Here is a 54,640-nt window from a genome sequence, read left to right as displayed (position 1 = left end):
ACTGGAGAACGTGGGGGAGCACGCCGACGTGCTGCTGCTGGCCGGTGACCTGACCCGGCACGGCACGCTCGACGAGGCGCAGGTGGTGGCCGAGGAGTTCGCCGACCTGCCGGTGCCCGTCGTCGCCGTGCTCGGCAACCACGACCACCACGACGACAAGCCGGTCGAGGTGGCGCGGCTGTTGTCCGACAGCGGGCTCCACGTCCTCGAAGGAGACGCCGTGGTGTTCGAGGTCGGTGGCGAGCGGATCGGCGTCGCGGGCGTGAAGGGCTTCGGTGGCGGGTTCGCGGGCAAGTGCGGCAGCAACTTCGGCGAGCGCGAGATGAAGGCGTTCGTCGGGCACACCATCGAGATCGCGGAAACCCTGCGGGCGGTGCTGGCCTCGATCGAGGCGGACGTCCGGGTGGCGCTCACGCACTACTCGCCCGTGCCGGACACGCTGCGCGGCGAGCCGCCGGAGATCTACCCGTTCCTCGGGTCGTACCTGCTCGGCGAGGCGATCGACGCCACCGGCACGGACCTGGCGATCCACGGGCACGCGCACTTCGGCACCGAGCAGGGCATGACGCCCGGCGGTGTACGGGTCCGCAACGTCGCCCAGCCGATCATCAGGTCGGCCTACACGGTCTACCACGTCGAACCGATGGTTAGGGCGGCCGTGGCTGGGTAACAACAGGGCATGAGCGATGTCGACGTGACGCGGTCCGCGGGCCCCTCCGCGGTGTGGGCGGGCCCGCAGGACGCGCCCGTCGTCGTCGTGCTGGACCCCGCCGGGATCGGCAGGGACGGCGACCTGCCCGGCACGTGGAGGCCGTTGACCGAGCACCTCCAGGTGCTGTGGTGCAGGCTCCCCGCGGCGGACGGCCCGTGGCGCGAGGTGTCGGACCTGCTGGCCGAGTTCGAGGGTCGTGGTGTTCCCGTGCACGTGCTGACCGGCGGCCCGGCCGCAGCCAGCGCGCTGTACCTGGCGGACCGCTACCGCGACCTCGTGCGCTCGGTGCTGCTGGTGGACCCGGAGGACGGGCCGGACCGCACGACCGGGCAGGCGGCCGACGTCCGGGTCATCGCCCGCTGCCCGCTGCCCCTCGACCACCCCGACGTCGTCGTGGAGGTCGTGCGGGTGCTGCTGGAGTTGGACGCCCGCGAGCACACCGCTCCCCGGATCCCGACCACGTCCTCCCTGCTCGGTGACGCCGCGACCGCGCTGCGGGAGTCGGTGGCGGGTCTGCTGGACCGGGTCCGCCGGGCCTGACCGGGTTGGGCCGTTCGGCCCGTTTGCCCGTTCACCCGCACGGGTAGCTCAGCAGGTATGAGCGAGGCCGAGGAGTCCGAACAGGAGCAGTTGAGGCGCAACCTCAACGAACTGCTCCAGGAGCTGCGCGTCGTGCAGGCTGGGGTGCAGATCCTCTTCGGCTTCCTGCTGTCCATCGTGTTCACCGACCGCTACCGCGAGGTGGACCAGTACATCCGGATCACCCACCTGGTCGCGATCCTGTTCGCCGCGGCCTCGGTCGCGCTGCTCACCGCTCCCGCAGCCTGGCACCGCGCGCTGTTCCGCCGCGGCAGGCGCGAGGACATCATCGAGATAGCCCACCGCTTCATCATGGTCGGCCTCGGGACCCTCGCCGCCGCGATGACCGCCACCATCCTGCTGCTGGGCGAGGTCATCATCGGCGGCTGGGTCGCGATCGTCTTCGGCGTGGGGGCGGCGATCGGGTTCTCCTCGCTGTGGTTCTTCCTGCCGTGGCGCGAACGGCACCGCGACCGCATCGACGCGCCCAACCACCCGGACGCCCCCGAACCGGCCGTGTCCTAGGTCTTCTGGAATAGCGTCCCGGCACTGCCTCGATCAGGTGAAAGGCTTGCTGCGCCTGGAAACTGGGCTACCTTGGAGGAGGAGATCCGATCCAGGTCGGGGACCGGATCGTCGACTCTGAGGAGCATCCGGTGCCCACGGACGTGCGAGGCGTGCTGACAGTGGAACGGTGGCGGCTGGCGGGAGCGACCGTCGTCGCCGCGCGAGGAGACCTCGACCTCGGGTCGGTGCGCAGGCTCCGCTGGAGCGTCGACAGCGTCGCGCCAGGCTCGGGTCCGCTGGTCCTCGACCTGTCCGGCGTCGCCTGCTTCGGCTCGGTCGGGGTGGCCGCCCTGCTGGAGACCGCGCGTCGGGCTCGGGCGTTCCGGATCGACTTCCGCCTCGTCTGCCCGGACCCGGTGGCCTCGGTGCTCGACGAGGTCGGTGTGCTCGACGAGTTCACGGTGTTCGACTCGCGGGCGGCGGCGCTGGCGCAGTCGGAGTAGGCGTCAGGGCTCCTGCTCGATCCGCACCTGGTGCTCCTGGTCGACCCGGTAGCCCACGCCGCGGACCGTGCCGATGATCGCCGACGCGTCGCCGAGCTTGCGGCGGATCCGGCGGACGTGCACGTCGACGGTCCTGGTGTCGACCGCGGTCGGCGCGCCCCACACCTGGTGCATCAGCGCGGCCCTGCGGTGCACCCGTTCGGGCTGCCTGCACAGGTGCAGGAGCAGGTCGAACTCCAGCCGGGTCAACGGCACCGGGACTCCCCGGTGCAGCACCCGGCGGGAACCGGGGAGGATGCGCAGCGCGGGCCCGGTGGGCAGCGGCGGCACGTCGACGTCGACGGAGACCTGGTCGAGCGCGGTCTTGAGCGCGTCGGCCACCCGGTGCGCGACCGTCGAGGCCTGCGCGGCGGTGACGCGGATGACGATCGTGACGTCGGCCGCTTCGAGCTGGTCTCTCACGGTGGTGATCCGACCCGTTCCGCCACGGCGCGTCAACGCCGTCCACTAGCTGGAAGCGCTTGACGGGGTGAGCTTCGCCAACGCCGACACGAGCGGTGACAGCTCCGGTCGCTGTTCGGCTTCCGCCAGCGCCTCGCCGAGCGCGGTGTCGTGCGTCGGCCGCGCGGCGTCGAGCAGGGCCACACCCGCGTCGGTCAGCTCGGTGTAGATGCCGCGCCGGTCGGTCGGGCACAGGTACCGGGAGAGCAGGCCGCGGTCCTCCAACCGGGTGACGAGTCGGGTGGTGGCGGACTGGCTGAGCACGACCGCCTGGGAGACCTGCGACATCCGCAGGTGGAAGTCGTCCTGTCGCGCGAGGACGTCCAACACGGTGTACTCGCTGACGGAGAGCTGGTGCGCGCGTTGCAGCGCGCGTTCGAGCCTGTCCTCGATCCGGGCGTGCAGTGCGGCGAGCGTTCGCCAGCCCTGCGCGCGCGCCTCGGTGGCGTCCTCGGCCAGTGACACGGTTCACCCCTCTGCGGTTTGCGCCACGCTCGCGCAGCGGACATCATCAAGCGTGTGCAACAATCGGCGTCTGCAAGTATTGCTCACGCTGACTACAGCTTACCGCCTACCAGAGGGGACACCGTGAACATCGACCTCACCGGCCGCACCGCGCTGGTCACCGGCTCCACGTCCGGGATCGGGTACGCGACGGCCAAGTCCCTCGCCGCCGCGGGGGCGGCGGTCGTCGTCAACGGCCGGGACAAGCGGCGCGTGGACGACGCCGTCGACAAGATCCGCGAGGAGACGGGCTCCACGACCACCACGGGTGTCGCGCTCGACCTCGCGACGGCCGGGGGCGCCGCCGACCTCGTCGCCGGACTGGCGGACGTGGACGTGCTGGTCAACAACCTCGGCATCTTCCAGGCCGTCCCCGTGTTCGAGATCCCGGACCACGAGTGGACCCGCTTCTTCGAGGTCAACGTCCTGTCCGGCGTGCGCCTGGCCAGGCACTACGCGCCCAGGATGGCCCAGCGCGGCTGGGGTCGGGTGATCTTCGTCAGCAGCGAGTCCGCCGTCCAGATCCCGACCGAGATGGTCCACTACGGCATGACCAAGACCGCGCAGATCGCGGTCTCGCGCGGCATGGCCCAGGAGCTCGCGGGCACCGGCGTCACGGTCAACACCGTGCTCCCCGGCCCGACGCTGACCGAGGGCGTGCGCGACTTCATCGCCGACCGCGTCGGCGGCGACGTCCCCTTCGAGGAGGCCGAGCGCCGCTTCATGGAGGTCGAGCGCCCCACCTCGCTGCTCAAGCGCCTGATCCGCCCCGAGGAGATCGGGCACCTCATCACCTACGTCTCCTCCGACCTGTCCTCCGCGACGACCGGAGCCGCGCTGCGCGTCGACGGCGGCGTCGCCAGCACCCTCATCCCGTGAAAGGACCCCACCCCATGACCTCGGTACCCACCGTCACCCTGAACAACGGCGCCACCATGCCGCAGATCGGGTTCGGCGTCTTCCAGGTGCCCAACGCCGAGACCACCGCCGCCGTGGCGGAGGCGCTGCGGGCCGGCTACCGCAGCATCGACACCGCCACCGTCTACGGCAACGAGGAGGGCGTCGGCCGGGCGATCGGCGAGGCGGGCGTCCCGCGCGAGGACCTGTTCATCACCACCAAGCTGTGGAACTCCGCGCAGGGCTACGACTCCACGCTGCGCGCGTTCGACGAGAGCCTGGCGAAGCTGAAGCTCGACTACCTCGACCTGTACCTGATCCACTGGCCCACCCCGGCCCGCGGGCTGTACACCGAGACGTGGAAGGCGTTCGCGAAGCTGGCCGCCGACGGCCGTGTGCGCTCGGCGGGCGTGTCCAACTTCCAGCCGAACCACCTGGCGGAGATCGTCGACGCCACCGGCCTCGTGCCCGCCGTGAACCAGGTCGAGCTGCACCCGCGCCTGACGCAGGAGCCGCTGCGGGCCTACCACGCCGAGCACGGCATCGTCACCGAGGCGTGGTCCCCGCTCGGCCAGGGCAAGGGCCTGCTGGACGACCCGGCCATCGGCGCGGTCGCCGCGAAGTACGACCGCTCGCCCGCCCAGGTCGTGCTGCGCTGGCACCTCCAGCTCGGGAACGTGGTCATCCCCAAGTCGGTGACCCCGTCGCGCATCGCGGAGAACCTGGACGTCTTCGACTTCAGCCTGGAGGACGCCGACGTCGCCGCGCTGTCGGCGCTCAACGTCGACTCCCGCGTCGGTCCCGACCCCGACACCAACAACCAGGCCTGACACGCGGAAGGCCCCCGGACGCTCACGTCCGGGGGCCTTCACGCGTTGTCTCAGCGGCGCCAGCTCGGCTGCCGACGTCGACCGGGCACGGTGTGCGCCGTCTCGGCGGCCTCGACGGTGTGCCGCAGCAGCAGCGCGGTGGTCACCGGGCCGACACCACCGGGCACGGGGGTCAACGAGCCCGCCTTCTCGGCGACCTCGGGGTCCACGTCCCCGACCAGCCCGCCGTCGGCGGTGGCGTTCGTGCCCACGTCGACCACGACCGCGCCCTCGGCGACGTGCTCGGCCTTGATCAGGCCCGCCTTGCCGACGGCCGCGACCAGCACGTCACCGGTGGTCGTGACGGCGGCCAGGTCGGCGGTCCGCGAGTGGCAGACCGTCACGGTGGCGTTCCGGTCGAGCAGCAGGTGCGCGACGGGCTTGCCGACGACGACCGACCGGCCGACCACGACCACGTGCTTGCCCTCCAGGGGCACCTCGTGGTGCTCCAGCAGCGCCACGACGGCCGCCGCGGTCGCGGGCGCGAACGCGGGCAGCCCGGCGGCGAGCCTGCCGAGCGACGTCGGGTTCGAGCCGTCCACGTCCTTGCGGACGGCGATGTTCCCGGCCAGCTCCGCGACCGACAACCCGTCGGGCAGCGGTGTCTGGAGGATGACGCCGTGCACGGCGCCGTCCGCGCTCAGGGACGTCAACGCCTCGACGACGTCGGGTCCGGTGGCGGTGGACCCGAGGTCGACGACGTCGCAGGCGATGCCGACCTTGTCGGCGGCCTTGGCGATCGACCGGACGTACCAGGCGCTGGCCTCGTCGTCGGTCGCCGTCACGACGGCCAGTCGTGGGGGAGTGCCGTCGACGGCCAGCTTGGCCGCCCGCTCGGTCACGTCCTCGCGAATCGTCGCGGCGAATTCCTTGCCGGACAGCGTGATCACTTGCTGATCTCCTCGCGAACGCTTGCGGTCACCTGGTCCGCTCGTGCGACCAGTGCGTCTACATCGGACACCACGGCGGCGCCGTTGATCTCCACGTTGACCCGCGCCGTGGTCGCCGCGGCACGGGCGGCGTCCGCCGCCGCGGCCACGTCGGTGATCACGTTGCGGTTGCCGACGGGCAGCAGCGCCTCGGCCAGCGCGACCAGCCGCTCGGCGACGGCGATGGTCCGCGAGGGCGGGACCGCCGCCCCCGCAAGCGCTTCCGCGATGGCCGCGGACCGCTCCGGGCCCTTCGGCAGCCGGTACGCGTCCGTCACCGCGGTGAACGCCCGCGCGTCGTCGTCCGCCAACTGGAGCGCCTCGACCCGCAGGACGTCCACCTCGGCCAGCACGGACGAGATGGTCACGGAGTGCTCGGCGTACTTCGGCCCGTCGCTGTAGCGGGCGACCATGCCCAGCAGCGCCGCGGACTGCGCGGCGTGCAGGGCGGCGGTCGCCCCGCCACCCGGCGCGGACACCCGCGCCGCCAACTGCTCCAGGAACTCCCCTACGGGCTGGTCACGCATCACGCGTCGAGCGCGCGCACAGCCGCCGCGAGGCGGACGACGCCCTCGTCGATCTCGCTCGCGGACAGACCCGAGAACGCCAGGCGCACCGAGTCCTCGCCGCCGTCGAGCAGGAAGTCCGCGCCCTTGACGAACGCGACGCCGTGCTCGGCGGCCTTGACCGCGAGCGCGTCGATGGACACGCCGGGCAGCCGGACCCACATGAAGTAGCCGCCCTGCGGGGCGGTGTACTCGGCCTCCGGCAGCTCGCGGGCGAGGGCCGTGACGAGCGCGTCCTTGCGCTCCCGCAGCGCCGCGCGGACCGTGTCGATCGACTTGTCGAGGCGACCGGACCGGCAGAACTGGTTCACGATCGACTGCGCGACCATGTTGGGGGAGATGTAGGTCGTGGTCGCGATCTTGGTGATGCCCTCGATGACCGACACCGGTCCGACGAGGTAGCCGACCCGGATGCCGGGGCACACGGTCTTGGAGAACGAGGACGCGTAGACGACCTTGTCCGCCTTGTCCTGCGACAGCATCGTGGGCATCTGCTCGCCCTCGAAGCGGATCGAGTAGTACGGGTCGTCCTCGAACAGGACGAAGTCGTACTTCGCGGCCAGCTCCAGCAGGCGGGCCCGCTTGGGCGCGCTCAGCGTGTACCCGGCCGGGTTCTGGAAGTTGGGGATGATGTGCGCGAGCTTCGGCCGCACGCCGCTCTCCAGCAGGGCCTCGACCGCGTCGACGTCGATGCCGTCCTCGTGCAGCGCGATCGGGTGAACCTCGGCGCCGCGCTGGCGGAGGTTCAGGAGGGTGCGGTCGTAGGTCGGCGCCTCGACGATGACGGCGTCACCGGGGGAGACGAGCTGCTCGAACAGGAACGCGTCCGCCTGCATCGAGCCGTTGGTGACCAGCACCTGCTCGACGGGGACGCCGTGCTGCTCGGCGATCCACTTCCGCAGCGGCACGTAACCCACGGCGGTGCCGTACGCGGTCGTGCCCGCGGCGTCGTCGGCGAAGGCGAGCTGGGTCGCCTCGACCAGACCTTCGGTGTCGATGATGTCCAACGAGGGGGCGCCGCGCGTGAAGCCGATCGCTGCCTGGGAAGCCATGGCGGGAAGCCTACCTCCGCCGCCTTTCCGAATTCAGAGGCTCCACTGGTGGGCGAGGTCGGCGTCGTCCGACCCGGTCAGCAGGGCACGGGCGGTGATGAGTTCGGCCCGGCCCTCGGCGGTCGACCCGTTGCCGAAGTGGCCGAACGCGACGCCGAGGTGGGTGCGGGCCGCGGCGACCTCGCCCAGCGGTTCCCGCTCGGCCAGTTCGGCCAGCTCGCGCCGGACGGTGGTGACCCGGACGGTGAAGTCCAGCATCGCCTGGTCGATCAGCGCGCCCGGATCCGGCGCGCCACTGGCGTCCAGCACCTGGCGCAGCGCGGATTCGACCGCGGAGCGCAACACCCCCGCGGGGCTCTCGTCGCTCACAACAGGTGAATGTAGGGGAATCGCAGGTCACGGCCTAACGGCCCGAAGCACCCACGGCCTTGCGCAGGTGGGTCAGGGCACGGTGCTGCGCCACCCGAATGGCACCGGCGGTGGACCCGATCGCCTCTGCCGCCTCGTCGGCCGACAGACCGAGTACTACGCGGAGTACCAGTATCTCCCTCTGGCGGTCCGGGAGCGTCCGCAGCAATCCACCCATTCGAGTGGACAGGTCGTCGAGCACCGCCCGCTCCTCCGGCCCCGCGGCCGTCTCCTGGACCTCGGGCAGTTCGGACATCGGCTCGGCGCGGTTCTTCGCCGACGCGCGGTGGGCGTCGGCGACCTTGTGCGCGGCGATGCCGAACACGAACGCCAGGAACGGCCTGCCCTGGTCCCGGAACGTCGGCAGCGCGGTCAGCACGGCGAGGCAGACGTCCTGGGCCACGTCGTCCGCCGACCCGAACGTGCGCTCGTGGCGCCCGACCCTCGCCCGGCAGTAGCGGATCACGACGGGCCGGACCGATTCCAACAGGAGTCGCGTTGCCACGGTGTCACCGCGGACCGCCCGCCGCACGACCTCCGGGTCGAGGCCGGGGTCGCAGGGCTCGGGTAAGTGCGCCACCGTCCGGACCACCCCGTTCCTGGATTCGCTGAGGATCTTCCCCCGCCTGCCGGAAGGTGCCGCCGCAGTCTTGCGGATCCGCCGGGATGATCCATGTGGCCGCGCGCGTTGACCCGTACGAAGGCAAGCTGAACACCACGGATTCCACACCGAGGAGCACACGTGAAGATCGGCATCATCGGAGCGGGCAACATCGGTGGAGCGCTCACGCGCCGGTTGACCGCTCTCGGCCACGACGTGTCGGTGGCCAACTCGCGGGGGCCGGAGACGCTGGCGGACCTGGCCGCCGAGACCGGCGCCACGCCGGTGCTGTTCACCGAGGCCGCGCGAGGGGCCGAGGTGGTCGTCGTGACCATCCCGCAGGGCAAGGTCGCGTCCCTGCCGAAGGGCCTGCTCGACGACGCCGCCGAGGGCGTCGCCGTGATCGACACCGGCAACTACTACCCGCGCGGGCGTGACGGCCGCATCGACGAGATCGAGAACGGCGTGACCGAGAGCCGCTGGGTCTCCGACCAGCTCGGCCACCCGGTCGTCAAGGTCTTCAACGGCATCTACTCGCAGCACCTCCAGGACAAGGGCGTCCCGAAGGGCACCGAAGGCCGCATCGCGCTGCCGGTCGCCGGTGACGACGAGGCCGCCAAGGCCAAGGTGCTCCGGTTGGTGGAGGAGCTGGGCTTCGACGCCTACGACGCGGGCTCGATCGACGAGTCCTGGCGGCAGCAGCCCGCCACCCCCAGCTACGGTGCGGACGCGTCACTGGAGACGCTGCCCGAGCTGCTCGCGAAGGCGAGCCCCGTCCGAACGCCGGAGTTCACCGCCTGATGAAGCCTTTCGTCCACGAAGTCCGCTCGACCAGGATCGTCTTCGGCTCCGGCACCATCTCGCAGGTGCGGGCCGAGGTGGAACGGGTCGGCGGCAACCGCGTGCTCCTGCTGGCGAGCAAGCGGCTGGACGACGTCGCGCGGCGGGTCGGGGACTCACTCGGCCCGTCGCTCGCGGCGCGGTTCGACGGCGCCGTGATGCACACGCCGGTGGAGGTGACTGAGCGCGCGCTGGAGGTGCTGCGCTCGAACAGCGCCGACTGCGTGGTCGCCATCGGCGGCGGCTCCACCACGGGCCTGTCCAAGGCGCTGGCCGCGCGGACGAACGTGCCGCAGGTGATCGTGCCGACGACGTACTCGGGCTCCGAGGTGACGGCCGTCCTCGGCGAGACCCAGGACGGGCGCAAGACCACGAGGGCCGCCCCGGAGATCCGCCCGGAGACCGTCGTCTACGACGTCGACCTCACCCTGGGCCTGCCGGTGGCGCTGTCGGTCACCAGCGGGGTCAACGCGCTCGCGCACGCCGTCGAGGCGCTGTACTCGCCGCAGGCCGAGCCCGTCACCGACGCCATCGCGCTGGACGCGATCACCCGCATCTCCCGCGGCCTCAGGGCGCTGTCCGCCAACCCGTCCGATGTGGACACCCGCGCGGACCTGCTGACCGGCGCGTGGCTCGCGGGCACCTGCCTCGGCTCGGTCGGCATGAGCCTGCACCACAAGCTGTGCCACACCCTCGGCGGCTCGTTCGGCCTGCCGCACGCCGAGACGCACACCGTCGTCCTCCCGCACGCCATGGCGTACAACGCCCCGGCGGCACCCGAGGTGATGGAGAGGATCGCGAGGGCCATGGGGGTGCCGGAAGCCCCCGCGGGCGTGTACGACCTGATCGTCGAGGCAGGCGGCCCCACCTCGTTGCGGTCACTGGACTTCCCGCTGGAGGACGTGCCGCTCGCCGTCGAGCTGGCCACCTCGCGCTCGTACCCGAACCCGCGCGAGGTGACGTCCGAGGGCGTCGCCGGACTGCTGGCGAACGCGTGGCACGGCAAGCGCCCCGCGAGCCGCGTCCCGGACCTGTCCTGGTTGACCGCCGACGTCGTGGCGAGCTTCGACCGCGCGCCGAGCAGGCGGACGCGCCTGCTGCTGGAGGACCTGGTGCGGCGCCTGCACTCCTACGCCACCGAGAACGACCTGACGCAGCCGGAGTGGCAGCGCGCCGTCGACTTCCTCACCCGCACCGGGCAGATCAGCAGCGCCGTGCGCCAGGAGTTCGTGCTGCTGTCCGACACGCTCGGCCTCTCCAGCGTCGTCGACGCCCTGACCAACTCGCGCACCCCGGACTCGACCCCGTCGGCCGTGCTGGGTCCGTTCTACGTGGACGGTCCGCCCGCCGTGCCGTCCGGCACCGACCTCGCCGCCGGGCTCACCGGTGTCCCGCTGTGGGCGGACGTCCACGTGACCGACCCGGACGGGCTGCCGCTGGAGGGCGCGGTCGTCGACGTGTGGCAGGCCGACGACAACGGCTTCTACGACATCCAGCTACCCGACCTGGACGGCCCGGTGCTGCGCGCCCGGTTCACCACGGACGCCAACGGGCGCTTCACGTTCTGGTCGATCCTGCCGTCGGCGTACCCGATCCCGGACGACGGCCCGGTCGGCGAGCTGCTCGCCGCGACCGGCCGCCACCAGTACCGCGCGCCGCACGTGCACTTCATGATCACCGCCCCCGGCCACGAGCGCCTGATCACCCAGCTCTTCGTGGCGGGCGGCGACTACCTCGACTCCGACACCGTCTTCGGCGTCAAGGAGGAGCTGGTCGTCGACTTCCGCCCCGCCACGGGCGCGACCCCGGACGGCAGGACCGTCGAGGGGGAGTGGCGCCACCTCGACTTCACGTTCCGCCTGGCCCGGACGGCCGGTTCGTGAAACCGAACCGACAACGTTTTCGGACCGTCTGGCGCATTGTCGCGGTGTAACCCCGAGTTTACGGTGATTTTGCGTCGACCGGCGCGAAATGGCCGTGATCCACCAGGAGTTGCCATGCGCGTCGGTGCGCTCATCACCGCTCTGCTCCTACTCGGGGCAGCAGCCCAACCGGTGTCCGCCGCCCCGGCCGACACCCGGCCGACAGCCATCGTCTCGTTGGGCGACAGCGCCATCTCCGGTGAGGGCGCGGGCTCCTACGAGCCCGGCACGGAGGGCGAGAACGGCAACTGGTGCCACCGCTCCACCAGGGCGCTGGTCCACCAGACGGCGGTGGCCGAGCGGACCTTCAACCTGGCGTGCTCCGGCGCCGACTCGGCCAACGTCTCGCTGGCCGACACCGTCCACTACACCGAGGGCAGCCAGGCCAGGCGCCTGATCGACATCGCCACGCAGAACCGCGTCACCACGGTGATCCTCCAGATCGGCGCCAACGACGACCCGCAGTTCGCGGACACCATCGTGAGCTGCATCGCCGCGTGGCTCAACCCGTTCGGCAGCTCCTGCCGCTCCACGCTGCAAACCCAGTGGCCCGCGAGGCTCGCGGCCATGGCGCCGAAGGTGGAGAACGCCATCGCGGACGTCCGCTCGGCCATGACGCAGGCGGGTTACGCGGCGGGCTCGTACAGCTTCATCCTCACGTCCTACGCCTCCCCGCTCACGGAGAAGATGGACAAGGTCCTGCACGGCCCGCACGGCTGCCCCATCCGCCTGGCGGACGCCGAGTACGGCCGCACCGTCGCGGTGCCCCAGTTCTCCGACGCGCTGCGCGGCGTGGCGACCCGGACCGGCACCAAGTTCCTGGACTTCTCCCGCGCCACGGAGAACCGCGAAGCGTGCAGCAACAAGAGCGGCAGCACGACCGGCGAGTGGCAGCGCCGCATCACCGTCGACCCGGACGCCCTGGTCCACGGCGGACTGGACGCGATCGGCATCCACCTGGCCCAGCAGTCCTTCCACCCGAACGCGGCGGGCCACGCCCAGCTCGGCCGCTGCGTGACGGAGTTCGTCCAGTCCAACACCCAGTCGGCGCGTTGCCTGGTGGGCACGGACGGGTCCCTGCACGCGGTCCAGTAGTCCTTCGAGGACGACGGCCCGGCCCCCTCGGGAGCCGGGCCGTCGTCGGGTCAGGCGGCGACGTCCTGGCTGAACTGCGTCCGGTGCAACTCCTCGTACCTGCCCCCGGCGGCCATCAACGACGCGTGCGTCCCCCTCTCCACGACCCGCCCGTCCTCGACCACGAGGATCAGGTCGGCCGCCCGCACCGTCGACAACCGGTGCGCGATCACCACGGAAGTGCGGCCTACCAACGCTTCCCCGAGCGCCTCCTGCACGGCGGCCTCCGACGTGGAGTCCAGGTGCGCGGTGGCCTCGTCGAGGACGACCACCTGCGGACGGGCCAGCAGGAGCCGCGCGATCGTCAGCCTCTGCCGCTCCCCGCCGGACAGCCGGTACCCGCGCTCCCCGACCACGGTGTCCAGCCCGTCCGGCAGCGACGAGATCAACGACGACAGCCGGGCCCGCTCCAGGACGTCCCACAGCTCCGCTTCGGTGGCGGATTCCCTGGCCAGCAACAGGTTCGACCGGATCGACTCGTGGAACAGGTGCCCGTCCTGCGTGACCATCCCCAGCGTGGCCCGCACGGACGCGGCGGTCAGGTCCCGGACGTCCACGTCCCCCAGCCGGACGCTGCCCGAGTCCGCGTCGTACAGCCGGGCCGCGAGCTGCGCGATGGTCGACTTCCCGGCCCCGGAAGACCCCACCAGCGCCACCATCTGCCCCGGCTCGACCCGGAACGACACGTCGTGCAGCACGTCCACCCCGCCGCGCGCGTCCAGCGAGGCGACCTCCTCCAGCGAGGCCAGCGACACCTTGTCCGCCGAGGGGTACCCGAAGGTCACCGACGAGAACTCCAGGCCGACCGGACCCTCCGGCACGGCGACGGCGTCGGGCTTCTCCGAGATCAGCGGCTCCAGGTCCAGCACCTCGAAGACCCGCTCGAACGACACCAGCGCGCTCATCACCTCGACCCGCGCGCTGGCCAGCGCCGTCAACGGCGAGTACAGCCGGGTGATCAGCAGCGCCAGCGCCACCACCGCGCCCGGCTCCAGCGCTCCCCGCAGGGCGAAGAACCCGCCCAGCCCGTAGACCAGGGCGAGCGCCAGCGACGACACGATCGTCAACGCGGTCAGGAACACCGTCTGCACCATCGCCGACCGCACGCCGATGTCCCGCACCCGCCGCGCCCTGGTCGCGAACTCGGCCGACTCGCCCGCCGGGTTGCCGAACAGCTTGACCAGCGTCGCGCCGGGAGCCGAGAACCTCTCGGTCATCTGCGTGCTCATGGCGGCGTCGTGGTTGGCGGCCTCCCGCTCCAGCGCCGCGAGCCTGCCGCCCATCCGCCGGGCGGGAACGACGAACACCGGCAGCAGCACCAGCGCCAGTACCGTGATCTGCCAGGAGATCCCGACCATCACGACGAGCGTCAGCAGCAGCGTCACGAGGTTGCCGACCACACCGGACAGCGTGTCGCTGAACGCCCGCTGGGCCCCGATCACGTCGTTGTTCAGCCTGCTCACCAGCGCGCCGGTGCGGGTGCGGGTGAAGAACGCGATCGGCATGCGCTGCACGTGGTCGAACACGGCGGTCCGCAGGTCGAGGATCAGGCCCTCACCGATGCCCGCCGACATCCACCGGGACAGCAGTCCGATCCCGGCTTCCACCACGGCGATCACGGCGATCAGCCCGGCCAGCGCGAGCACGAGGTTCAGGGGGCCGCCGTCGTTGATGGCGGTGACGATGCGACCCGCGATCACGGGGGTGGCGACGGTGAGGACCGCGCCGACGACGCTCAGCACCAGGAACTGGATCAGCCGGGAGCGGTGGGGTGCGGCGAACCGGGCTACGCGCCTCATGGTCGCCTTGGAGAAAGGGCGTTTGTCCTGGGCGTTCATGACGTGGTGCAGCGACATCCACGCGGTGACATCCATGCTCATGCGGCCGACGGTAGGACCTCGGGTTAGGTTGAGGTCAACCGAAATAGCCCCACAACGCGGTGTGGGCCCGCACTCCCCTTGGAGTACGAGCCCACAACTTCACGAACAGATCAGACGGTGCGGACCTGCTGGGCCTGCGGGCCCTTCTGGCCCTGGCCGATCTCGAACTCCACGCGCTGACCCTCGTCGAGGGACTTGAAACCGCTGCCCGTGATCTCCGAGTAGTGGACGAAGACGTCAGGACCGCCACCGTCCTGCTCGATGAAGCCGAAGCCCTTTTCGCCGTTGAACCACTTAACAGTGCCCTGCGCCATGCGACTAACTCCTTGTAAGCCTGAGTCAGGTCCTCACGACGAGGAACCCTGATCTCTCCCGGTATCTTGCCACGTCCCGGCCGGTTTTGCGCTGCCATACTCGAAGAAGCGGGCTAAATCACGTTGTTCGGCCTGGTCAGGGCCATATTTTTGGGTGCGGCACGAGCGATTTTCCCGCTGTTCAGGGCTCATTTTCGAGGCTCAGCCACCTGTTCGAGTGAACCGGGCGCCTGAAGTGACCGCGGGGAAAGTTCGGAGGGCTCATGTGATGTGAATCACATATTTTCTAGTTTCGTCAGGAAAAATAGTCGAAAATTCACGCTTCACGCCACGTCGACCACCAGCGCGGTCGCGTTGTCGGTGCCGCCCGCCCGCAGCGCGGTCGCCACGAGCAGCGCCGAGGTCGTGCCGGGATCGCCCGCTCCGGCCACGATGAGCCGGAAGCCCTCCGGCGTGAGGCGCCCGTGGACGCCGTCCGTGGTGAGGACCAGCCTGCCCGCGCCGCGCGGGGCGTGCGCCAGCCCGATCGACGCGGGCTTGCTCATCCGCACCGAGTTGGTCACCACGTGCTCCATCCGCGGCGTCGGCGCCTGCCCGCGGCTGCGGAAGTACTCGGCCACCGTCTGGTCCGTCGTCAGCCGGGTCAGCGCCGTCCCGTCCCAGAAGTACGCCCGCGCGTCGCCCGCCCATGCCACCGTGAAGCCGCCGCCGAGCCGGGGAGCCGCGGTCACCAGCACCGCGTCACCCGCCAGGTGGTGCTCGTCGTCGGGCAGCCACGCCTCCAGCGCCGCGCGCGCCGCCGCCACGGCCCTGCCCGCGCCGAGCCGCGCCGCCTCCCGCGCCGGGGCCTCCGCCGCCAGCCTGGCCGCCCTGCCCGCGCCCTCCGAGTCGCCGATGCCGTCCGCGACGGCGAAGGCCAGCCCTCCCGACGCGGGGTCGCGGTAGGCCGCGGAGGCGTCCGCGTTGTGGCCGCGCCGTCCCCGCTCGCTGCACGTCCCGCTGGTCAACCGGACCGGCCGCGGCACCTGTTCCACCAGCATGGCGTCCTCCTCGTCGTTCGCTCTGCCTCCAGGAAGCCCGACGAACCGAAGAAACAGGCCAGAACCACCTGTCAAGACGCTGAGAAACCTCCTACTTACAGGGGTTTCTGCGGCAGTGGCCGGTCGATACGGTGTCGCTCGCACGGCACGCCGCCGTCCGACTGAGGGGTGGAGCAGATGAGGTCCAGACGGAAGCAAGTGGTCAGAGCGGTGATGGCGGTGGGCGTCAGCTCCGCCGTGGTCCTCGGGCTCAACACGCCGGTCTCCACGGCCGCGGAGAACGTCCTCCGCGCCGACCGCGCGGTCGCCCGTTCCTGCTTCGCGGGCGTTCTCCCCGCCCGCACGGCCGGAGTGGACCGCCGTGAGGTCGCGTCCACAGTGGACGGACTCGTGCAGGCGAGGCTGGCCGCCAAGGACGGCGGCTCCGGCGACTGGGACGTGGCCGTGTTCGACAAGACCACCGGCAAGCTGGTGGCGGCGTCGACCGCGCTGGGCTCCCGCGAACTCGCCGAGAGCTTCGTGACCAAGGGCCAGCAGCTCGTCGTCCAGGGCTGCCGGTACGCCGGTGACGCCCGCTCGGTCGTGCTGGGCGTCGACTTCCTCGCGCTCACCCCGCAGGGCACGCCCACCCCCGGCGTGACCGCCGAGACGGCCCCGGAGCGCGCCGAGCTGGTCCGCGTGACCACGGCCGACCAGCAGGACAAGAACAAGCTGCTCGGCCTCGGCCTCGACGTGACGGAGAAGGCCGACGCCACCGGCGTCGACGTCGTCATCGCGGGCGAGGCCGACCGGAAGGTGCTGCGCGAGAGCGGGTTCCGCTTCGAGGTGCTGAACCCCGACCTGTCCGCGACCTCCCGCGAGAACGCCCGCAAGGACGTCGAGTTCGCCTCGAGGACCGAGCGCACGGAGCTGCCCTCCGGCCGCACGAGCTACCGGCACCTGTGGGAGTACAACTACGAGATGAAGGAGCTGGCGCGCAAGAACCCGAAGCTGGTGCGCGCCTTCACCCTCCCGAACCCCACGGTCGAGGGCCTGGACGTCGTCGGCGTCGAGGTGGCGACCAACGTCGCCAACACCGCCGACGGCAAGCCGGTCAACCTGCTGATGGCGCTGCACCACGCCCGCGAGTGGCCGTCGGCCGAGCACGCGATGGAGTGGATCTACGAGCTGGTCGACGGCTACTCCCACGACCGGGAGATCCGCGGTCTCCTGGAGCGCACCCGCAACATCATCATCCCGGTGGTCAACGCGGACGGCTTCAACATCTCCCGCGAGGCCGAGCCGAAGGGCGACTTCAGCCGGTTCGACTACGAGATGAAGCGGAAGAACTGCCAGGCAGGCGACTCGCCGGAGCAGTTCCGCACGGGCGTCTGCAAGGCGAACCCGGCTGGTGCCCAGCGCGGCACCGACCCGAACCGCAACTACGCGGGCTTCTGGGGCGGCGAGGGCGCGTCGACCTCCTGGTCCGGCGAGACCTTCCGCGGCTCCACCCCGTTCTCCGAGCCGGAGACGCGCAACATCCGCGAACTGGTCTCGAACCGCCAGGTCACGAACCTGATGACCCTGCACACCTACTCGAACCTGGTGCTTCGCGTCCCCGGCGTCTTCGGCACCCGGCCGCCGCTGGACGAGCCGCTGAACAAGGCGCTCGGCGACCTGATGGCGTCCCGCAACGGCTACACCAGCCAGCCGTCGTGGGCGCTGTACGACACGTCCGGCACCACCGAGGACTGGTCGTACTGGGCGACCGGCGGTTACGGCTACACGATGGAGATCGGCCTCGACGGCTTCCACCCGCAGTACTCCACGGGTGTCGTCGCCGAGTACCTCGGCCAGGCCCCGGCGCAGGGCGCGGGCAAGGGCGGCAACCGCGCCGCGTTCCTGGACATGCTGAAGAACGCGGCCACCCCCGAGGCGCACTCGACGCTGGTCGGCACCGCGCCGCGCGGCTACGAGCTGGCGCTGCGCAAGTCGTTCCAGACGCCCACGTCGCCCGTCCGCCAGCCGGACGGCACGACGAAGCCCGCGATCTACGTGCAGGACACGCTGAACTCCAAGCTGGAAGCGACGGGCGGCCGGTTCACCTGGGCCGTCAACCCGTCGACCCGCCCGTACGTCGCGGGCCGCTACGGCCGCGACCCGCAGGGCCCGGTGCAGCAGAGCGTCCAGCTCGCCAACCCGGAGGGCGTGCCCGCCGAGAACCGCCGGTTCCCGTCCGACCCGACCGGGGACCGCATCCCCTTCACGATCAAGGGCATGCCCGAGGTCGACAACGGCAAGGTCGCCGTCACGATCAACTGGGGGACCCCGGCCACCGACTGGGACCTCTTCGTCGTCGACGCCGACGGCCAGGTCGTCACCTCGTCCGCCTCGGGTGACACGAACAGCGAGACCGCCGTCCTCTACGACCCGCCCGCCGGTGAGTACACGGCCGTGGTCGTCAACTACAGCCAGGCGAACCCCGCGACGCCGGACGACTGGTCGGGCGGCCGGGTCGAGTTCGCCGGGCCGGTCCCCGCCACGTACGGCCCGAAGGAGTCGTACACGCTCACGTGCAAGGACCGCCGGGGTCGTCTCGTCGGCCTGACCGACGTGTTCGTGGACCGCGGCCAGACCGTCGACGTCGGCGCCGTGTGCACCGACTCGGCCCGCGCCACCAAGCAGCGCAAGCGCTAGCCGAACGTCAGGAACGCGGGGCCTTCCGGTGATCCGGGAGGCCCCGCGCCGCGTTCGCGGTCAGCAGGTGGGCGGCAGCCAGCCCGGCCGGGTGACGACGTGCTCGGGGGAGACCGTCATGGTGTTCGGCCGCTCCGGGGTGCCGACGCCGAAGCTGAACCCGACCAGCCCGTCTGGGCACACCCGCAGCGCGCCCGGCCCGCCGCCGGTCCCGCTGCCCCGCCAGGCGAGCGGGTCGAGGCCGACCCGCCACACCTTCCAGTACGGCTCGCCGCCCGAGTGCCCGTCGCACGCGTCGGCCGCAGGCAGGCGTTCGACGCGGCAGACGTACCCCGTGTCGCCGTAGAACCCGGTCCCCGTGCCCGCGTGGACGGCGAAACCCGCTCGTTCGAGCGCGGCGCGCGCGGTCCCCGGATCGCCGGGGGCGCACCGGACCACGGTTCCCGGCCCGCCCGCGCCCGTGAGGTCGACCGCGACCGTCACCCCGGCGGAGGACGGGCACGCGCCCGCCGTCCAGGACTCCACCGCGGGTGCGGTGGTGAAGAGCACGGACAGCGCGACGAGGTGGCGGAGAGCGGGAAGCGGGAACACCGGTCGGACCCTACGGCCGGTGGGACGGACTTGCCGCGCGAAGGCGACCGGCGTGGGGAGTAGCGCAGATCACTGGGTGAACGGCCCGAAACCGGTGTGTTTCACCAATGTTTGGGTCTTATGTCCAATTGTGGGGTCTTGTCCGGGCGATCATCGCGGTTCCAGGATGGGTGAACTCAATCAGGCGTCACCCGTACAGGTGATCAAGCCGATTGTCCGAAGAGGACCGACCAGGCCCTCTCGGCAGCGGAAAGGTTCGTTCGCGTGGCACGCAGAGGCCTCATCGCCCCCCTCGCACTCGCCGTCACCTTCGTGACCGCCGGTGGCGGCACCGCCCAGTCCCAGGTGCCGACCCAGAGCCCGGTCGACGTCACGATCGGCTCGATCAGGATCGATCCCTCCCAGCCGCGGCTGAACATCTCCTACGGGCTCTCCGACCTGGACCTGGAGTACGTCCGCAAGGACGCGGCCAGCGCGACCGGGTGCACGGCCCGCCACCACGAGGAGACGGAGGAGGCCAACGTCGTGCCCGGCGCCGCCCACGTCACGGTGGCCGGGGTGCGGTACGAGCTGGAGCAGTTCCACTTCCACACGCCGTCCGAGCACCGCTTCCAGGGCCGTTCCGACCCGATGGAGATGCACTTCGTGCACCGCAGCGCCGCGGGCAAGCTCCTGGTGATCGGCGTTCCGCTGCGCGCGGGCGCTCCGTCCACTGTGGACAAGGTGTTGGCCAGGCTCGCGCCCGAGTGCGGGGAGGACGTCGCGATCGACGACGTCAACCTGAACTCGCTGCTGCCGCGCAACCACACCACGTTCCGCTACAACGGTTCGCTGACCACCGCGCCGTTCACCGAGGGCGTGCAGTGGTTCCTGACCGGCGAGCAGACCGTGTCGCAGGCGACCATCAACCGCTTCCAGGGTCTGTTCACGAGTGGCAACGCCCGCGCGACCCAGCCGCTCAACGGCCGGACCGTGACCGAGGTCCCGCAGATCTAGGTGGTCGGCGGGGCCGTCCGAGGAAGCGGACGGCCCCGCCCGCTTAATGGGGGGCGTCGGGCACCCGCCCGATGGCAGGATGGGCGTTATGCCGGAAATCTCGACGCCCGACCAGCTCGCCGCCCGCACCGCCCGCACCGCCCGCGCCCTCGCGGCGGCGACCGGGGCAGGCCGTGACCTCGGCCTCGAGGTGACGGACCCGAAGGTCCTGCACGACGTGTTCTCCGTCGTCGTGCACCTCGCGCCCTCGCCGGTGGTCGTCCGCGTCCCCACGGTCCTGCCGCCGTCGTTCCAGGCCGACCTCGCCGCCCAGCACCGCCGCCAGCGCGACGAGCTGGCCGTCGTCGGCTGGCTGGCCGACCGCGGTTTCCCCGTCATCCCGCCGAGCCCGCTCGTGCCGCGCGAACCGGTCCAGCGGGACGGCTTCTCCATGACGTTCTGGCAGTTCGTCGAGATCAGGCAGGACGTCGAGCCGGACTACGCGCACAACGCCGCCGCGACGGCCGAGCTGCACGCGGCGCTCCGCGACTACCCCGGCGAGCTGCCGTTCCTGTCGTCGTTCGACCGCACGGTGACCGAGAGCCTCGACTTCCTGGAGTCGCGCCCCGACCTCGTCGAGGCCGCGGACCTGGAGCGCGCCCGCCGCGAGTGGGCCTTCCTGGAGCCGGTCGTCGGCTCCCGCGAGGGCTTCGCGAAGGCGTTCCCCGACGTCGTGGTCCAGACCGTGCACGGCGATTCGCCGCCCGCCAACCTGGTCACGACCGTCCACGGCGACCTGCACGCCGACTTCGAGCTGGTGACCAGCGGCCCGGTCGAACGCGACCTCGTCATGATCGGCCCGGACGGTGAGGCCGCCTACGACGAGGCCGCCGCGGCCCAGGGCCTGCCGACCCTGAACCGCGAGGTGCTCGCCCTCGTGAGCGCCGCCGGGTTCATCCAGGTGGTCGCCTGCCTCGCGCTGGTGCCGCAGCTCCCGCTGCTCGCCGAAGGCCTCAAGCCCGCGCTGGAGGCCTGGCGGAGCACCACGCCCGTGGCCTAGCCCATCGACTTCGAGCCGTCGATCGACTCGCGCAGGATGTCGGCGTGACCGGCGTGCTGCGAGGTCTCCGCGATCAGGTGAAGCAGCACGCGGCGGGCCGACCAGGACTTGCCGGCCTCGAACCACGGCGCCGTGGGCAGCGGGTGCGCCACGTCGAGGTCGGGCAGCGTCGCGACCAGCTCGTTGGTCTCGCGCGCGACCTCCTCGTACGCCTCCAGCAGCCCGGCCAGGGTCTCGCCCGGCATCATCCGGTGCTGCTCGTCCCACGGCGCCGCGTCCTTCTCCATCAGGTCCGCGCCGCCGACGATGAACCGCGCCCAGGAGGCCTCCGTGGCGGCGACGTGCTTGATCAGTCCGCCGAGGGACAGCGCGCTCACGGTCGGGTGCGAACCCGCCTGCTCGTCGGTCAGCCCCCGCGTCGTGTTGCGCAGGAAGAACCGGTGCTTGGCCAGCGTCTCCAACAGGTCCGCTCGTTCGCCGGTGGTGAGGGTGCCGGTCATCGTGTCCGCCTTCTTTCCTCTGAGCTGTTGAGGACCAGCCTAGAAGTCATCGCGGACACCTCCTGTCCTCGTTCGGTCGCGTGTTCCACCGGTAACGGGACGGACCGGAAACTAGACTCGACAGTCACGAACCGGGAACACCGAGGGGACCACGCATGGGCACGCGCACCGACCGGACGACCGCCGAACCCGATCTCGGCGTCCTGGCCGGGAGGCTGCTGTTCGCGGTCCAGCGGGAGATGTTCACGACGTTCGCGGAGAAGGGCTTCCCCGACCTGCACCCCCGCCACGGCGCGGTGCTCGCCTACCTGGACAAGGACGGCGTCCGCGCCACCGACCTGTCCAAGCTCTCCGGCGTGCACAAGCAGGTGATCGGCACCGTCGTCGACGAACTGGAACGCCTCGGCTACGTCGAACGCCACCCCGACCCCGCCGACCGCCGAGCGAAGCTCATCTGCCCCACCGAACGCGGCCTCGACCAGATGCGCGTGGCCGACACGTTCGTCGCCACGCTGGAACGCCGCCACGCCCGCCGCATGGGAACCGAGGCCTACGCGCAGTTCAAGACCATGTTCAACGAGGTCGTCGAACACCAGCGCCGCCGCGTGGAGGAGTAGCCGAACGCGAAAGCCGCGCCCACCGGTGAGGTGGACGCGGCTCCGTCGGGGGACATCAGTTCGCGATCACCGCGAAGACCGTGCCCTGGTCGTCGCTGACCAGCGCGGACCGCCCGTAGGGGCTGTCGGACGGCGGCAGGATCACGTGGCCGCCGAGCTCCGAGATCCTCGCCACGGCGGCGTCCGTGTCGGCGACCGAGAAGTAGGTCACCCACGAGGAAGGCGCCTCGGCGAAGGCCCCGCCGATCCCGGCGACGGCCTGGTCGCCGAGCGAGGCGGCCGAGTACTGGAAGTCGCCGGAGCTGAGGTCGTCGTAGGCGAAGCCGAACACCTCGGCGTAGAACTTCTTGCTGCCCTCGAAGTCGTGGCTCATGTGCTCGCTCCACGCGACCGCGCCGGGCTCGTTCGCGATCTGCGCGCCGGTGTGCTCACCCGACTGCCACAGACCGAAAACGGCGCCCGCCGGGTCGAGCGCGATGGCCATGCGGCCCTGGCCGAGGACGTCCGAGGGCTCTACGAGGACCTGCCCACCCGCCGTCCTGACCTTGGCGGCGGTGGCGTCGACGTCGTCGGTCGCCAGGTAGGTGGTCCACGACGGCGGCTGCGACGTGTCCTGCTGGACGCCGAGACCGACGACCTTGCGGCCACCGAGCTTGGCGGACCAGTAACCCATCTCGGCGGGTTCGAGCTGTTCGACCTCCCAGCCGAACAGACCCGAGTAGAACTCTTTGGCCTTGTCGACGTCGGCGCCGAGGTCGGCCCAGGCGGGCGTGCCTGCGGGCCATGCCGTGTCGCGAGTGACCATTTCTAGCCTCCGGGGAGTAGCGGAGTTGGGAAGCCGAAAGTAGTGCCGGGTCCTCCGCGTTGTCGTCCGGTGAACGGGAAAGCAGGGGTGGCCTAGCCGAAGATTAGGGGGCCTCGAACAGGGTGCTCACCGATTCCCCGTTGTGGATCCGGCGCATCGCCTCGGCGAGCGGACGGGCGACGGACAGCACCTTCAACTTCGGCACGTGCTTCTCCTTCGCGATGGGCACGGTGTTCGTGCACACGATCTCCAGCACGTCCGGCGCCGCGCCGAGCCGCTCCAGCGCGCCGTCGGAGAACAGCCCGTGCGTGCACGCGATCCGCATGGTGCCGCTCTCCCGTTCCCGCAACCGGTCGAGCAGTTCCACGACGGTGCTGCCCTTGGCGATCTCGTCGTCCAGGACGATCACGTCCTTGCCGCGCACCTGGCCGATCACCGCGCTGATGTGCACCTTGTCGTCGGCGAACCGCTGCTTCGCGCCCGCCGCGACGGGCACGCCGAGGATGCGCGCGAAGTGCGCGGCCTCCTTGGCGTTGCCGAGGTCGGGGGAGACCACGACGGTGTTGCTGAGGTCGTACTGCTTGAAGTGCGCGGCCAGTTCGCGCAGCGCGTGCAGGTGGTCGACGGGGATGCTGAAGAAGCCGTGCACCTGCGGCGAGTGCAGGGTCATCGCGAGCACGCGGTTCGCGCCCGCCGTGACCAGCAGGTCCGCGACCAGGCGCGCGCCGATGGAGATGCGCGGCGCGTCCTTCTTGTCCGATCGGGCGTAGGCGTAGTGGGGCATGACGACGGTGGTGCGGGCCGCGGACGCGCCGCGGGCGGCGTCGAGCATCAGCAGCAGCTCGACGAGGTTCTCCTGGACGGGGGGAACGAGCGGCTGGATGAGGAACACGTCCCGTTCCCGGCAGTTCGCCTGGAGCTGGACCTCGATGCAGTCGTTCGCGAACCGCTGGACGCGGGTGGGCAGCAGGGGCGTACCGAGGTGGGTGCAGATCTCGGCCGCGAGCTCGGGGTGGGCAGTGCCGGTGAAAACCGCGATGTCACGCACCCTTTCAGCGTAATCGGGACCGACCGTCCACACCGGTGACTCCCACGTCACTTCGGTGGGTGATCTTCGGTGGTGCGGGGCGCGGGCCGTGTGATACTCCGCCGATGGAGCTGCGCCACCTCGAGTACTTCGTCGCGGTCGCCGAGGAGCTGAGCTTCACCCGCGCGTCGCACCGGCTGCGGGTCGTGCAGTCCGGGGTGTCGACGGTGATCCGCTCGCTGGAGCGGGAGCTGGGCGCGCCGCTGTTCGACCGGACCACCAGGGACGTGGCGCTGACCGACGCGGGCCGGGCCCTGCTGCGGGAGGCCCGCACCACGCTGGACGCCGCCCAGGCCGCCCGCGACGCGGTGCGGGAGGTGGTGGCGGGGGTCCGGGGCACGATCAACCTCGGCACCATGACCGGTCTGACGCTGGTGGACCTGCCCGGACTGCTCGGCCGCTACCACGCGGAGCACCCCGAGGTGACGATCCGGCTGCGCGCCGCGACGAGCGGGACGAGCGGCCTGGCCAAGTCCCTTGTGGACGGTGAGCTGGACGTGGCCTTCCTCGCCCTCAACGACTTCCCGCCCGCCGGCGTGACCGCGCGCGAGCTGTTCGTCGCGCCGATGGTGCTGGTCGTGCGCGACGACCACCCGCTGGCGGGGCGTCGGAACGTGCGGCTGACCGACCTCGCGCACCTGGAGTTCGTCGACACGCCTCCGGGGTGGGGCAACCGCGTGCTGGTCGACCGGGCGTTCGCCACCGCGGGGATCGAGCGGCGGGTGACGGTGGAGGTGGCGCACCTGGGCGTGGTGCCGGACTACGTCCACCACGGACTGGGCGTCGCGCTCGTGCCGGACTTCGACCTGGTGCTGGCGGACGACGTGCACCCGATCGCCGTGTCCGGAGTGGACCTGCGCTGGACGCTGTCCCTCGCCACCTCCGCGACCCGGCGACCGAGCGCCGCGCTGCGCGCGCTGCTGGCCATGGTGGACCAGTACGTGCGGCCTAGTCCTTGAGCAGCCTGCGCCCCGCGGCCGCCGAGACCACCAGCACCACTGCGGAGAACCCGAGCAGCGCGAACGGCGCGGCGACGTACTGCGTGGCGATCCCGAGCAGCAGCACCGGAACGACCAACCCGAGGTAGCCCGCGAGGAACAGACCCGCCAGGGCCTCACCGCGCGACGTCGGCGAGGAGAGCGCGGCGACCGTCGAGATCGACCCCTTGAACAGCACGCCCATGCCCGCGCCCGCGGCCACCCCACCGACCAGGAACAGCGGCAGGCTCGCCACGAACAGCGCCGCGGTCACGACCGCGAGACCGACGCTCATCAACCCGATGCCGATGGCCAACTGGTGGCGGGTCTGCTTGCGGCGGAACAGGATCTGCGTCGACGCGGCGGAGCCGAACACCAGGAACGCCACCGTGCCCGCGAGCGCCCGTGACGGCAGGTGCAGCGTGTTCGCCACGAACGCCGGGGCCAGCGACGTGAACAGGCCCAGGGTGGCGAACGAGGCGAACGCGGCCGCCCCCGCGGCGAAGTAGTGCGCCCTGGCCAGTTCCGGCACCGACACACGCTGCGGGTGGTACGTCCGGGACTCGACGGCGACCGTCTCGGGCACGAACGCGACGAGGGCGGTGCTCACCAGCAGCAGCACCAGGAACACCGCGTAGGACGTGGTCAGCGGACCCGTCACGTACTGGGCGAGGAAGCCGGAGACCAGCGTGCCGAGCCCGAGCCCACCGAGGTTCGCCGCCGTGGCCACGAGCTCGGCCCGTCCCAGCCCGTTCCGCGGCCGGTGGGCCGTGTGCAGTTCGGACAGGTAGGCGGTGGCGGTCGCGGTGACCATGCCGACCCCGACCCCGGTCAGCAGCCGGGCGACGAACAGCTCCGGCACCGTCGTGGCGACCAGGAACAGCACGGCCGCCGCGGCTTCCACCAGCAGCGCGGGCACGAGCACCCTCCGCCTGCCGACCCAGTCGCTGACGTGGCCCGCGAGGAACAGGCTGAACACCACGCCGATCGCGTACGCGGCGAAGAGGATCGTCACGACGAACGACGAGAAGTGGTCGCGCTGCTGGTAGAGCACGTACAGCGGCGTCGGCACGGTGGAGAACGCCATCGCGACGACGAACGCCGCCGCGACGACCCAGAACCCGCGGCCCGCGCCGAGCAGCGGTCGGGTCGACAACTCGCGCCGGGTGAGCACCGTGGCCGGGTCGGACATGACTGGAGCCTCCTGTGGAGCCGTGGAACGGTCTCGCTCGAGCGTGCGCCCGGCCGTCCATCACGTCCAATGACACTTGGTGCTGCTATTGATGCGCGGTGGTGATAACGGCTGGTCACCACGTTGACAAGGGTTGACGTATGGGGGCGATCACAGCTCCTGATGCCTGATTAACGGACGTCGGAAACAAACTGACTGATCAGAGCGCTGGGATATGGTTGATCGGTGGTGAACGACGACCCGCTGGACGACCCCCTGCTCACGACCTTCGGCTACCTGATCGAGGTGTCGGGCAGGCTCCAGCGCTCACTCGGGCAGGTGCTCGACGAGCGGATGTCGTTGCCGATCGGCTGGCTGGAGGTACTGCTCCGCCTGTCCCGCTCCGACGACGGCCAACTCGCGATGGGCGTGCTGGCCGAGCAGATCGTCCTGACGACCGGTGGCGTGACCCGGTTGATCGACCGCATGGAGAAGGCGGGCTACGTCGAGCGTCGCCCGTGCCCCAACGACCGCCGGGTGCTGTACGCGGGCATCACCGACGCCGGGTCCGCCAGGCTCCACGAGGCCGCGGGGGTGCACGTCGAGGGGCTGCACCAGACGTTCGGCGTGTTCACGACCAAGGAACTCGCCACGTTCGACCGCCTGCTGATCAAGCTGAGGGCTGCTAGCTGACCACCACGTGAAGTGGTACAGATTTGAACTAGTTGACAACCGGGTCGTCGCGCGGCACTGTTTTAGTCATCGAAGTTGATATCTGACTTCTCAATGATTGGAGCAGGGACATGGACAGGCGCAGTCTCCTGACGGCAGGCGGCACCACCCTCGGCGCGCTGGCCATCAGCGCGGTAGCGGGCAGCGCGACCTCCAGCGCGGCCACCGGCGACGGTTTCTGGCACGGCAGCGAGCAGGAGCGGAGGAACCTGAAGACGTTCGACGAACTCGACTTCGACGTCTTCACCAACCAGAAGTGGGCAAGACTGGGCGAGAGCCACACCAGGGACATCCGCGTCCACTGGCCGGACGGCCACTACACGGACGGCATCAACAAGCACATCGAAGACCTGAAGTTCCTGTTCATCTTCGCCCCCGACACCAACATCCGCGTACACCCCATCAAAATGGCCTCAGGCGACCTGACCTCGGTAACCGGCGTCATGAAGGGCACCTTCACCCGCCCGATGCCACTGCCAAACGGCAACACAATCCAACCCACCGGCAAAACCTTCACCCTAGACATGGCCACGGTCGGCCACTGGCGCAAGGGCGTCATGACCGAGGAATGGCTGTTCTGGGACAGCCAGCACTACAACACCCAATTGGGCATCGCCTAACACTACCCCCACCCGCCCTGGCGGCCCCACCCCCGCCAGGGCACCCCCTAATCACCACACCCAGACCACAGCACCCCACCTCCCGACCACCCATGCACGCCTTCCACCCACACAAACTCCCACTCAAACCGCCCACCCCAAGCCACAACCCACCCACAACCCCGCCGAACCTCCAACAGTCACCGCCCCCAGCAGCCCACCACCATCCTGCTGACCAGCGCCCCCGCGGACACCCCCCCGCGACCCGTGAACCCTTGACGGCGAACCACTTCGGCCCTCTGCCCTCCGCTGCTCTCCTCCACCTCTGTCCTGTTGACGCGCCCCATGGCGCTGACGACACATCACCTCTTGTCCATCGCCGACCCGGCCGACCCGCGACCTCGCCAACAACGGCTCGGCAGACGCGACTCGCGACCGACGCCACGGCTCTCTCGCCGGTGCCGCCCTCTTTTGTCAGTTCCACCCCCCTCTGTCGCTGCCACCCCTCTTCTCTCGCGGTTGTCGTCTCCCTGCTGCTGGTGACCGGTCGATGGCGCGTCTAGGGTCGCCGACTATGGAGATCCCCAGGTATGGGTCGGGCGCGCTCGCGGACGTTGTGCCTTCGCTCTTGGCGAGCCTGGACGTGCCGGGCATGACCGACGTGATCGGCGTGCCCGCCGCTCGCCGCGTGTGCCTGCTGCTCATCGACGGACTCGGCTGGGAGTTGCTCCGCGCCCACGCCGACACGGCACCGTTTCTGGCGTCACTGTCCGGAAAACCGATCACGGCCGGATTCCCCTCCAGCACCGCGACCAGCATCGCCGCGCTGGGCACCGGACTTCCCACCGGCGAGCACGGCGTCGTCGGCTACACCTTCGAGACGAATTCCTTACTGCTCAACGCGTTGGGCTGGAACCACCACGGCGCCCCTCACCACACGGACCTCCGGCCCACCGCGGTTCCCGAAGAGGTGCAACCGAGGCCGACCATCTTCGACCGGGCGACCGCGGCAGGCGTGGCCGTGCGGGTTGTGGCGCCCTACCAGCAGGAAGGCAGCGGCCTGTCCCGTGCGGCGCTGCGCGGTGCGCCGTTCCAGGGCGTCTTCGCGATGGGCGACCTGGTGAGCGCCACCTTGGACGCGCTCCGCTCCGCCGACCGCGTCTTTTGCTACGCCTACCACGCCGACCTCGACGCGCTGGGCCACTTCTACGGACCGGGCACCGAACCGTGGCTGCTCCAACTGTCGTTCATCGACCACGTCGCCGCCTCGATCGCCGCCCGCCTGCCCACCGACGCCTTGCTGGCCGTCGTGGCCGACCACGGCATGGTCACCCTGACGGAAGAAGACACCGTCGACTACGACACCGAACCACTCCTCCAAGCGGGCGTCCGACTGCTGGGCGGCGAACCACGAGTCCGCCACGTCTACACCGAGCCTGGCGCCACCGACGACGTCCTGGCCGCGTGGCAACAGGTCCTCGGCGATCGCGCCTGGCTGCTGCGCCGCGACGAAGCCATCGCCCTGGGCTTGTTCGGCCCTTCGGTGGCGACTCACGTCTACCCCCGAATCGGCAACCTGGTTGTGGCCGCCCGCGGCACGGCCGCAGTCGTCCGCACCACCGTCGAAGCCAGGCTCAGCGGCTTCATCGGCCAGCACGGCTCACTCACCTCAGCCGAGCAACTGGTACCCCTCCTCCTCACCTCCTGACTAGCGACCCGCTTCCTGGAACGCGGCCCGAATCGCGGCGGCATCAGCGCCCACCCCGAGGAGTTGGCGCAACAGCAACCGCGCCTTCAACGGATCCAGGAACCCAGCCGAAACCAACCCACGCTCCCGCAGATCCTTCTCCGAGCCTGCGAACCCGTAGGTGTGCTCCAACACCGAACCCGCACCCGTGCGCGAGGCGAGCACCACCGGCATCCGCGCCACCAGCCGCACCAACGGTTCCACCCAACTCACCGGCACGTGCCCGGCACCGAACGCCGCCACCACGACCCCGTCCACCCGCCCGTCCAACCCTTCCAACAGCACCCCCTCATCACCGAGCATCGCCGTCACCACCGCCACCGTCGCCGATCCACCGTCACCGAACGGCACAACCGCCCGCCGCTCGACCCGCTGCACCATCCGCGCGACACCTTCGACGACGTACCCCAGCGGCCCTCCATTCGGCGACCGGAAGGTGCCCGGACTGGAACTGTGCGTCTTCCGCACCCGCCGCGCGGCGTGGATCTCGTCGGCGAACACCACCAGACACCCCTGCCCGCGGGCCTCCGGACTGGCCGCCACCTGAATGGCCGCCAACAGGTTGGCCGGCCCATCCGCCCCGGCCAACGTCGGGTTGCGCATCGCCCCGGTCACCACGACCGGCATGTCCCCGCCGTAGGCGAGATCGAGCAGGTACGACGTTTCCTCGATCGTGTCCGTCCCCTGCGTCACCACGACACCGTCGACGTCCACACCACGAATCGCCTCGAACAGCGCCGCGACGTCCTCGAACGTCACCGACGCCCCCGGCACCTGCCGAAAATCCACCACCTCCAACGAAACACCGACATCACCCAGCCCCGGCACCGCCGCCAACAGTTGCTCGGGTGTCAACGCGGGCACCACCCCACCACCATGAGACGCCCCCATGGCGATCGTGCCGCCCAACCCGAACACCGCTACACGCTTGCCAACCGCCACCGCGAGTCCTCTCCGAGCCCGATGATCACGTCATGGTTGCCCAATCCTGTCCACCGAGCACGGCGACCGGCCACACTGCGACCGCCCAAACCGCGAGCCCGAATGACCCGGCGTTCGACCACGCCATGCCGTTCGACCACGCCGCACCGCTCGTGATCACGCCTAGCCGTTCGCGACCTTGCGACAGCCGCGCCAGGGGAACGTGACCGCGTGTCACCGCGCAGCCTCCGAGAAAGTGCGCACAATCCCGGTGCGAAGTGGCCTTGTTCGGGCCAGCCTCGCCAGCGAGTCGACGCAAGTCCGTGTGAGTTGTGCAGCCCAGGCCTGGCAGGGGCTGTCCAGTTCGACGTGGCGCGCCCGACCTGACTTCACCCGATCCGGCCGAATCGAGTTGGTCCGCCAGTACTCGCCTCGCCCGGCCAGTCCATACGAACGCCTGTCCGTCAGACAGTCGCGCCAGCCGTGAGGAAGCGACTCACCCAGCCTTGGCCTTCTCCATCGTCGCCTCGATCCCGTCCAAGATCACCTCCAATCCCATCGCGAAGGACTCGGCCATCGCCGACTCCAGGTACGGCTTCTTCGGGTCCTCAGGCGGCGCGGGTTTGTCCTGCTCCATCCGGATCGCCATCGGGAACCGGTCCGCGAAGTCCGGCGCCACCTCCACCAGCAGCGGCGACCGCGAGTGCCACCAGTCCTCGTCGGACACCCCCGTTTCCTCTGCCGCTGCCCGCGCCTCCGCCTCCGTTCGCGCCGCTCCGCGGACGTAGTGCAGCACGACTCCCAAGATCCCCCGCAGCACCGGAGGTCTGAGGCCCGTCTCGTGCAAGATCCCCGACGCCGTGTCGAGCGCCGCGAACTCGTTCGGCCCCAGCACCGGTCTCGCCTGGGAGACCTGGAGCGTCCACGGATGTCTCAGGTGGAACTCCAGGTGGTCCTCGGCCCAGGACGTGACAGACCCGCGCCACCCGAGTCTCGGCTCGTAGTGCGTGGGCAACTCGCCCAGCACCCGGTCGTACATCAGGTCGACCAGATCGCCCTTCGTAGGGACGTAGGTATATAAGGACATGGCCGTCCGCCCGAGCTTCTCGCCCACCGCGCGCATCGACAGCCCGGCCATGCCGTCGATGTCCGCGACACCGACGGCCGCGTCGATGATCAGCTCGACGCTCAGGCCAGGCTTCGGTCCGGGTCGCAGGTTCGACACCCTGTTGCCCCACATGACATCCATGGACCAGCGGGGATCGCCCTGCCCGGCGTAGATGACCATTTGCATCTCCTTACGCCATAAAGTAACGTTGCGATCACCTTACAGCATAAAGAGACCCTGGGGGAGCGGATGGAGCGTCACCTGATAGGCGCAATCGGGCACTGTGGCAGGTCAGGGGGCATCCTCTGCCGCATGGACGCCACCAAGAAGTCGGTGAACGACCGATGACCGCCGGGCAGCGGTCCGCCGCGGACAGCCACGACGTGATCGAGGTCCGCGGCGCCAGGGAGAACAATCTGGCCGACATCTCACTCGACATCCCCAAGCGCCGTCTGACGGTGTTCACCGGCGTGTCCGGGTCGGGCAAGTCCTCGCTCGTCTTCGGCACGATCGCCGCCGAGTCCCAGCGCCTCATCAACGAGACCTACACGGCGTTCATCCAGTCGTTCATGCCCAGCCAGGGCAGACCGGACGTCGACGCGCTGCGCAACCTGAGCGCGGCGATCATCGTCGACCAGGAGCGGATGGGCGCGAATTCCCGGTCCACGGTCGGCACGGCGACCGACGCCCAGACGATGCTGCGGATCGTCTTCAGCCGCGTCGGAGAACCGCACGTCGGCACGTCGTCGGCGTTCGGCTTCAACAGCCCGGAAGGCATGTGCCCGGTCTGCGAAGGGCTCGGGCGGGTCTCGGCGATCGACGTCGACCAGCTCGTGAACCGCGAGCTGTCGCTCAACGAGGGCGCCGTCACCGTTCCCGGCTTCACCACGGACGCCTGGTACGTGCAGACCTACATCCAGTCCGGTTTCTTCGACCCCGACACCAAGCTGAAGGACTTCACCCCCGAAGAGTGGGAGGCCTTCCTGCACAAGGCGTCCACCAAGGTGAAGATCGGCACGACGAACGTCACCTACGAAGGTCTCGTGGTGAAGGTGCAGCGGCTGTACCTCGCCAAGGACCGGGAGTCGATGCAGCCGCACATCCGGGCGTTCGTCGACCGGGCCGTGACCTTCGCGCGCTGCTCGGCCTGCCAGGGCACGAGGCTGAACCCGGCCGCGCTGTCGTCGAAGATCGACGGCCGCAACATCGCCGAGTGCGCGTCCATGCAGATCAGCGACCTGGCCGAGTTCGTCAAGAAGATCGACGACCCGTCCGTGGGCCCGTTGCTGGTGACGTTGCGGGAGACGCTCGACTCGTTGGTCGAGATCGGCCTCGGCTACCTGAGCCTCGACCGGGAGTCGGCGACGCTGTCCGGCGGCGAGGCCCAGCGGGTGAAGATGGTGCGGCACCTGGGGTCCAGCCTCACCGACGTCACGTACGTCTTCGACGAGCCGACGGTCGGGTTGCACCCGCACGACATCCAGCGGATGAACAACCTGCTGATCCTCCTGCGCGACAAGGGGAACACCGTGCTCGTGGTCGAGCACAAGCCCGAGGTCATCGACATCGCCGACCACGTCGTGGACCTCGGCCCCGGTGCCGGTCCGTCCGGCGGTCGGATCTGCTTCGCGGGTGACGTGGCGTCGCTGCGCGCGTCCGACACCTTGACCGGCAGACACCTGGACCACCGGGCGCAGCTCCGGGAGAAGGCGCGGGAACCCCGCGGTCACCTGGAGATCAGAGGCGCCGCCACGCACAACCTGAAGAACGTCGACGTCGACATCCCGCTCGGCGTCCTGACCGTCGTCACCGGTGTGGCGGGCTCCGGCAAGAGTTCGCTGATCCACGGCTCGCTGCCGCGCCGGGATGGTGTGGCCGTGGTGGACCAGTCGCCGATCCGCGGTTCCCGCCGCAGCAACCCGGCGACCTACACCGGTCTGCTCGACCCGATCCGGGCCGCCTTCGCCAAGGCCAACGGCGTGAAGGCCGCCCTGTTCAGCGCGAACTCCGAGGGTGCCTGCCCCAACTGCAAGGGCATCGGTCTCGTGTACACCGACCTGGCGATGATGGCGGGTGTCGCCTCGGTCTGCGAGCAGTGCGAGGGCAAGCGCTTCACCCCGGAAGTCCTCACGTACACGTTGCGCGGCAAGAACATCAGTGAAGTCCTTGCCATGCCGGTCACCGAGGCCCGCGACTTCTTCACCACCGGTCAGGCCAGAGTGGTCCTCGACAGACTGGCGGACGTGGGCCTCGGCTACCTGGGGCTCGGCCAACCGCTCACCACCCTGTCCGGTGGCGAACGGCAGCGCGTCAAACTCGCCATCCAGATGGCCGAGAAGGCGACGGTGTACGTGCTGGACGAGCCGACGACCGGCCTGCACCTGGCCGACGTCGACCAGCTCCTGGCACTTCTGGACCGCTTGGTGGACGACGGCAACACCGTGATCTGCATCGAACACCACCAGGCCGTGATGGCCCACGCCGACTGGATCATCGACCTCGGTCCCGGCGCGGGCCAGGACGGTGGCCAGATCGTCTTCACCGGCACACCCGCTGAACTGGTGGAGTCCGGCGACTCTCTCACCGCCCACCACCTCCGCACCTACGTTGGTGCCTGACCCAGGAAGGACCCCCGTGCAGCAGTTACCGATCCGTCAACTCGAAGTCGTCGCCGTCCGTCGAATCACCCCGCGCATGGCGCGCGTCACCTTCGGCGGTGCCGACCTGGCCGACTACGCGTCGGTGGAACTCGATCAACAGGTCAAGCTCTACTTCCCCAGACCTGGTCAGTCGCGTCCTGTTCTGCCGTCGCCGGACACCGACTTCATGAGTTGGTACCAGGCGTACAGCGCGATTCCCGAACCGGAGAGACCGTGGATGCGCAGCTACACGATCCGCGCCCACCACCCGGACAGCGCCACGGTCGACATCGACTTCGTCCTCGACGACCACGCGGGTCCCGCGACCCGGTGGGCTGAAACAGCTCGCCCAGGGGCTGTTCTCAGCATGTTCGGTCCGTCCGCCACGTTCGCGAGACCCACTTCGCTCACGACGTCCATCGATCAGGCCGACTGGCTCCTGCTGGTGGGCGACGCCACCGCTCTGCCAGCGATCACCTCGATCCTCGAAGGGGTTTCCGACGGCACGTCAGCGGTGGCGTACGTCGAGGTGGCGGACGAGGCCGAACACCAGGTCCTGCCGGGCAACGCCGCCGTGCACTGGCTGGACCGGGACGACAGCACGGCACCTCCGGGCGCTTTGCTGGTGGACGCGCTTGCGGCAGCCACCTTGCCTGCGGGTGTTCCTTTCGCCTGGTTGGCGGGCGAAGCCGGGGCGGTGCGTACGCTCCGGCGTCACCTGATCGACGATCGAGGTCTGCCGACGTCGTCGATCGACTTCACCGGCCACTGGCGTTTGTCCCTGTCCCAGGACGACGCGCCGACCCAGGACGACATCGAGGAGGCCAATGAACGACTAGCCGCTGCTCAGTAGCAGAACGTCGCCTTCGGCGGGAGTTCGACTCGCGATCGAGATCCCTCGGGGGTGGTGGGTGAGCGCTGTGCGGTGAGTGTGCCGTGTGGGCGGGCGTTCGGGTGCAGATGGCGATTCGTGTGCGGGACTGGTGGTTCACCTGACTGGGTTGTGGGCCGCGGAACGTGTGCGATCGGCTTGGTCCTGGAGGCTGTCCGCGAACCGCTTGGTTATGGACGCTGTCCGAGATTGGTAGCTCCTGGTGCACCGGAGAGTTGCCGGGATGGAGCCGTCCGCCGGGGTGTTCGGCGCGCGTGTCCGGCGCGAGTGGTCGGGTGTGGCGACGGCTTCGTCGTTGGGTGTGATCCCGGCTGGGTGGTCGTGTGCTGGGCGGTGTGAGGGCGAGCGTTGGTGATCGGTGGGTTTGTCGAGGGTGAACCTCGGCTTTGGTTGAGGTCTTGGCTGTCTGGTTGAGATGGAGAGGGGGTGGGCGGACGCCTTAGTGGACGTCCAGGTCGATCGGTGGGCCGGGTTCGGCTGTGGCCGTGCCTGCGGTCTGGGATGCCAGCCAGTCGTGGAACGGGGTGGTGTTCGCTTCGGGGACGTGCACGGTGATCGTGGCGCGTCGGTCGTAGGCGACGCCTGCTACTCGGTGGCCTGCGGCGTGCAGGGCGTTCTCCAGTCTGCCTGCGTCGGCGTGGTCGACCGTGATCGCGAACGTGGCGAACCTGGCTCGTTCGAGGGTGCCGATCGCGTCGACCGCTTCGGAGACGGCGCGGCCGTAGGCGCGTACTAGGCCGCCTGCGCCTAGTTTGATGCCGCCGAAGTAGCGGGTGACCACGGCTACCGTGTTGGTCAGGTCGCGTCGGATGAGGATTTCCAGCATCGGGACTCCGGCTGTGCCCGCGGGTTCGCCGTCGTCGCTGGAGCGCTGCGTGCCGTCCACCCGGAACGCAGAGCAGTTGTGGTTGGCGGACCAGTGTTCCTTGCGCACAGCGGCGATGAAGGCCGTGGCTTCGGTCTCGTCGTTTACTCGGCCGACGCTGCACAGGAAACGAGATCGTTGGATCTCGATCTCGTGGACGCCATCGCGTGCGATCACCCGCATCGCATCAGTATCGACGACTCCGCGCCTGGGAGTGGTTGTGGGACGGCGTGAGGTGGAGGTCTGCCGGTGGTGGTGCGGGATCGGTGTGACGTTGGTGGGCAGGTTGGTGGGGTCGGATGGTTGGAGGAGGGAGGAGGGAAGGGGACTCGGCGTTCTGTGGGGAGTGGGTGGCAGAGGCCGGGCTTCTGTGGGGCATTGGGTGCAGGAGGCCCGTTGTGGGCACGGTTGTTGTACGAGTCCGTGGTGCACGGGGTTACCAGGGAGTCCGGAGGTGCCGGACGGGTCGCTTGGTACCGGGCTGTGCGGCGGGCCGAGTTAACCGGCGAGCGGAGTTAAGCGACGGGCCGAGTGGAACGGCGGGCCGAACTTGAGGGCGAGAGGAGGTGCACGGCGTGCGGAGCTGAATGGTGGGTGGTGTTGTGCGGCGGGTGGGTTAGGGGGTGGTGTTCTCGGTCTCCCTGGTGGTGTTCGTCCGGCTGGGTGAACGTTTTGGTGCTCGGGTTGGGCAACTCTGCCGGTGGGTTCGGTGTTGGTAACCGGCCTGATGGGTGGGGTGTTGGTGCTGCTCACGACGTTGTCGAGGCTGCTGTGCGGCTGTGAAGTGGCGTAGGTCTGCCATGCCGCGGCTCTGCGGAGCCGGTGGTTGTCTCACATTGTGGGAGGTGGTCCTTAGCGCTGCGAACTTGCCTATCGTGACCGATCGTCCGGCTCACCTACAGGCAGGTCAACGTTGTCAGAACACGTCGGGGTTCCGGCCCGGTCGGTTGGCGCGGCCATCAGGGCCATGTTGCGTCGGGATCGGTGGGCGCTCGCGGGCGCGATCACGGTCGCGGTGCTCGGTGTTGCTGCCGTGGCCGCGGATCTGCTCACCGCGATCGAGGGGCAGGACCCGTACACCTACCGGTCCGAGGTGCTCGACCCGCAGACCGGTGGTCCGGCCGGTGCTCTTGGTGGTGTGAGCGGGGAGCACTGGTTCGGGGTTGAGCCGTTGAGCGGGCGTGATCTGTTCGCGATCGTGGTTCACGGTGCTCGCACGTCGTTCCTGATCGGGTTGGCCGCGACGGCGGTGTCGGTGGTGCTGGGCGTTCTGATCGGAGCTGGGGCCGGGTATCTCGGTGGCTGGGTCGATCGGGTCGTCACGTGGATCGCCGACGTGTTCCTCGGCTTCCCGTACCTGGTGTTCATGATCGCGCTGGGCGCGGTGGTGCCCAGCTCCGTGTCTCGGCCGCTGCTGCTGATCGTGGTGATCGGCTTCTTCGGCTGGCCGTCCATCGCCCGGATCGTGCGGGCGCAGGTGCTGACGTTGAAGAAGCGGAACTTCGTGTCCGCCGCGCGCATCCTCGGCGCCAGTCCGCGGCAGGTGTTCCGGGCCGAGTTGCTGCCGAACCTGTGGGCGCCGATCATCGTCGTGGCGACGCTGTCGATCCCCGGCAAGATCGGTCTGGAGGCGGCGCTGTCGTTCCTCGGCGTCGGCATCCCGCAACCCACGCCGAGCTGGGGCCGCGCGATCAGCACGGCCGTCGAGTGGGTGGTGACCGACCCGATGTTCCTGTTCTTCCCCGGTGGCGCGCTGTTCCTGGCCACCTGGGGGTTCACGGTGTTCGGTGACGGCCTGCGCGACGCGCTCGACCCCAAGACGGAAGTGCGACGCTGATGCGCACCCTCAAGTTCGTCGCCGCCCGCCTCGCGGGGACCCTGCTGGTGCTGCTCGTCGTCGTGTTCGTCACCTACGTGGTCTTCTACCTCGTGCCGTCCGACCCGGCGCAGCTTTCGTGCGGCCGTCCGTGCACCGAGCAGAACCTGGCACTGGCACGGGAGTTCATGGGGCTGGACGACCCCGCCTGGCGGCAGTTCCTGGACTTCCTCGGCGGCATCGTGACGGGCCGGACGTTCGGCGTCGGCGCGACCTCGATCCACTGCGCCGCACCGTGCTTCGGCTACTCGTTCCAGCAGAACGCCGACGTGGTCGTGCTCATCACCGAACGCCTGCCGGTCACGGTCTCGCTCGCCGTCGGCGCGGCGCTGCTGTGGCTCGTCACGGGGGTCGGCGCGGGCGTGTTCTCCGCGCTGCGCCGCGGCACGGTGTGGGACCGGATCACCCTCGCGGGCTCGGTCGCCGGGGTGTCCGCGCCGGTGTACCTGGTGGGGCTGCTGGGGATCCTCGTCCTCGGGTTCACCCTCGACGTGGTCCCGGTCGGCGGGTACGTGCCGTTCGCCGAGAGCCCGGTCGACTGGGCGTGGCACCTCGTGCTGCCCTGGAGCGTGCTGGCGTTCTCGCACGCGGCGGTCTACATCCGGCTGACTCGCTCGCAGATGCTGGAAACGCTGGGGGAGGACTACATCCGCACGGCCCGCGCCAACGGGCTGCGCGAGTCCAAGGTCGTCGGCAGGCACGCGCTGCGCAACGTCCTGCTGCCGGTCGTCACGGTGTTCGGCATCGACCTCGGCTCGCTGCTCGGCGGCGCGGTGATCACCGAACGGGTGTTCAGCCTGCCCGGCCTCGGCAGCCTGCTGACCGACGCGGTGAACCAGCGGGACCTGCCGCTGCTGCTCGGCTGCACGTTGTTCTCCGCCTTCCTCATCGTCCTGGCGAACGTCCTGGTCGACCTCTGCTACGGCGCGCTCGACCCACGAGCCCGTCTCACCTGAAAACCCCTGCGGGAGAAGAGAATGTCGAAGCAAGCGCACAGACTGGTCCCGGTCGTGGCGGCGGTCGCCCTGCTCGCCGCGTGCGGCGCCAACGACCCCAAGACGACAGGCGCGGACACCGCCAAGGCCGAACAGGGCGGCACGCTGCGCATCCTCAACGAGGGGCAGACGGTCAACTACGACCCGGCCAAGAGCAGCAGCCTGCCGATCACCTCGCTGGGCTACGTGCACCGCAGGCTCACCGGCTGGCAGAACGCCGAGGGCAAGCAGGCGGAGGTCGTGCCGGACCTCGGTGACACCGGCAAGGCGTCCGACGGCGGCAAGACCTGGACGTTCACCCTCAAGGACGGGCTGAAGTTCAGCGACGGCACGCCGATCCGCTCCAAGGACGTCAAGTGGGGCGTCGAGCGCACCTACGCGCCCGCGTTCTCCGGCGGTCTCGGCTACCACAAGCAGCTCCTCGTCGGCGGTGCCGACTACCGCGGGCCGTTCGAGGGCAAGGGCCTCGACTCCATCGAGACCCCGGACGACAAGACCATCGTCTTCCGCCTGACCCGCCCGTACGGCGACTGGCCGTGGATCGCCAGCACCCCGGCGTTCGCGCCGGTCCCCGAGGGCAAGGGCGCCGAGCCCGACTACGGCGAGCACCCGGTCGCGTCCGGCCCCTACCAGATCGCCGAGTACCAGCGCGGCGTGAAGGTCCGCCTGACCCGCAACACCAACTGGGACAAGGGTTCCGACCAGATCCGCGGCGGTCTGCCGGACGAGGTCCTGTTCCAGCTCGGCCAGGACGCGTCGGTCGTGTCGCAGCGGCTCGTCGCGGACAGCGGCGACGACAAGGAGGCGTTCGGCTCCTCGTTCGCCTCGCCCGCCCAGCTCGCCCAGTTGCAGGGCAACGCCTCCGCGAAGCAGCGGCTCGTCACGTCGAAGTCCGGCGCGCTCGCCTACCTCGCGCTCAACACGCAGAAGCTGACGAACCCCAAGGTGCGCCAGGCCTTCCAGTACGCGGTGGACAAGACCTCGTACCAGATCGCGTCGGCGGGCAGCGCCCAGCTCGCGGGTGACACCGCCACCACGCTGATCACGCAGGGCATCGCGGGCCGCGAGCAGTTCGACCTCTACCAGACGCAGCCCACCGGCGACCCGGAGAAGGCCAAGCAGCTCCTCACCGAGGGCGGGTTCCCCAACGGGCTGGAGAACCTGGACTTCGTGGTCTCCAAGAGCAACGACGGGCCCAACAAGGCCCAGGCGATCCAGGCCGCGCTCGCCAAGGCGAACATCAAGGTGAACATCCGGGTGCTGGACAGCGACGCCTACGAGGCCGAGACGAACCAGGCGAAGGACGCCGTCTACGACCTCACGCTCAGCTCGTGGCAACCGGACTTCCCCAGCGCCAACGCCAACATCCAGCCGCTGTTCGCGTCGTCGGAGATCGGTGGCGGCGGGTACAACATCTCCCGCTACAGCAACCCCGACGTGGACAAGCTGATCGAGGCCGCGCAGAGCGAGGTCGACCCGGCCGCCGCGGGCAAGAAGTGGGTCGAGCTGGACAAGAAGATCCTCGGCGACTCGCCGGTCGTGCCGCTGATCTACACGCGCAACTCGTTCCTGCACGGTTCCAAGGTCGCGAACTTCTTCATCGCCGACTTCCCGTCCTACCCGAACTACCTCCAGGCCGGTATCTCCAAGTGACGTCGCCACTCCTGCGCCTGGAGGACGTTTCCGTGGCGTTCGACGCCCCCGCCGCCAGCGAGGTCAGCTACTCGCTGGCGGCGGGGGAGGTGCTCGCCGTCGTCGGCGAGTCGGGCTCCGGCAAGACGGTGACCGCGATGTCGCTGCTGGGCCTGCTGCCCGGCACCGCGACGGTCACCGGCCGGGCCCTGCTCGCCGGGCGCGACCTGTTCACGTTGTCCGCGGGCGAGTTGCGGGCCGTGCGCGGCGGCGAGATCGGCATGGTGTTCCAGGAACCCATGACCGCGCTCAATCCGGTGTTCCGGATCGGCGACCAGCTCGCCGAGGTGGTTCGCGCCCACGGCGAACGCACGACGGCGCAGGCGAAGCAGCGCACGGTCGAGCTGCTGTCGTTGGTGGGACTGCCTTCCACGGCCCGGCGGAAGTACCCGCACGAGCTGTCCGGCGGGCAGTTGCAGCGGGTGGTGATCGCGATGGCCGTGGCGAACGAGCCGTCGTTGCTGATCGCCGACGAGCCGACCACCGCGCTGGACGTGACCGTGCAGGCGGAGATCCTGGAGCTGCTGCGGGACCTGCGGGGCAGGCTCGACGCGGCGATCCTGCTGATCACGCACGACATGGGCGTGGTCGCGGACCTGGCCGACCGGGTCGTCGTGATGCACGACGGCCGGGTGGTCGAGCAGGGGCCGGTGGCGGACGTCTTCGGCGCCCCCGAGCACGAGTACACGCGGTCGCTGCTGGCCGCTGTGGTGTCCCTGAGCACCCCGCCGCCCGTCGACCTGCCCGCCGCCGTCGAGGTCTCGCCCGGTGTCGTGGCACGGGGTGCGCACGTCGCCGTGACCGAGCCGGATCTGTCCACACCGGACGAACCCGGCGACGACCCGGTGCTCGTGCTGACCGGGCTTTCCGTCTCCTACGGGCGGTTCCGCGCGGTCGACGGCGTCGGGCTGCACGTCGGTCGGGGCGAGGTGCTCGGCCTGGTGGGGGAGTCGGGGTCGGGCAAGAGCAGCATCGCGGGCGCGGTCACGGGTCTCGTCGCGCCGAGCGCGGGCCTGGTCGGCCTGACGGGGCAGGACCTCTCCCGGTTGCGCGGACGGGCGCTGAAGCGGGCGCGCGGGCGGATCGGGATGGTGTTCCAGGACCCGGCGTCGTCGTTGAACCCGCGGGCCACCATCGCCCGCAGCGTCGCGTCCCCGTTGCTGCTGCACGGCTCCCTGCGCGGCGCCGCGCTCGCTCGCCGGGTCGACGAGCTGCTGGACGCCGTGCAGCTCTCGCCGTCGTTGCGCGAGCGCTACCCGCACGAGTTGTCCGGCGGGCAGCGGCAGCGCGTCGGCATCGCACGGGCCATCGCGCTGGACCCGGAACTGCTGATCGCCGACGAGCCGACCAGTGCGCTCGACGTGTCCGTCCAGGCCCGCGTGCTCGACCTGTTCCGGTCGTTGCAGGCCGAACTACGGTTCGCCTGCCTGTTCATCAGCCACGACCTCGCCGTGGTCGAACGGCTGGCCGATCGGGTCGCCGTCCTCTACCGGGGTCGGGTCGTGGAGACCGGGCCCGCGGGCGACGTGCTGACCGAGCCGCTGCACCCGTACACGCGACGGCTGCTGGCCGCGGCGCCGGTCGCGGACCCCGTCCGGCAGCGGGAACGCCGGGAGGCCTGGCTGGCGCTCGGGCACTCGGAGTAACGGTCTGCGTCACCTGGTCGTGTAGTCGGTGGAACCCGAGTGGCCAATTGTCGTAGTGGGGCCTCAGGGGTCACCTTGTGTGGCATGGCGAGTGAGTTCCAGAGACGCAAGGTCGCCGTCGTGTTCGAGGCGATGGACACCGACGGCGACGGGTTCCTGACCGAGTCCGACTTCACCGAGTTGACGATGAGGTGGACGGAGCTGCGCCGCGCGGCGCCGGGCACCCGCGACCACCAACGGCTGTCGGCGATCATGATGGGCTGGTGGGAGACCCTGCTCGCCGCGTCCGACACCAACCGCGACGACAAGGTCACCCCCGACGAGGTCCTCCTCGTGGTGGACCGCCTGCCCGCCATGCTGGACGTGGTCACCGCCACCGCGCGGGTCATGTTCGAGGCCATCGACGAGAACGCGGACAACGAGATCACCGCCGGGGAGTACCGGCAGCTCATCGAGGCGTGGACCGGCCGCCGGACCGACACCGACGAGGTGTTCGCCCGGCTCGATCTGGACGGCGACGGCCGCCTCACCCAGGAGGAGTTCGCCCTGCTGTGGGCCGAGTTCTGGGCTGGTGACGACCCGGAAGCCCCCGGCACCTGGGTGTTCGGCGACTTCGACCTGCCGCAGTTGAGTCAAGCCGACCGCTGACGGGACCGCTCGGTGACCCGGAGGGCCAGCGCCGGGCAGGCCGACGCGGCTCGGCGGGCCGCGGGGACGAGGTGGGCGGGCAGGGTGTCGCCGTGGAGCAGCGGGTAGCCCCACTCGTCCAGGTCGACCACCTCCGGGAGCAGGTCGGCGCACAGGCCGTGGGCGCGGCAGGCGATGGGGTCCAGGTCGAGCGAGCTCACGCGGTCCTCCTCGTGGTGCAGCCCGCGCCGGTGGCGTGGGCCGTGACGTCGTCGGCGAACACGGCCAGCGCGCTCGCGGCCATCCGGACCGCGCCGTCCGGGTGGGCGCACGCGCCGCGCCCCGTCACGACCGGCAGCCTGCGGCGCAGGCGGTCGAGTGCTCCGGGCACGCCGTCGGCCAGCGCGGCGAAGTCGGCGGCGATGGCGGGCAGGCCGAACATGCACGGTCCGCACTGGCGGGCCGACTCGGCCGCGAGGTAGGCCAGGATCGCCGCGGTGTCGCGGACCCCGCACTCGCGCGGCGAGCGGAAGACGGCGACGCCCGGCGCCTCGCCGACGGTGAGGCCACCCGCGTCCGCCAGCCACACCCCGCCGTACCCGCCCGCGAGCACCGGGCCCGTGACCAGGTCGGCGAGCCTGGTCGTCACCGGCACCTCGTGCACACCGGTGGGGGTGGTGACCAGCGTCGTCTCCCTGGCGCGGAACGCCTCCGCGCCGATCCTGGCCACGACCGCCAGGTGCGCCAACGTCTCCACGTTGTCCACCAGCACCCCACGCTCGGTGGGGCGCGGCGGGCTCACGGTCGGCTTCGCCGCGCCACCGGCGAGGAAGTTCACCAGCGCCGACTCCTCGCTCGCGACGTACCGCCGGGGCACCTCGACGACGCGGACACCGCGAGCCGCCGCGGTGGGGCGCAGAGCCGCTACCAGCGGACTGCCCTCGTGCACGCACAGCACGGCGTCGGTGGCGCCGATCGCGTGGCGCGCGGCCTGGATCCCGTCGAACACCAGGTGCGGAGACCGCCTGAGCAGCACCCGGTCCTTAAGGCTGTCCGGTTCGCCCTCGCAGCCGTTCGCCACGACGACCCGCTTGCGCCCGGTGACCGCCTGGAGCTTGCGGCCGGTGGGGAAGCCCCCGCCGCCACGGCCGCGCAGGCCTGAGGCGAGTACCTCGTTGATCAGCGTCACCCGATCGGGGACCGCCAACGGGGTCAGTGGACCGTTGGTCAACAACCTCATCGCGCTTCCACCCTCGCCCTCGTGTCCGGGTGCGTCCGCTGCGCACGCCAGACGAGTCCGGCCAGCACCGCCACGACGCACAGGCCGTTCAACGCCCACACCCACCACAGATCCGCGTCACCCATGCCGAAGCCGTGCGCGACCGCGATCGGCCAGCACGCGTACGCGGTCCAGTGCAGCGCCCGCCACACCCGCGGCGGCACCCTGGTGCGCAGCAGGCTCGTGACCACGACCGCCAGCAGCACGTCGACCGCGACCGCGCCGAGGCCGATCCAGAACGGCTGGTAGTCCGACACGAACGGCACCACCACGTCGACCCAGTCCAGCGCCACGTACCCGTCGACGATCGCGGTGGTGATGTGGACGGCCAGGAACACCAGCGCCAGCAGCGACAGGTTCCGGTGCAGCGCGGCGATCGTGAAGCGCGGCCACGCGACCGTGGCCTGCCTGCCGCTGGTGAGCAGGCCGAGCACGAACGTCCCGGTGAGCAGCACCAGCGCCAGCAGACCGCAGGCGCGGCTGGCGAACCACAGCGCCTCGCCCATCACGCCGCCTGCCGTTCCCGGTCGGCGGGCCAGCCGCCGACCGCGAGCACGGCACCCGCCGCCGACACCAGCCGGGCGGGCAGACCGCGCGCGGCCAACCACTCGGGAGCGTCGTGGCCCAGGACGATCGCGGCCGTGGCGGCGGTGTTCGCGTCCACGCACGTGCCAGCGGCGACGGTGGCGGTCCGCCACACGACGTCGGCGGCCAGTCCGGTGCGCGGGTCGACGATGTGGTGCTGCGGAACGCCGTCACGCAGCCAGGTCCGCCGCGTGGTGCTCGACGTCGCCAGTCCGCCGCGCCGGACCGCGACCACGGTCTGGGGATCGGCGACGGCGGTCCGGTGGTCGTCGCCGATCGCGACCCGCCACCCGCCCGCGGGCGTCTCGCCCGCCACGGCGACGTCGCCGCCGAGCGACACCAGCACCCCGCAGCCGACCATCACGGAGATGGCGCGGGCCGCCCGATCCGCGGCCAGCGCCTTGGCCGTCGCGCCGAGGTCCACCTCGATCCCATGGGGCAGCAGGACTTCACCGCGGTCCGCGTCGAGCAGGACCCGGTGCCAGCCCGGAACCCGTTGGGGGACCAGGGGTCCGTCCACGATCGCGGCGAAGTCCCGGTCGTAGCCGAGCGCCCGGATCGCGCCGCCGACCGTCGGGTCGACGAGCCCGTCGGTGAGCCGCGCGGCGCGCAGCGCGACGGTGAGGGCTTCGGCGAGCACCGGCCCGATCGGCACAGCGCGTCCGGACGGCAGCCTCGACAGCTCCGAGTCGGCCCGGAAGCGGTTGCACGCCTGGTCGACGTCGTCCAGCACGGCCCGCAGCAGCCGTTCGGCCTCGACCGGGTGGTCGGTGACGGCGAGCACGGCCGTCGTGCCCCACACGGGGAACTCCACGACGTGCGTCACGACCCACCGGACCCGGTGTGCGCACTGCCCGACCCCTGCTCCGGGGCGGAATCGGGGGCTTGCAGGGAATCGCCGCCGTCAGTGGACGATCCCGTCGACGTGCTCGTCCCGGTGTCCGACTGGGCGTCCGTCGTGCCCGTGGCGAACACGACGCCGAACAGGGTCGCGAGCGCGGTGCAGGCGGCGGCTGTCCACGCGGTCGCCCGGCCGACCCGGCGGTTCCCCTCGGCACGACGGCCGATCCTGGCTTGGGTGTCGTTCATCGCTGGCGTGTCCTCTCCTGGTCCACCCCGATGGTCGACGGGGTTCCTGGGAGAGGGCTGTGCGTTCCTTGTGAGCCGCGTACAAGCGGAAGCCGCGTCCACGAACCGTGGACGCGGCTTCCGGGTGACGTGCTACCGACCTGCCCTGTCGGTCCACATCAATCGAAGCGCGACGCAGAGGCCGATGAGCATCAGCACTCCGCTCACGCCGAAAGCGGTCACGATCACCGCGGCGAGGCCGCCGAACAGGACGAGCACGCCGACGACCCGCGGGGTGACGCGCCAGCGGGTCCGCACCTCCGGCTCCGGCGGCCGGACCGGCGCGGGCGCCGGGGTGGGCAGCAGCGCGACCGACCTGGGCGCCGCCACGCCGCGGTCGTGCAGGGTGATGGTCTTCCGCACAGGCCGCACGGGGTCGTTGCGCAAATCGCCGAGGTCGCTCGACAACGGTTCCCGATCGATCATGGTGCCAATGGTGCCGCACTCCGTCCGGGGAAATCCATCGGGGGATGGGGGTCTGTCGCCGAGCGGTTGGCGGATCTCGGCAAGCGGCCGAATGCTATTGAGACCGAATAGTGCGGAATGGCATCATTGCAGGTCAAAGGCTTACGCACGTGCAGAGTGCACGTGCATCGGTGCGTGCATCAGCTCGGATCGAACGGCCGAGCAATTGCCGATGCAACAATAGGTGGAATGACGTTCGCCACAATTAGATCAGACGGGCCTGACGCCGATCACGACGGTCGCGTCCAGTTCCTCCGACGACACCACCCGCGGTTCCAAACCGGACCTGGCGAACACTTCGGCGGCGTGCGGCGCCTGCCGTTCACCGGTCTCCACGAGCAGGTGTCCGCCGGGCGCGAGCCACTTCGGGGCGTCCGCGGCCACGCGCCGCTGGACGTCCAGGCCGTCACCGCCGCCGTCCAGCGCCACCAGCGGCTCGTGGTCACGGGCCTCCGGCGGCATCGTGCCGATGGCCCCGGTCGGCACGTACGGCGTGTTGGCCACGAGCACGTCGATCCGGCCGCGCAGCCCCAGCGGCAGCGGCGCGTACAGGTCACCCTCGTACACCTGGTCGCCGGGGATGTTGCGGCGAGCGCACCGGACGGCGGCGGGGTCGATGTCGGCGGCGAACAGGTCGACGCCCTCGACCAGTGAGGCGACCACCGCGCCGACCGCGCCCGATCCGCAGCACAGGTCCACGACAACGGAGCCGGGCCGCGCGAGGGACGCCGCCCGCCGCGCCAGGAACTCGGTGCGCCGCCGGGGGACGAAGACGCCGGGGTCGACCAGGACGCGCAGGCCGCAGAACTCCGCCCAGCCGAGCACGTGCTCCAGCGGGAGGCCCTCGACGCGGCGGGCGACCATCGCGTCGAGCTCGGCGGGTGACCCGGCCGCGTCGACGAGCAGGCGGGCCTCGTCCTCGGCGAACACGCAGCCGACGGCGCGCAGGCGGGCGATGATGGCGGAAAGCGGTGGAACCATGGGGAGACGTGCCTTTCGGGGGTGCCGAACGGGCGCTCTCCCGCGGTCTAGCGGACCGCGCGGTGGGCGAGCACCCGACCTGGACGAGCGGTCATGGGGTTCCCACCTCCTAGGTCGGTGCTGCTGACGGTGGAACGGTACCAGCGCTCGCCGGTCACACGACGATCGCGTGGACCGACGCCGGAGCGGGGCGGTCCGCGCGCTGGTAGGCGTTCCACGCCAGCGCGAGCCGCTCGACGGCGTCGGTGACCTCCTCCTGTGGTGAGGTGAACGGGATTCGCAGCCGGTCGGTACCGCCACCCGCGGCGTCCAGCGCGGCGCCCGGCAGCACGGCCACACCGTGCCGGAGCGCCACCTGGGCGAACGCCGACGCGTCACCGGAGGGCAGCCGCACCCACAGGCACTGACCGCCGTCGGCGCGGCGGAAGTCCCACGAGGGCAACGATTCCGCGAGCGCGGCGCACAGGACTTCGTGCCGCCGCGCCAATTCCGCGCCCCGGCGCCGGGTCACGTCGTCCAGCACCGGCAGCAGTTCGACGGCCGCGAGCTGCTCCAGGACCGGGCTGCCCAGGTCCTGGATCGCCTTGATCCTGGCGAGTTGGGCGATCTCGCCCTCGGACGCGCGGATCCAGCCGGTGCGCAGCCCGCCCCACACCGACTTGCTGAACGACCCGACGGTGAGCGCCGGTCCGAACGCCGCCAGCCCCGGCGGGAGCGACCCGTCGAACGACAGCCCGGCGAGCACCTCGTCGTCGACCAGCGGAACCCCGTGCGCCACCGCGACCTCCACCAGCCTGCGCCGGACCAGCGCGGACGTGGTGGCGCCGGTCGGGTTGTGGTTCGTCGGGTTCAGGTAGGCGAGCCGGGGCCGGTCGGCCAGCGCGGTCGTCCACGCCGCGACGTCGTCGCCGGGCAGTGCCGTGAGCACCGCGGCGGCGTCCCGGAACAGCTCCAGCGCGCCGGGGTAGGTCGGCCCCTGCACCAGCACGGTGTCGCCGGGGGCGACGAACAGCCGGGTGAGCAGCGCGAGCGCCTGCTGGCCGCCCGTGGTCACCAGGATCTGCTCCGGCGCGGTCGGGATCCCGCGCGAGGTGTAGCGCTCGGCCAGCGCGGACCGGAGTTCGGGGTGGCCCGTCGGGTGGTAGCCGATGTCGCCGCCGTCCTGGCCCGGCAGGCGCGCCACCGCGCGCCCGAACGCCTCGGTCAGCTCCGGCGGCGGACCGTGCGGGGCGGTGCACGCCAACGGGATCACGCCCGCCACCGGTTCCAGGTAGTTGACGAACAGCGGGTTCGCCAACGGCAGCGCCCCCGGCCACGGACCGGCCAGCACCGCGGGCGCGACCCACGTGCCGCGGCCCTGGTGCCGTTCCAGCTTGCGCTCCTGGCGCAGCCGGTCGTACGCGGCGACGACCGTCGTGCGGCCGACCGCGAGCCTGCCCGCGAGCACGCGGTCCGGCGGCAGCGCGGCCCGCGGCGGTAGCTGGCCCGAGTCGATGAGCTGGCGCAGGCGTTCGGCGAGCAGCAGGTACAGCGGACCGCGGCTGACCGACCAGCGGCCGAGTTGGGCGACCAGGCGGTCGACCGACCACGGTATTGGCTCTGTCACCGGACCAATTTAGCCGGAATTGGCGCTGTCGGAGGACGTCGTGACACCCAAAACTGGCGGTCATGCGCCCTTCCACCCGTGCCGTCCACGTGCCAGTGCCGACGCTGCCGAACTCCCGGTCGATCAGCGTCCCGATCTACCAGGCCTCGAACTTCGCCTTCGACGACCCGGACGCGCTCGCGGAAGCCCTCGAATCACCGGACAGCGGGTTCGTCTACAGCCGCTACGCCAACCCGACGGTCCGCGCGCTGGAGGACCACCTGGCGCGCCTCGAAGGCGGGGTGGCGGCGGTGTTCACGGCGTCCGGCATGGGCGCGATCAGCGCCGTCCTGATGTCCACGCTGCGCTCGGGCGACCACGTGATCGCCCAGAGCTGCCTGTACGGCGGCACGTACGCGATGCTCAACGACCTCGCGGCCCGCTTCGGCGTCGACGTCACCTACATCGCGGGCGACGACCCGGCCGAGGTCGCGGCGGCGGTCCGGCCGTCCACGAGGATGTTGTACCTGGAGACCATCGCGAACCCGGTGACGAAGGTCGTGGACCTGCCCGCGTTCCTCGCCGCGGGCCGCGCCGCGGGGCTGGTGACGGTGGTGGACAACACCTTCGCGACACCGCTGCTGTGCAGGCCGATCGAGCACGGCGCGGACGTCGTGCTGCACTCGGCCACGAAGTACCTCGGCGGGCACTCCGACGTGACGGGCGGCGCGCTGGTGTTCGCCGAGGACCAGCGCTACCGCGAGGTGTGGCACCACGCGATGGAACTGGGGGCGGCGGCGGACCCGTTCGCCGCCTGGCTGACGATCAGGGGCGTCCAGACGCTGCCGCTGCGGATGCGCCAGCACTGCGCGAACGCGGCCGTCCTCGCCGAACGCCTGGCCGCCCACCCCTCGGTCGTGTCGGTGCGCTGGCCGGGCCACCCGGGCCACCCCGACCACGAGGTGGCGCGCGGTCACCTGTCGGACTTCGGCGGCATGCTGGTCTTCGACCTCGCGGGAGGGCGGGAGGCCGGGTACGCGTTCACGAAGGGCGTGAGGCTGGCGAAGCTCGCGGTGTCGCTCGGCGGTGTCGAGACCACCCTGGTGCACCCGGCGAGCTCCTCGCACCGCCAGCTCGACGCCGATGCCCTGCTCGCGGCGGGCATCGGCGAAGGCACGGTGCGGGTCTCGGTCGGCATCGAGGACGCCGAGGACGTGTGGGAGGACTTCGCGCAGGCCCTCCCGCTGTGACGGGCTAGCGGGCGAGGTGGCGCAGCGCGTCCGCCAGTGACTCGCTGCGCGGGAGGAAGTCCTCCAGGTCGGACAGGGCGAGCACCTTCGCCACCGCGGGTGACGGCACGAGGTGCGGCCGGTGGCCCTGGCCGTGCGCCGTGAGCAGGCACGCGAGGCCCGCCGAGGCGAAGAACGTGACCCCGCTGAGGTCGATGACGAGCGGGTCGGCCGCCGCGGCGGCGCGGGTGACGCGGAACTCCAGTTCAGGCGCGGTGTCGAGGTCGACCTCACCGACGACGGTCACCACCGTGGCTCCGGTGACCTGCCCTACGCGGACGGAAAAAACCCTTTCTGTAGCACTCTGCACAGTGGCCAGGGTAGCGAGCGAGATCGCCGGGCGCATGCCCCGACCGGGTTGCGCACCCGTGCCGGACAGGGGGTTACAGCGCCTCTGACGTGCGTGAACGCGCCTGTGAAGTGCGCTGCCGACCCGGTTTCGTGCCCCGAGCCACGACGCCTCGAACCGGCCGGTGGCGCGCTCCACGCGGCACCGGGGAACGCCGTTCGCCTACCGTCGGCGGCATGTCGGACTCCACGATGACCGCGTGGCGGCAGTGGCGCGAAAGCCCCTGGGGGCGCCTGCGCTACACGCTCGCCGAGGCCAACCTCGCCCGCCACCTCGGCCCGGACCCGCTGCGGGTGCTGGACCTCGCTGGCGGTGACGGTGGTGACGCCGTCCCGCTCGCCCGCCGGGGCCACGACGTGACGATCGTCGACCGGTCCGCGGAGATGCTCGCCGCCGCGAAGGAGGACGCCGAGGCCGCGGGCGTGTCCGTGGCGCTCGTCGAGGCCGACGTCGCGGACCACGGCCTGGACGGGTTCGACGTGGTGCTGTGCCACAACCTGGTCCAGTACGCGGGCGACGCGACCGCGTGCCTCGCCTCCGCGTTGGAGCCGCTGCGCACCGGCGGGCTGCTGTCGGTCATGGCCGTGAACAAGCACTCGGCGCCCCTGCTCGCCGCGATCCGGGAGACCGATCCGGTGGCGGCGTTGACGGCGTTGGAGACCGACCAGGCGCGCTCGGTCACGTTCGACGCGACGATGACGCTGCACACCGCCGAGGACGTCGGCGACCGGCTGGCCGCGCTCGGCTGCGCCGTGACCGGCCACTACGGCATCCGCGCGTTCTGCGACTACATCGCGGACGACCAGTCGAAGGCCGATCCGGCGTTCTTCGCCGACCTGGAACGGCTGGAACTCGCGGTTACCGCCCGACCGCCGTACCCGCACCTCGCCAGGCAGTTCCAACTCACCGCGACGAAACTCGGCTGAATTCGTTGTATACGCCGTACACAACGTGGTCTACGGTGTATACATGGCATCAGTCACCGGCGAGCGCATCGCCGCGATAGCCCACGACCTCCTGCTCGCCGAGGGGTCGGCCGCCGTCACCATGCGGCGGGTCGCCACCCTCGCGGGCCTCACCCCGATGGCGATCTACCGGCACTTCCCCAGCCGGGAGGACCTCCTCGACTCGGTGGCCGCGACCAGCTTCGCCGCGCTGGCCCGCACCTGGGGCGAGCGCGACTGGTCGGCCGACTTCCACCGGCAGCTCGACGAGGCACTGGACCTGTACCTGGACTTCGCCCTCGGGCAGCCGCACCTGTACACGTTCCTGTTCACCGAGCAGCGCGCCGGGGCGCGGAGGTTCCCGGACGACGCGAGCGCCTCGCCGACGTTGTCCGTGCTCGCCGACGCCCTCACCTCGGGGATGCGCGTCGGGATCCTGCGCCAGGACGACGTGTGGGAGTTGGCGCTGGTCATCTCGGCCACGCTGCACGGCCTGGTCCAGCTCCACGCGGGCGGGCGGTTGACGGCGCCCGAGGCCGAGTTCCGCGCGCTGTGCCGGACCGCGCTGGAGAGGGTCCTCGATGGCGTTCGCGCGTAGCGCCTCCGCGGTACTGGCCACCGCCGCGCTGTACTTCTTCGGCACCGGCCTCACGCCCGTCCCGTGGCTGACCTGGCTGGCCCCGCTGCCGATCCTCCTGCTCGCCTCACGGGTACCGGCCCGCTCGGCCGCGGTGGCGGCGTTCGCCGCGTACTCGTTGGGCGGCGCGAACACGTGGCGCTACTACGCCGTCGACCTCGAACTGCCGGTGCCTCTGCTGGCGATCCCGGTCCTGCTGTTCCCGCTGCTGCTCACCGGTGTGGTGCTGCTCTTCCGTGCCGTCCTGCTGCGGGGCCAAGCGCTGCTCGCGGCGGTGGCGTTCCCGGCGGGCATCGCCGCCGCCGAGTACCTGGTCTGCCTCGCCACCCCGGCCGGGGCGAACTGGAGCCTGGCGCCCACGCAGTCCGACCTGCTGCCGGTGCTCCAGGTCGCCGCGGTCACCGGTGGCTGGGGTGTCAGCTTCCTGGTCTCCTCGCTGCCCGCGGCACTCGCGGTGGCCCGTCCTCGCGTCGCCGCCGCCGGATTCCTGGTGGTGGGGCTCGCGGTCGGCCTCGGCGCGCTGCGACTGGCCACAGTGGACGAACGGTCGTCGCCGAGGATCACGCTGCTCTCGGCCCGCACGGACCGCGACGAGGTGCGCGTCGACACGCGGGCGGGTCGTGACCTGGTGGCCGCGTACGTCGACTGGCTGCGCACGGCGCCGGACGACGGGACGCGGATCGTGGTGCTGCCGGAGAAGGGGTTCCGGGCCGACGAGGCGACCCTGCCCGCGTTGATCGACCCGTTGGTGGAGGCCGCTCGCACCAGGGGGGTCGACCTGGTGGTCGGTGTGACGGTGACGACGGGGGAGCGGACCCACAACGCCGCGTACCACCTATCGAAGCGCACGGTGGTCTACCGCAAGCACCACCTGGTGCCCGGCCTGGAGGACGCGCTCACGGCGGGCACCGATCTGGCGTTCGCGCCGGACGGCCGCGTCGGCATCGCGATCTGCGCCGACCTCGGCCACCCGGAGTTCGGCCGGGCCTACGGCCGGGCGGGGGCGGGGCTGCTCCTGGTCCCCGCACTGGACTTCACCGTCGACGCGTGGTCGCAGAGCAGGGTGCAGGCGCTGCGCGGGGTCGAGAGCGGCTTCTCCGTGGCCCGCGCGGCGCGGTTGGGCTACCTGACCCTCAGCGACCACACCGGCCGCGTGGTGGCGCAGGCCGCGACCGGTTCCGCGACGCCGTTCACCGCGGTGAGCGGGACCCTGCCGGTGGCGGACGGCCCAACGCCCTACGCCCGTTGGGGCGACTGGTTCGCCTGGCTCTGCCTGGTCGTGGTGGTGGTCGCGTCGTGGTCGAGCAGGAGTCGCAAGGATTCGTCCGAAAAGGACGGTGAGGGGACCTTGACGCGCTCGGCGGGCTGACGGCGTCGGGATTCGGGGTCCTGGAACAGGCGCAGGAGCGCGTGGTGGCGCACGGCCCACGTCACCACGAGCAGCGCGATGACGATCAGGACGGGCACGACGGACGACGTCTGCGGCATACCGGGCGGCCAATGCCAGTGCAGGTGTCTCACGGGTCCTCCCAGGCGGCGGGTTGTCGATCCATCCTGGCGTGGACGGGCGCGCGCGGGCAGGCAGTGGACAGGCCGGTTAGGGAGCCCCTTCCTTGCCGGTGCCCGGCAAGGAAGGCCACCCCAGCAGTTTCGCGCCCAGCACGGCGACGTGGAGCGCGAACCCCTGCTCCGGGTCATCGGCCGAGTAGCCGGTAAGCGCTTTCACCCGGTGCAGCCGGTAGGTCACGGTGCGCACGCCGATGTTCAGCTCCCTGGCGGTCGCCGTCGCGACCCGCCCGCTGGCGAAGTACGCGGACAGGGTGTCCAGCAGCGGCCGGGCGCCGGACCGCGCGACGCGCAGCGGCTCCAGCACCACGGACACCAGCTCCGCCAACGCCGCCGAGTCGCGCAGGAGCACCTGGTACACCAGCAGGTCCGCCGCCCGGTGCACCCGCCCCGGCAGTCCGAGCAGCCCGGCCGTCCCCACCGCGTTCTTCGCCTGCTCGAACGACCGCACCGCGCCACCGGGTCCCGACTGCGCCCGGCCGATGCCCGCGCGCCACCCCGTCCCGTCGGCCACGGCCGTCCCGACCTGCCGCACGAACTCGTCCGCCGCGCCTGCGAGGGTCTCGGGCACGACGCAGACGAGCAGGCTGTCCTTCGTCGTCACCAGCACGTCCCGCGACCCGAGCCGGTGGTGCAGCGCCGTCTCGACCTGCCGGGCGACCCCGCCGCCGTCGATGAACGGCTCTGGTGAACTCACCACCGCCACCACGTGGCTCGCGGCCAGCCGCAACCCGTAGCGCTCCGCCCGTTCCGGCAGTTGCCCCAGGTTGCGGCCGTCCAGCAGGTCGTCGACGAACTCGCGCCGGAACGACTCCTCCTGCCGGACCGACCACCGCTGCGCCTGCTCGTACCCCTCGGCCAGTTCCACGACGGTCGCGTCCGCCGCCCGGAACACCGCCTCGCCGACGGCCTTGAACCCGTCGCTCCCGGTCGCCTCGCACACCCCCGGCAACGACGGCCACGCGAGCCACGTGGCGGTCAGGTACAGGTCGATCAGGTCCCGCAGCGCCACGCCCAGTTCGGCCGCCCGGCCGCCGATGTCGTGCCGCAGGCGCTTCTGGTCCTCGCCGATCCGCTGCCCGGACACGCTGATCGACGCCAGCACGTCGAGGTAGCCGTCGAGCAGTTCGGCGGGTACCCCGCGCGCGTCCCTGCTGGCCCGCGCGGCGACCGCCGCCACGTCGACCCCCGACGACTTCCGCCTCTTGACCGCCATGCGCCAGAGTCTTCCGTCCTGTCCCGCCCGGCACGGCCGATTCGACGTGATGATCATCGC

Annotated in this window: 56 protein-coding genes (1 of these 56 cut by a window edge); 28 read left to right on the top strand and 28 right to left on the bottom strand. The window is 70.8% G+C overall.

Annotated elements, in window-relative coordinates:
* From NZH93_RS30505 to NZH93_RS30490, 4 genes are all read left to right on the top strand, one after another.
* Window positions 1-670 carry the 3' portion of a metallophosphoesterase family protein gene (locus NZH93_RS30505; protein ID WP_259626701.1) on the top strand. It extends 68 nt beyond the left edge of the window, so 670 of the gene's 738 nt are visible here — the last part of the coding sequence; its start codon lies beyond the left edge, outside the window; the stop codon is at window positions 668-670.
* A gap of 9 nt (window positions 671-679) precedes the next feature.
* Window positions 680-1,252, top strand: coding sequence for a hypothetical protein (locus NZH93_RS30500; RefSeq protein ID WP_259626700.1), 573 nt, complete (start codon window positions 680-682; stop codon window positions 1,250-1,252).
* Between the two features lie 57 nt (window positions 1,253-1,309).
* Window positions 1,310-1,816 (top strand): DUF6328 family protein, encoded by a 507-nt coding sequence (locus NZH93_RS30495; RefSeq protein WP_259626699.1) that lies wholly within the window; start codon window positions 1,310-1,312, stop codon window positions 1,814-1,816.
* A gap of 131 nt (window positions 1,817-1,947) precedes the next feature.
* Complete coding sequence (locus NZH93_RS30490; protein WP_259626698.1) at window positions 1,948-2,301, top strand: STAS domain-containing protein; 354 nt, start codon at window positions 1,948-1,950, stop codon at window positions 2,299-2,301.
* 3 nt (window positions 2,302-2,304) lie between these two features.
* Here NZH93_RS30490 and NZH93_RS50875 read toward each other — a convergent pair whose 3' ends face one another.
* Both NZH93_RS50875 and NZH93_RS30480 read right to left on the bottom strand, forming a co-directional pair.
* Window positions 2,305-2,763, bottom strand: a complete 459-nt coding sequence (locus NZH93_RS50875) for a winged helix-turn-helix domain-containing protein (protein ID WP_259626697.1) — start codon at window positions 2,761-2,763, stop codon at window positions 2,305-2,307.
* A gap of 45 nt (window positions 2,764-2,808) precedes the next feature.
* On the bottom strand, window positions 2,809-3,267 hold the full coding sequence (locus NZH93_RS30480) for a MarR family winged helix-turn-helix transcriptional regulator (RefSeq protein WP_259626696.1): 459 nt from the start codon (window positions 3,265-3,267) through the stop codon (window positions 2,809-2,811).
* Window positions 3,268-3,390: 123 nt separating this feature from the next.
* Between NZH93_RS30480 and NZH93_RS30475 the strand changes: the two genes are divergently transcribed.
* Together NZH93_RS30475 and NZH93_RS30470 are read left to right on the top strand one after the other, a co-directional pair.
* Window positions 3,391-4,185 carry an SDR family NAD(P)-dependent oxidoreductase gene (locus NZH93_RS30475; RefSeq protein ID WP_259626695.1) on the top strand — a complete coding sequence of 265 codons (795 nt, stop codon included), beginning with the start codon at window positions 3,391-3,393 and terminating at the stop codon, window positions 4,183-4,185.
* 14 nt (window positions 4,186-4,199) lie between these two features.
* Entirely contained in the window at window positions 4,200-5,033 is an 834-nt protein-coding gene (locus NZH93_RS30470) for an aldo/keto reductase (protein ID WP_259626694.1), read from the top strand.
* Between the two features lie 50 nt (window positions 5,034-5,083).
* On the opposite strand, the gene NZH93_RS30465 is transcribed toward NZH93_RS30470, so the two are convergent.
* Genes NZH93_RS30465 through NZH93_RS30445 form a run of 5 tightly spaced genes read right to left on the bottom strand, consistent with a single transcriptional unit; the run spans window position 5,084 to window position 8,607 of the window.
* The gene (locus NZH93_RS30465) at window positions 5,084-5,962 is read right to left on the bottom strand and encodes a bifunctional 5,10-methylenetetrahydrofolate dehydrogenase/5,10-methenyltetrahydrofolate cyclohydrolase (protein WP_259626693.1); all 879 of its coding nucleotides are present in this window, start codon (window positions 5,960-5,962) and stop codon (window positions 5,084-5,086) included.
* A complete protein-coding gene (locus NZH93_RS30460) occupies window positions 5,959-6,528 on the bottom strand; it encodes a cyclodeaminase/cyclohydrolase family protein (protein WP_259626692.1) in 570 nt (189 codons plus the stop codon). Before NZH93_RS30460 ends, NZH93_RS30465 begins: the two co-directional genes overlap by 4 nt.
* Window positions 6,528-7,619 (bottom strand): aminotransferase-like domain-containing protein, encoded by a 1,092-nt coding sequence (locus NZH93_RS30455; RefSeq protein WP_259626691.1) that lies wholly within the window; start codon window positions 7,617-7,619, stop codon window positions 6,528-6,530. Before NZH93_RS30455 ends, NZH93_RS30460 begins: the two co-directional genes overlap by 1 nt.
* Window positions 7,620-7,652: 33 nt before the next feature.
* A complete protein-coding gene (locus tag NZH93_RS30450; protein ID WP_259626690.1) occupies window positions 7,653-7,988 on the bottom strand; it encodes a hypothetical protein in 336 nt (111 codons plus the stop codon).
* A 34-nt stretch (window positions 7,989-8,022) separates the two neighbouring features.
* Window positions 8,023-8,607, bottom strand: a complete 585-nt coding sequence (locus NZH93_RS30445; protein WP_259626689.1) for a sigma-70 family RNA polymerase sigma factor — start codon at window positions 8,605-8,607, stop codon at window positions 8,023-8,025.
* Window positions 8,608-8,769: 162 nt separating this feature from the next.
* Between NZH93_RS30445 and NZH93_RS30440 the strand changes: the two genes are divergently transcribed.
* From NZH93_RS30440 to NZH93_RS30430, 3 genes are all read left to right on the top strand, one after another.
* The gene (locus tag NZH93_RS30440; protein WP_372506918.1) at window positions 8,770-9,429 is read left to right on the top strand and encodes an NADPH-dependent F420 reductase; all 660 of its coding nucleotides are present in this window, start codon (window positions 8,770-8,772) and stop codon (window positions 9,427-9,429) included.
* Complete coding sequence (locus NZH93_RS30435) at window positions 9,429-11,351, top strand: maleylacetate reductase and hydroxyquinol 1,2-dioxygenase domain-containing protein (RefSeq protein WP_259626688.1); 1,923 nt, start codon at window positions 9,429-9,431, stop codon at window positions 11,349-11,351. Before NZH93_RS30440 ends, NZH93_RS30435 begins: the two co-directional genes overlap by 1 nt.
* Window positions 11,352-11,465: 114 nt before the next feature.
* Window positions 11,466-12,485 (top strand): GDSL-type esterase/lipase family protein, encoded by a 1,020-nt coding sequence (locus tag NZH93_RS30430; protein WP_259626687.1) that lies wholly within the window; start codon window positions 11,466-11,468, stop codon window positions 12,483-12,485.
* A 50-nt stretch (window positions 12,486-12,535) separates the two neighbouring features.
* Here the strand turns inward: NZH93_RS30430 and NZH93_RS30425 are convergent, their stop codons facing one another.
* From NZH93_RS30425 to NZH93_RS30415, 3 genes are all read right to left on the bottom strand, one after another.
* Window positions 12,536-14,398, bottom strand: coding sequence for an ABC transporter ATP-binding protein (locus NZH93_RS30425; protein ID WP_259626847.1), 1,863 nt, complete (start codon window positions 14,396-14,398; stop codon window positions 12,536-12,538).
* Window positions 14,399-14,514: 116 nt separating this feature from the next.
* Window positions 14,515-14,718, bottom strand: coding sequence for a cold-shock protein (locus NZH93_RS30420; protein ID WP_106189155.1), 204 nt, complete (start codon window positions 14,716-14,718; stop codon window positions 14,515-14,517).
* 323 nt (window positions 14,719-15,041) lie between these two features.
* Window positions 15,042-15,758, bottom strand: coding sequence for a PP2C family protein-serine/threonine phosphatase (locus tag NZH93_RS30415; protein WP_259626686.1), 717 nt, complete (start codon window positions 15,756-15,758; stop codon window positions 15,042-15,044).
* A 177-nt stretch (window positions 15,759-15,935) separates the two neighbouring features.
* Here NZH93_RS30415 and NZH93_RS30410 point away from each other — a divergent pair, with 177 nt between their 5' ends.
* Window positions 15,936-18,434, top strand: coding sequence for a M14 family zinc carboxypeptidase (locus NZH93_RS30410; protein ID WP_372506917.1), 2,499 nt, complete (start codon window positions 15,936-15,938; stop codon window positions 18,432-18,434).
* Window positions 18,435-18,494: 60 nt separating this feature from the next.
* Here NZH93_RS30410 and NZH93_RS30405 read toward each other — a convergent pair whose 3' ends face one another.
* Window positions 18,495-19,025, bottom strand: coding sequence for a hypothetical protein (locus NZH93_RS30405; RefSeq protein ID WP_259626685.1), 531 nt, complete (start codon window positions 19,023-19,025; stop codon window positions 18,495-18,497).
* A gap of 264 nt (window positions 19,026-19,289) precedes the next feature.
* Between NZH93_RS30405 and NZH93_RS30400 the strand changes: the two genes are divergently transcribed.
* Both NZH93_RS30400 and NZH93_RS30395 read left to right on the top strand, forming a co-directional pair.
* Window positions 19,290-20,021 (top strand): carbonic anhydrase family protein, encoded by a 732-nt coding sequence (locus NZH93_RS30400; RefSeq protein WP_259626684.1) that lies wholly within the window; start codon window positions 19,290-19,292, stop codon window positions 20,019-20,021.
* An 88-nt stretch (window positions 20,022-20,109) separates the two neighbouring features.
* The gene (locus tag NZH93_RS30395) at window positions 20,110-21,060 is read left to right on the top strand and encodes a phosphotransferase (RefSeq protein ID WP_259626683.1); all 951 of its coding nucleotides are present in this window, start codon (window positions 20,110-20,112) and stop codon (window positions 21,058-21,060) included.
* On the opposite strand, the gene NZH93_RS30390 is transcribed toward NZH93_RS30395, so the two are convergent.
* Window positions 21,057-21,560, bottom strand: a complete 504-nt coding sequence (locus tag NZH93_RS30390) for a DinB family protein (RefSeq protein ID WP_259626682.1) — start codon at window positions 21,558-21,560, stop codon at window positions 21,057-21,059. The two genes, NZH93_RS30395 and NZH93_RS30390, sit on opposite strands and share 4 nt — an antisense overlap.
* Before the next feature lie 155 nt (window positions 21,561-21,715).
* Between NZH93_RS30390 and NZH93_RS30385 the strand changes: the two genes are divergently transcribed.
* The gene (locus tag NZH93_RS30385; protein ID WP_259626681.1) at window positions 21,716-22,177 is read left to right on the top strand and encodes a MarR family winged helix-turn-helix transcriptional regulator; all 462 of its coding nucleotides are present in this window, start codon (window positions 21,716-21,718) and stop codon (window positions 22,175-22,177) included.
* A 55-nt stretch (window positions 22,178-22,232) separates the two neighbouring features.
* Here the strand turns inward: NZH93_RS30385 and NZH93_RS30380 are convergent, their stop codons facing one another.
* Together NZH93_RS30380 and NZH93_RS30375 are read right to left on the bottom strand one after the other, a co-directional pair.
* Window positions 22,233-22,982 carry a VOC family protein gene (locus NZH93_RS30380; RefSeq protein WP_259626680.1) on the bottom strand — a complete coding sequence of 250 codons (750 nt, stop codon included), beginning with the start codon at window positions 22,980-22,982 and terminating at the stop codon, window positions 22,233-22,235.
* A gap of 103 nt (window positions 22,983-23,085) precedes the next feature.
* Window positions 23,086-24,030 (bottom strand): ribose-phosphate diphosphokinase, encoded by a 945-nt coding sequence (locus tag NZH93_RS30375; RefSeq protein WP_259626679.1) that lies wholly within the window; start codon window positions 24,028-24,030, stop codon window positions 23,086-23,088.
* A gap of 104 nt (window positions 24,031-24,134) precedes the next feature.
* Here NZH93_RS30375 and NZH93_RS30370 point away from each other — a divergent pair, with 104 nt between their 5' ends.
* On the top strand, window positions 24,135-25,028 hold the full coding sequence (locus NZH93_RS30370; RefSeq protein WP_259626678.1) for a LysR family transcriptional regulator: 894 nt from the start codon (window positions 24,135-24,137) through the stop codon (window positions 25,026-25,028).
* On the opposite strand, the gene NZH93_RS30365 is transcribed toward NZH93_RS30370, so the two are convergent.
* A complete protein-coding gene (locus NZH93_RS30365) occupies window positions 25,018-26,238 on the bottom strand; it encodes an MFS transporter (RefSeq protein WP_259626677.1) in 1,221 nt (406 codons plus the stop codon). The genes NZH93_RS30370 and NZH93_RS30365 overlap by 11 nt on opposite strands.
* 225 nt (window positions 26,239-26,463) lie before the next feature.
* On the opposite strand from NZH93_RS30365, the gene NZH93_RS30360 reads away from it, so the two are divergent.
* From NZH93_RS30360 to NZH93_RS30350, 3 genes are all read left to right on the top strand, one after another.
* Window positions 26,464-26,910 carry a MarR family winged helix-turn-helix transcriptional regulator gene (locus NZH93_RS30360; RefSeq protein ID WP_259626676.1) on the top strand — a complete coding sequence of 149 codons (447 nt, stop codon included), beginning with the start codon at window positions 26,464-26,466 and terminating at the stop codon, window positions 26,908-26,910.
* Between the two features lie 110 nt (window positions 26,911-27,020).
* Window positions 27,021-27,569 (top strand): ester cyclase, encoded by a 549-nt coding sequence (locus tag NZH93_RS30355; protein WP_259626675.1) that lies wholly within the window; start codon window positions 27,021-27,023, stop codon window positions 27,567-27,569.
* 553 nt (window positions 27,570-28,122) lie between these two features.
* A complete protein-coding gene (locus tag NZH93_RS30350; RefSeq protein WP_259626674.1) occupies window positions 28,123-29,256 on the top strand; it encodes an alkaline phosphatase family protein in 1,134 nt (377 codons plus the stop codon).
* On the opposite strand, the gene NZH93_RS50870 is transcribed toward NZH93_RS30350, so the two are convergent.
* A complete protein-coding gene (locus tag NZH93_RS50870; protein WP_259626673.1) occupies window positions 29,257-30,237 on the bottom strand; it encodes an asparaginase in 981 nt (326 codons plus the stop codon).
* Window positions 30,238-30,712: 475 nt separating this feature from the next.
* Window positions 30,713-31,504 (bottom strand): TetR/AcrR family transcriptional regulator, encoded by a 792-nt coding sequence (locus NZH93_RS30340; RefSeq protein ID WP_259626672.1) that lies wholly within the window; start codon window positions 31,502-31,504, stop codon window positions 30,713-30,715.
* A gap of 164 nt (window positions 31,505-31,668) precedes the next feature.
* On the opposite strand from NZH93_RS30340, the gene NZH93_RS30335 reads away from it, so the two are divergent.
* Window positions 31,669-33,942, top strand: coding sequence for an ATP-binding cassette domain-containing protein (locus NZH93_RS30335; protein ID WP_259626671.1), 2,274 nt, complete (start codon window positions 31,669-31,671; stop codon window positions 33,940-33,942).
* Window positions 33,943-33,958: 16 nt separating this feature from the next.
* A complete protein-coding gene (locus NZH93_RS30330; RefSeq protein WP_259626670.1) occupies window positions 33,959-34,816 on the top strand; it encodes a siderophore-interacting protein in 858 nt (285 codons plus the stop codon).
* Between the two features lie 478 nt (window positions 34,817-35,294).
* On the opposite strand, the gene NZH93_RS30325 is transcribed toward NZH93_RS30330, so the two are convergent.
* On the bottom strand, window positions 35,295-35,903 hold the full coding sequence (locus NZH93_RS30325; protein ID WP_259626669.1) for a YigZ family protein: 609 nt from the start codon (window positions 35,901-35,903) through the stop codon (window positions 35,295-35,297).
* A gap of 784 nt (window positions 35,904-36,687) precedes the next feature.
* Between NZH93_RS30325 and NZH93_RS30320 the strand changes: the two genes are divergently transcribed.
* The 5 genes from NZH93_RS30320 to NZH93_RS30300 all read left to right on the top strand — a co-directional run bounded on the left by NZH93_RS30320 (window position 36,688) and on the right by NZH93_RS30300 (window position 42,577).
* Window positions 36,688-37,557: an ABC transporter permease gene (locus tag NZH93_RS30320; RefSeq protein WP_259626668.1), complete on the top strand. Its 870-nt coding sequence runs from the start codon at window positions 36,688-36,690 to the stop codon at window positions 37,555-37,557.
* Complete coding sequence (locus NZH93_RS30315) at window positions 37,557-38,552, top strand: ABC transporter permease (protein ID WP_259626667.1); 996 nt, start codon at window positions 37,557-37,559, stop codon at window positions 38,550-38,552. The genes NZH93_RS30320 and NZH93_RS30315 overlap by 1 nt, the downstream gene beginning before the upstream one ends.
* A 21-nt stretch (window positions 38,553-38,573) precedes the next feature.
* Complete coding sequence (locus tag NZH93_RS30310; protein WP_259626666.1) at window positions 38,574-40,244, top strand: ABC transporter substrate-binding protein; 1,671 nt, start codon at window positions 38,574-38,576, stop codon at window positions 40,242-40,244.
* Window positions 40,241-41,929 carry a dipeptide ABC transporter ATP-binding protein gene (locus tag NZH93_RS30305; protein ID WP_259626665.1) on the top strand — a complete coding sequence of 563 codons (1,689 nt, stop codon included), beginning with the start codon at window positions 40,241-40,243 and terminating at the stop codon, window positions 41,927-41,929. Before NZH93_RS30310 ends, NZH93_RS30305 begins: the two co-directional genes overlap by 4 nt.
* A gap of 84 nt (window positions 41,930-42,013) precedes the next feature.
* Complete coding sequence (locus tag NZH93_RS30300) at window positions 42,014-42,577, top strand: EF-hand domain-containing protein (RefSeq protein ID WP_259626664.1); 564 nt, start codon at window positions 42,014-42,016, stop codon at window positions 42,575-42,577.
* Here the strand turns inward: NZH93_RS30300 and NZH93_RS30295 are convergent.
* The 8 genes from NZH93_RS30295 to NZH93_RS30260 all read right to left on the bottom strand — a co-directional run bounded on the left by NZH93_RS30295 (window position 42,562) and on the right by NZH93_RS30260 (window position 48,600).
* Window positions 42,562-42,777, bottom strand: a complete 216-nt coding sequence (locus tag NZH93_RS30295) for a ferredoxin (protein ID WP_259626663.1) — start codon at window positions 42,775-42,777, stop codon at window positions 42,562-42,564. The genes NZH93_RS30300 and NZH93_RS30295 overlap by 16 nt on opposite strands.
* On the bottom strand, window positions 42,774-43,796 hold the full coding sequence (locus NZH93_RS30290; RefSeq protein WP_259626662.1) for an NADH-ubiquinone oxidoreductase-F iron-sulfur binding region domain-containing protein: 1,023 nt from the start codon (window positions 43,794-43,796) through the stop codon (window positions 42,774-42,776). The genes NZH93_RS30295 and NZH93_RS30290 overlap by 4 nt, the downstream gene beginning before the upstream one ends.
* Window positions 43,793-44,341, bottom strand: coding sequence for a ferric reductase-like transmembrane domain-containing protein (locus tag NZH93_RS30285; RefSeq protein WP_259626661.1), 549 nt, complete (start codon window positions 44,339-44,341; stop codon window positions 43,793-43,795). The genes NZH93_RS30290 and NZH93_RS30285 overlap by 4 nt, the downstream gene beginning before the upstream one ends.
* The gene (locus tag NZH93_RS30280; RefSeq protein WP_259626660.1) at window positions 44,341-45,246 is read right to left on the bottom strand and encodes an FAD:protein FMN transferase; all 906 of its coding nucleotides are present in this window, start codon (window positions 45,244-45,246) and stop codon (window positions 44,341-44,343) included. The genes NZH93_RS30285 and NZH93_RS30280 overlap by 1 nt, the downstream gene beginning before the upstream one ends.
* Window positions 45,243-45,509, bottom strand: a complete 267-nt coding sequence (locus NZH93_RS30275; RefSeq protein WP_259626659.1) for a hypothetical protein — start codon at window positions 45,507-45,509, stop codon at window positions 45,243-45,245. The genes NZH93_RS30280 and NZH93_RS30275 overlap by 4 nt, the downstream gene beginning before the upstream one ends.
* A gap of 132 nt (window positions 45,510-45,641) precedes the next feature.
* A complete protein-coding gene (locus NZH93_RS30270; RefSeq protein WP_259626658.1) occupies window positions 45,642-45,974 on the bottom strand; it encodes a hypothetical protein in 333 nt (110 codons plus the stop codon).
* Window positions 45,975-46,223: 249 nt separating this feature from the next.
* Window positions 46,224-46,994 (bottom strand): putative protein N(5)-glutamine methyltransferase, encoded by a 771-nt coding sequence (locus tag NZH93_RS30265; protein ID WP_259626657.1) that lies wholly within the window; start codon window positions 46,992-46,994, stop codon window positions 46,224-46,226.
* Between the two features lie 154 nt (window positions 46,995-47,148).
* Window positions 47,149-48,600, bottom strand: coding sequence for an aminotransferase-like domain-containing protein (locus tag NZH93_RS30260; protein WP_259626656.1), 1,452 nt, complete (start codon window positions 48,598-48,600; stop codon window positions 47,149-47,151).
* Window positions 48,601-48,662: 62 nt separating this feature from the next.
* Here NZH93_RS30260 and NZH93_RS30255 point away from each other — a divergent pair, with 62 nt between their 5' ends.
* Window positions 48,663-49,829 (top strand): trans-sulfuration enzyme family protein, encoded by a 1,167-nt coding sequence (locus NZH93_RS30255; protein WP_259626655.1) that lies wholly within the window; start codon window positions 48,663-48,665, stop codon window positions 49,827-49,829.
* Between the two features lie 4 nt (window positions 49,830-49,833).
* On the opposite strand, the gene NZH93_RS30250 is transcribed toward NZH93_RS30255, so the two are convergent.
* Complete coding sequence (locus tag NZH93_RS30250; protein WP_276024391.1) at window positions 49,834-50,214, bottom strand: STAS domain-containing protein; 381 nt, start codon at window positions 50,212-50,214, stop codon at window positions 49,834-49,836.
* 179 nt (window positions 50,215-50,393) lie between these two features.
* Here NZH93_RS30250 and NZH93_RS30245 point away from each other — a divergent pair, with 179 nt between their 5' ends.
* The 3 genes from NZH93_RS30245 to NZH93_RS30235 are packed head-to-tail and all read left to right on the top strand — an operon-like array spanning window position 50,394 to window position 53,167.
* Window positions 50,394-51,143, top strand: coding sequence for a methyltransferase domain-containing protein (locus tag NZH93_RS30245; RefSeq protein WP_259626653.1), 750 nt, complete (start codon window positions 50,394-50,396; stop codon window positions 51,141-51,143).
* 43 nt (window positions 51,144-51,186) lie between these two features.
* Window positions 51,187-51,759, top strand: a complete 573-nt coding sequence (locus NZH93_RS30240) for a TetR/AcrR family transcriptional regulator (protein ID WP_259626652.1) — start codon at window positions 51,187-51,189, stop codon at window positions 51,757-51,759.
* Window positions 51,743-53,167: a nitrilase-related carbon-nitrogen hydrolase gene (locus NZH93_RS30235; protein WP_259626651.1), complete on the top strand. Its 1,425-nt coding sequence runs from the start codon at window positions 51,743-51,745 to the stop codon at window positions 53,165-53,167. The genes NZH93_RS30240 and NZH93_RS30235 overlap by 17 nt, the downstream gene beginning before the upstream one ends.
* A gap of 228 nt (window positions 53,168-53,395) precedes the next feature.
* Here the strand turns inward: NZH93_RS30235 and NZH93_RS30230 are convergent, their stop codons facing one another.
* Window positions 53,396-54,580 carry a PucR family transcriptional regulator gene (locus NZH93_RS30230; RefSeq protein WP_259626650.1) on the bottom strand — a complete coding sequence of 395 codons (1,185 nt, stop codon included), beginning with the start codon at window positions 54,578-54,580 and terminating at the stop codon, window positions 53,396-53,398.
* Window positions 54,581-54,640: the final 60 nt, after the last annotated feature.

This window comes from Umezawaea endophytica, assembly GCF_025061645.1.
In the GTDB taxonomy this organism is placed as follows: domain Bacteria; phylum Actinomycetota; class Actinomycetes; order Mycobacteriales; family Pseudonocardiaceae; genus Umezawaea; species Umezawaea endophytica.
This window is presented reverse-complemented; position numbering and strand designations above follow the sequence as displayed.

What these genes read in the sequence shown, in the direction of transcription:
- NZH93_RS30500 (WP_259626700.1), top strand. Translation starts at nt 680, where the DNA reads ATGAGCGATGTCGACGTGACGCGGTCCGCGGGCCCCTCCGCGGTGTGG.
- NZH93_RS30495 (WP_259626699.1), top strand. Translation starts at nt 1,310, where the DNA reads ATGAGCGAGGCCGAGGAGTCCGAACAGGAGCAGTTGAGGCGCAACCTC.
- NZH93_RS30470 (WP_259626694.1), top strand. Translation starts at nt 4,200, where the DNA reads ATGACCTCGGTACCCACCGTCACCCTGAACAACGGCGCCACCATGCCG.
- NZH93_RS30460 (WP_259626692.1), bottom strand. Translation starts at nt 6,528, where the DNA reads ATGCGTGACCAGCCCGTAGGGGAGTTCCTGGAGCAGTTGGCGGCGCGG.
- NZH93_RS30455 (WP_259626691.1), bottom strand. Translation starts at nt 7,619, where the DNA reads ATGGCTTCCCAGGCAGCGATCGGCTTCACGCGCGGCGCCCCCTCGTTG.
- NZH93_RS30435 (WP_259626688.1), top strand. Translation starts at nt 9,429, where the DNA reads ATGAAGCCTTTCGTCCACGAAGTCCGCTCGACCAGGATCGTCTTCGGC.
- NZH93_RS30430 (WP_259626687.1), top strand. Translation starts at nt 11,466, where the DNA reads ATGCGCGTCGGTGCGCTCATCACCGCTCTGCTCCTACTCGGGGCAGCA.
- NZH93_RS30425 (WP_259626847.1), bottom strand. Translation starts at nt 14,398, where the DNA reads ATGGATGTCACCGCGTGGATGTCGCTGCACCACGTCATGAACGCCCAG.
- NZH93_RS30420 (WP_106189155.1), bottom strand. Translation starts at nt 14,718, where the DNA reads ATGGCGCAGGGCACTGTTAAGTGGTTCAACGGCGAAAAGGGCTTCGGC.
- NZH93_RS30415 (WP_259626686.1), bottom strand. Translation starts at nt 15,758, where the DNA reads ATGCTGGTGGAACAGGTGCCGCGGCCGGTCCGGTTGACCAGCGGGACG.
- NZH93_RS30410 (WP_372506917.1), top strand. Translation starts at nt 15,936, where the DNA reads ATGAGGTCCAGACGGAAGCAAGTGGTCAGAGCGGTGATGGCGGTGGGC.
- NZH93_RS30395 (WP_259626683.1), top strand. Translation starts at nt 20,110, where the DNA reads ATGCCGGAAATCTCGACGCCCGACCAGCTCGCCGCCCGCACCGCCCGC.
- NZH93_RS30390 (WP_259626682.1), bottom strand. Translation starts at nt 21,560, where the DNA reads ATGACCGGCACCCTCACCACCGGCGAACGAGCGGACCTGTTGGAGACG.
- NZH93_RS30385 (WP_259626681.1), top strand. Translation starts at nt 21,716, where the DNA reads ATGGGCACGCGCACCGACCGGACGACCGCCGAACCCGATCTCGGCGTC.
- NZH93_RS30380 (WP_259626680.1), bottom strand. Translation starts at nt 22,982, where the DNA reads ATGGTCACTCGCGACACGGCATGGCCCGCAGGCACGCCCGCCTGGGCC.
- NZH93_RS30370 (WP_259626678.1), top strand. Translation starts at nt 24,135, where the DNA reads ATGGAGCTGCGCCACCTCGAGTACTTCGTCGCGGTCGCCGAGGAGCTG.
- NZH93_RS30365 (WP_259626677.1), bottom strand. Translation starts at nt 26,238, where the DNA reads ATGTCCGACCCGGCCACGGTGCTCACCCGGCGCGAGTTGTCGACCCGA.
- NZH93_RS30355 (WP_259626675.1), top strand. Translation starts at nt 27,021, where the DNA reads ATGGACAGGCGCAGTCTCCTGACGGCAGGCGGCACCACCCTCGGCGCG.
- NZH93_RS30350 (WP_259626674.1), top strand. Translation starts at nt 28,123, where the DNA reads ATGGAGATCCCCAGGTATGGGTCGGGCGCGCTCGCGGACGTTGTGCCT.
- NZH93_RS30340 (WP_259626672.1), bottom strand. Translation starts at nt 31,504, where the DNA reads ATGGTCATCTACGCCGGGCAGGGCGATCCCCGCTGGTCCATGGATGTC.
- NZH93_RS30335 (WP_259626671.1), top strand. Translation starts at nt 31,669, where the DNA reads ATGACCGCCGGGCAGCGGTCCGCCGCGGACAGCCACGACGTGATCGAG.
- NZH93_RS30325 (WP_259626669.1), bottom strand. Translation starts at nt 35,903, where the DNA reads ATGCGGGTGATCGCACGCGATGGCGTCCACGAGATCGAGATCCAACGA.
- NZH93_RS30320 (WP_259626668.1), top strand. Translation starts at nt 36,688, where the DNA reads ATGTTGCGTCGGGATCGGTGGGCGCTCGCGGGCGCGATCACGGTCGCG.
- NZH93_RS30315 (WP_259626667.1), top strand. Translation starts at nt 37,557, where the DNA reads ATGCGCACCCTCAAGTTCGTCGCCGCCCGCCTCGCGGGGACCCTGCTG.
- NZH93_RS30310 (WP_259626666.1), top strand. Translation starts at nt 38,574, where the DNA reads ATGTCGAAGCAAGCGCACAGACTGGTCCCGGTCGTGGCGGCGGTCGCC.
- NZH93_RS30300 (WP_259626664.1), top strand. Translation starts at nt 42,014, where the DNA reads ATGGCGAGTGAGTTCCAGAGACGCAAGGTCGCCGTCGTGTTCGAGGCG.
- NZH93_RS30290 (WP_259626662.1), bottom strand. Translation starts at nt 43,796, where the DNA reads ATGAGGTTGTTGACCAACGGTCCACTGACCCCGTTGGCGGTCCCCGAT.
- NZH93_RS30285 (WP_259626661.1), bottom strand. Translation starts at nt 44,341, where the DNA reads ATGGGCGAGGCGCTGTGGTTCGCCAGCCGCGCCTGCGGTCTGCTGGCG.
- NZH93_RS30275 (WP_259626659.1), bottom strand. Translation starts at nt 45,509, where the DNA reads ATGAACGACACCCAAGCCAGGATCGGCCGTCGTGCCGAGGGGAACCGC.
- NZH93_RS30270 (WP_259626658.1), bottom strand. Translation starts at nt 45,974, where the DNA reads ATGATCGATCGGGAACCGTTGTCGAGCGACCTCGGCGATTTGCGCAAC.
- NZH93_RS30265 (WP_259626657.1), bottom strand. Translation starts at nt 46,994, where the DNA reads ATGGTTCCACCGCTTTCCGCCATCATCGCCCGCCTGCGCGCCGTCGGC.
- NZH93_RS30255 (WP_259626655.1), top strand. Translation starts at nt 48,663, where the DNA reads ATGCGCCCTTCCACCCGTGCCGTCCACGTGCCAGTGCCGACGCTGCCG.
- NZH93_RS30250 (WP_276024391.1), bottom strand. Translation starts at nt 50,214, where the DNA reads ATGCGCCCGGCGATCTCGCTCGCTACCCTGGCCACTGTGCAGAGTGCT.
- NZH93_RS30245 (WP_259626653.1), top strand. Translation starts at nt 50,394, where the DNA reads ATGTCGGACTCCACGATGACCGCGTGGCGGCAGTGGCGCGAAAGCCCC.
- NZH93_RS30240 (WP_259626652.1), top strand. Translation starts at nt 51,187, where the DNA reads ATGGCATCAGTCACCGGCGAGCGCATCGCCGCGATAGCCCACGACCTC.
- NZH93_RS30235 (WP_259626651.1), top strand. Translation starts at nt 51,743, where the DNA reads ATGGCGTTCGCGCGTAGCGCCTCCGCGGTACTGGCCACCGCCGCGCTG.
- NZH93_RS30230 (WP_259626650.1), bottom strand. Translation starts at nt 54,580, where the DNA reads ATGGCGGTCAAGAGGCGGAAGTCGTCGGGGGTCGACGTGGCGGCGGTC.